Genomic DNA, 57,671 nt, shown 5'->3' on the forward strand with positions numbered 1-57,671 from the left:
TGAACGCCAGCAACTGCGCCTGCGTCGCCATCGCGCCCTGCTGCTGGTACACGTCGTTCCAGTCGCCCGGCACCGACGGCAAAGCCGGTTGACCGGTGACCGTGTCGGCCGCCTCGGCGGCGCGGGTCTGGCCGGTGCCGTTCTCGTCGTTGTCGGCGGCCAGCAACAGTCGCGCGTCTGGGTAGCGTTCGCGCAGCGCCTGCGCCACGGCGGCCAGGTTGTTGGCGCTGAGCGCCACGCAGACCGTCTCGCCGGTCAGTTGGTGCACGGTCAGCCCGGTGGCATAGCCTTCGGTCAGCCAGATAACGGTATTATCCCGGCCCGCCAGCCAGTGACAGGCCGCCTTGACCTGGCCCCCGGCCAGGGTGCGTTTGTCCCCGGCGGCATTAATCAGTTGCACGTTGACGATATCTCCCGCGCAGTTGACCAGCGGCACCAGCAGGTCGCCCGGCTGATAGGTGATACCGCCGACGCGCAGCGGCGCGCCCTGTAGGGTCAGCGTCTCGCCGTCCGGCCAGCCCTTGGCCGTCAGGTAGGCATTACCGGCCTGCGCCTGGGCAGCCGCGACCAGGGTCTGAGCCTGGCGGGCGGCCTGCTGTTGCGCCTGGGCCTTGTCCTGCTGCGCCGGTACTGGGGCTAATAACGGGCGGTCGGAGGCCTCGCCCAGCAGGTCGGCCACCCGCGCCGCCGCCGCTTTCGCCGACAGCGACAAGGCTTTTTCCACCAGGTTCAGGCCGTCACCGGCCCCGCACTGGTTGCAAATCCAGGTGCCGCGACCGTCCCGGTTATCAAAGCGGAAACGGTCTTTGCCGCCGCACACCGGGCACGGCTGCGGCTTGCCGTTCACCGCCAGGGGAATGCCGAGCGCCGGCAGCAATACCGGCCAGTGACCGGTGGCGGCACGGGCGGTATGCGAAACAAGGTGTTGTGGTGTCATCGCCGTTCTCCCTTCAATGCACGGTGGCATGGCTGGCGGCGGCCATCTGCCCACAGCACAGCTCATCCATCATCTGTTGCCCGAGTCGCGTCAGGCGCGGCGGCGCCACCAGGATATCCGGCTGCACCATATCGCTAAGCAGCGTACAGGCCATGTCCAGGCCGTCTTCCTGCCCGTGCTGGCGCACAAAGTGGCCTTCCAGGTTCAGCGCAATCGCCATCTGCAACTCGTCCAGCGTGTAACCCAGGCGCACCCCGTAAAACGCACAGGTATCCAGGTAGGCTTGCGCCACGGCGCGACGGAAAACGGCGGTACGGACATCAATCGGTAAACAGGAATGTGAAGCGGTCATGCGGCGGAAGCCTCCATGCAGGTGTTGATATGGGATTCGCAGGTGTTGACCACCTGGCCGAGGTGGTCAGTCAGTACCGCCACCACGGAGGCGAGCGCGTTCTGCTGGAACGCATCCGGCTTCTGGCCGGTGCAGTTCATCTGGTCGAGCAGGTCAAGGAACAGCACGCCGACCGAATGCGCGTGTTGCAGGCGCAGGAAATCGGCGTGGGGAATGGGATAATGCACATCGTGATGGAAACGCGCGGCCAGGGTATTCATACCACCCCCTGAACCGGCAAACGGCCTGCGAAGGTCAGGATATAGTCGCGTACCAATTGGCGGCGGGCGTTACGCTCGCAGTCGGCCACGGTACGCAGCATGCACGGCGCGGCGGTCAGGGCGGTACGGCGCACGGCCGCAAACAGAAAGCAGAATTGTGGGTGCAACGGGGTGAGGGTCGTCGCCATGGTGGCAGCCTCCAAGGTTAGCTGATTATTGCTACCACCGAAGTTCCTACACTTATGGGTGGTAGCCCAGACGGGGGTAGGAATACCGGCAACCTTGGAAACCGGCCAGCCCGAAGGCTGCCCCGCCTGAGCCACCATTGTTTGATAGCCACAGTAGCATAGAAACCACTGCGCAAAAAATGAGTGCACTAAGGCTACGACATAAAAAAACACGCGAGGCGCGTGTTTGATTGTCGCCAAGATTAAGCTCGGGTTCCTACGCCCGGCTGCCGATTTTGCGACAGCGGATGGACTATAGCGCAGGGCTTGCCGTCGGGGCAAGCCGCAAAACGCCGTCGGACGTTCAATCGATCGCATTGTGATCAGCAGTCGGTCTGGTCGCACTGCTCGGCCGGGTGCGTGGTGCTGCTGAGCGGCACCGGGGCACGGGCGCGGAAACGGCTCAACCCGCCGCGGTTGCCGCGCAGGCGGATCACCCCGTGCTGGGCGCTGCGGTGCTCCGGCAGGTCAATATCCGGCTGTTTACGCTGCATCAGGATGGCCTCCGCCACAAACAGCGCATCTTGCGCATCAAGGGTAAAGCTGTGCTGGCCGAAGGTAAGCTGCATCATGCCGGCACCTCCGTGTAACGGTTGGCGATGCGCTCGTCCATCCACTGCTCGACTTCGGAGGCCAGCCAGGCCACGTTCTTGCCGCCGAGGGAAATCTGGGCCGGGAACTGTTTGCGGCTAATCATCTCGTAGACGCTGGAGCGGGACAAGCCGGTGGTGTAAAGCACTTCCGGCAGGCGGATAAAACGTTCGCGGCGCGTGTCGCTAACCGGCGCGGTCGGGGTGGTATGGGACGCGGTGGAAACGGCGAGCATATCGGGCTACCTCATGGTATCCGGCAGGGTGGTGCCGGGGCTGTGTGGACTCAAGTAGCGCCGTATTATGTGAATATTGGCGGGACAGGCAACACCCTCTTGTTGTGTGGCCGATAGCGTTATTGCTCATAAAAACAACAAAATATGACAGGTTACATCAAGCCACGGCTCATCACCCTTTATCGTGTTTTATTCATCGGATAAATAGATTAAAAAGCAATGAATTAACAGGTAAAAACACTTAAAAAAGGCTAGCCAGGGAGAGGGGCATTTTTGGGCAAGGTGAACAGTGGTGAACAGTAGTGAACAGTTCAGGAAAAACTGTTCACCCTTTTATTTATTGATTCTATTACCTTTTTTATTAGGGTGAACAGTAGTGAACAGTTTTATATAAAACTAACATCTCGCTGATGGTGTTTTAGTCTCTCTTCAGGCCTGTTGTCCTGCAGCCAGTCCAACGGGCGCTCATGGCGCTGTTGTATGGGCATCGGCAGAATGGGGCCACCTTGACCTGACACAGACCGGAGACATGCCCATGAGCACCGCCCTTTCCCCGCAGATGACCGCCGTCGTGAACGCCCTGCACGAAGCGCGTCACACCCACAGCAAGAACGCCGCCGCGTTGACCGATATCGAGCACGCCCTGACCCGCTACAAACAGCAAAAGGCGGAAACGGAAAGCGAGAGCCGCCAGGCCGAAGGCCAGTGGCGCACCCTGTTCCGTCAACTGCGCGGCGAAATGACCCCGGCACTCCAGGCCCAGCACCATGAGCGGATTTCCAAGCGGGAGCTGGCCAGGGAGTTTGACGGCCTAATTGAAGAAATAACGCTTGATAAAATGGGGTTGCACCTGGATTGCGTTAATAGCGGCCTGGCACTGGAGAAAGCCCACCAGACGGCATTGCAGGCGTTTACCGATGAAGCGCTGGCGACGGCCATCCAGGCGATTGACGCGGCGATCGTCCAGGCCTGGGTAACGGTACGGCGGGCCTATGACACCTATCAGGAGGCACCGCAGGCGGTGCTTGAACAGCGTTTGATGCAGGCGCTCCAGGCGCGTATCACACAATGCGCCAAGACCTTGGATGATACCGCCCTGCTGGACGGCGCGCCGGTGTTAAAAGATATCGGGCTGGCACGACCGGCAACACCGGGCGTCCTTGACCGCTTGCGCAGCGGGCCACTGGCACGCCGACGTTACGCGCAAGAGCTGCAAGCGAAACGCGCCCAACTGGCCGGTAAACAGGAGGATTAATCGTATGATGCGCTGCCCTGCCTGTACCCATGCGTCGCACACCCGCACCAGCCGTTATTTATCAGAACGGACGAAAGAGGTGTATTACCAGTGCCAGAACATGACCTGCTCTTGCACGTTTAAAACGATAGAAAGCGTGGACAAGATTTTATGCCAGCCGTTGAGCGCGGACGAGCTCAAGGCGCAACGTCACGCGACACAGACGCCCCAGGAGAAACGCACGTTAAACCGCTACAACCGCTATCACCGTAATCAGACACGCCACTGACCCCTGTACGCCCGGCGGCAATGCCTATATTGCTATTGCTGCGGGGCTTCAGCTTTTCCCCCGCCCCAAAAACACCTTTTCCCTGGCTAGCCTGTCGCAAACTGCACGTGCATGCATCAGGTGCATGATTTTGCATGCGGCAACATGCACGCCATCCCCCCCTGTTAGGCCAGTACTGGCGCGCCCTGCAACCGTTCATGCACCTGCATGAAAAGCGGCCCATAAAGCGGGCAGGCGAGGCGGGGATAGCATTGCGCGCGGGGGCATTTACGTATCAATTCTCGCAGCCTGGGGGGCGTCGCTGTGCGATGCTGGTAAGCAGTAATGCAGTGGTGAAAGGCGTTCGTCGGCGTGATGGATTTCTGAGATGGTCAGTTATATAGCGCTGCAAGAAATTGCCGCCCGGAAGCGGCAAATCGAATTATAATATTTAGAAGACCTGAAATTAACCACCTTTTAAGACTATTTAAGCCAGTGTTCTTTGACACTTAAAAAATTTACGGTACGCCACTGCTCTTTCCATACTTCCCAATATCTGATGTCATTTGAAGATGGCTGTCTATCTTCAGAGCATTGATCAATTGATACTATCGATGGTAGAACAATCGACTCACCTATAACCAATGCCTCACCTGCTTTAAGTGATGGCAGAGTATCAATAATAGCTCCCAGCGTATCCGGAAGTAGTCTCTTAACATAATTTTGATCTACAGGATTAGTCAGTCTCATGGCAATAAAATTATTGCATTGAGAGAATATAGTCTCAGATATTTCGGATGGCCGCTGACTAGCTAAAAGCAAGGTAACTCCATATTTACGCCCTTCCTTAGCAATACGTTCGATTGATTTCTTAGAAGATCGATATCTTACAAGTTCGCTATTTGGTACGTATTTATGTGCCTCTTCATAAACCAAAAGAATAGGGAAATCAGTATTCTCACCCTTGGATTCTTTCAGTTTTTTATATACATAACCATATTCAAAAATAAGTCTTGATATTAAAGAAACTGTAATACTTAAAACCTCAAAAGGTATACCACTGAGATCTATTACCGTTACATTTTTATTTCCACCTGAATTTCCTTTTGCTCCTAACAAATTTTTGATAACATCTTCAAACTGTTGGCTTCTGGATTTTTCAGAAAAAAGGAAAGACAGTCTATCTTGATTAATTTTTTCTGAAAATCGTGAAATAAATTTATCTAACGTTCCATCCGCGTAAAACCCTTTCGTTACATTCGAGTTTTTAGAATTATAGAAGTTAAATTTTTTCTCGAAGTACTTTTCAATACGTTCTCTATCATCAAGTTTACAGCCGCAATTTGGGGTTGTAGAACTATCGCCCTTTTCATCTGCCGCACCAGACTCTCCCACAATCATATATCTGTCACTTGCTTTTGAGTTTTTAGTTTCATCTCTGAGGTTTTTTAAAGCATTTTCAACTTCGTCTATATCAAAGAAAACAGGACTGTCATAAAAAACTTTCGACAATGACTGATTGTGCTTCCTCTTGTTTGCAGTCACCAACATTCTAAACACTGAAGACTGATTGTAATTATCCCTTTCTCCAGTATCTAATAAAATCTCCTCTAATTCCTCACTGTTTAGTAACCAATAAGGCAAGCATAGATTACTAACATCCAAAAAATTAGCATCAGGAAATGCTGAGCGATACTCAGAATGGATATCGAAAATAATAATATGAGAATTGTTTAAACTAAAATCCCCACTCTTTCCATTTATTGCTGTTTGTATTACTTTTGAAACCGTATGAGACTTGCCAGAGCCTGTTGATCCAATTATAGCAATATGCTTATTGAAAAATTTATTACCATCTAAGGGGATTCTTATATTTTTGTCATATGAAAGCGAGCAAAATTCAAAATGCTTGTTGTTTTCAACTGAATCCTTATAAATATTACTAATATCCTCATATGTTGCAGGAGCAGCCTCTTTGGGCGGTAATGCTATTGAATCACCACCACGCTCAAACTTCCCATTTTTGATCACCCCCAAGGGGTTAGCTTGTATAAGGTATTTTCTTTCTCCATTATCCTTTGCTTCGATTGAGAAATTTTCAATAATCCCAATCAGCATCATTGTCCCATCATCAGATGGCACCTTTATATATGATCCTACTTTTAGATTCTTCCCATCTTTAAAATCATTAAGATCAGTGACAAGAATCTTAATATTATTAGGATAAACAGATATTACTTCAGCATTAACATCATTTGAATAAGTATCAGTCATTTCAATATCCTTTTACACATGTCTAATGATTTAACTTGTATCTTAATAACCTTGTCTTGCTGACTTTCATAAGAATATATAGGTTCATTGATATAGAATTGATAAATTTCTTTTCTTTTTATTGATCTTGACAAAATCTCATCAATATCTTTAATGTCATTTATAAATCTTATTTTATAAAATGAAATATCATTAATATCTCTCATTATAGAATCACAATTAAAACTATCGCCATAAAAATCATATCCATCCATCGGAGGATAACCTGCTTTCCTTAATGCTAGCTTCAACTCTAATAAATTTTTTTGAGGTAGACCATGAATGTAAAAATATGGGCAAAACCTATCTTCCTTTCTTTTCCTTATACTGGTACTAGCCCACCTTTTGAAAATTAAACCAACTAACTCCACTAATTCATTTGGTTTATATCCACTATCTTCAAAAAGAAAGAAACGATCATAGTTATTTGTGTTAAATACTGAAGGAAAGTATTTTTCTCTCAGCCCACTGCAATACTGATTATCCTTTTTAAATATTGAGAACCAGATATCGAATAAAATATTCTTATTATCAATTTGTCTTTTAAAATCAATAGGGGTTATTTTTCTGTTCTCTTCACCTTTTATAGTAGAATATTTCTTTATAATTGAAATTGCGTTGTTGTAATAATAATATTCTGCTTCAAACTCGGAACAGGAAAAAATATTTGAGATAATATCAAAAATACGTTTTATCTGCTCATCATATGATGGTGCATTAATATCTATAGTCAATAAATCAATAAACGTTGATAAGTGCTGATCGTTAAGGCCTAACTCAGTATGAGTTTCAACAGTTTTCTTTATCTTTTCCTTGTCTTTTTTTTCAAACTCATTGTATGTTAAGAATTTTTCTTTAAGATAATCAACGGTTAATGGAAGTGTTAGTTTGTGATGACCAACAGAATAATACCCATACAATGTATATTTATAACATTCTTTTTTATTAAAAAATCTATCTGCAAAGTCTTTTAACATCAAGCGTATTGGTTTTGCTATGATAGATGAATTATATTCAGAACTCTCATAATATTTACATTGTATTGCCGTATTATCGTTGGCATTTTTCAGGTCAATGTCTTCGACACCCTCAATATAAATGACATCATCATCGGCACGTTGTAATAGTTCAAGAATAGTTTTATCAAATTGATAAAAATAACCTTTAATTGCATGTATTGCACTGCGCGGATTGTCCATAATCATCCCTTAATTAAAATACTGTTTGAATACCACTGCATCATATCCCGACGCTTATCAATATATTGCGCATGATTATAAGTACCTCTGATATTATTTTTGTCTACATGAGCAAGCTGCATTTCAATCCAAGCTGAATCGTATCCTTTTTCATGGAGGATTGTAGATAGGGAATGTCGAAAACCATGCCCAGTAACTTTCCCACCATAACCAATACGTTTGATGACCTGATTTATACTGGCTTCGCTCATAGGTTTGTTCGGATCATTCCGCCCCGGAAAAACATAACGATAGTTGCCAGTCATGATCTTAAGTTCATAGAGTAAATCTAACGCTTGAGTCGATAACGGCACAAGATGCGACCTACGCATTTTCATCCTCTCAGCAGGAATTTCCCAAAGAGCGTTATCTAGATCAAACTCTTGCCACAACGCTGTACGGAGCTCTATCGTTCTCACTCCAGTAATCATCAGCAGCTTAGTCGCAATCTGGACAAGTCTACTTCCAGTATAGCCCTCTAACGCTCGAAGAAAATCAGGTATCTCATCAGCGTTAAGGAACGGAAAGTGATTCGACTGGTGCACCTCAAGAGCACTAGATAGATCTGCCGCAGGATTGAATTCTGCTCGCCCTGTTGCTGTAGCATAGCGGAAAACTTCAGAGCAGCGCTGCCGAACTTTACGCATTTTTTCTAAGGCACCGCGAGCCTCAATCTTACGAAGAACATTCAGCAGCTCAAGAGGCTTTATCTCAGCGATAGGCCGATGCCCAACATAAGGGAAAATATCTTTTCTGAAAGCCTCCATGATGTCAAAAGCATACCCTGGTGACCATCTAGCTGACTTCAGTTGGTGCCATTCAGTCGCGATAATTTCAAACGTATTTTCTCCACCAACTTGTTGAGCTAATTTTTGCTCTTTACGAATCTCGCTTGGATTCTGTCCGTCAGCAACTAGTTTACGAGCCTCATCACGTTTTGCACGAGCTTCAGCTAGCGTAACGGTAGGGTAAACACCAAATGAAATCATCTTTGGTTTACCAGCAAAACGGTAACGAAAACGCCAGTTCTTGCTACCGTTAGGCTCAATTAAAAGAGATAGGCCCATGCCGTCGCCAAGCGTATAGGATTTAGTGTCTGACTTAGCACGACGTATTTGCATATCATTAAGGCGCATGTGTATAGAATTTCCAGATCGAACAGAGTTATACACGATCCTACACACATTAATATCTGGATTCTAGTGGACTAATTCGGATGAATACGGACAATAAAAACATCATTTATATGTTTTTAAAGGTTTTTTTAGACTTATTCGGATGCTCTAGGATGTTTAGATGGTGCCGATAATAGGAGTCGAACCTACGACCTTCGCATTACGAATGCGCTGCTCTACCAACTGAGCTATATCGGCTTTGAGGCGGGAATGCTGAGTGCATGCCGGTGTGCGGTGAACAACTTATGCAAAAGCCCCCGCAGAGTCAAGAGGCAGCGTGCTGACCGCTGAAAATCTCATCAACCGTACACGTTTTGTGGCCTGATTCGCAGATAAAACACGCAAAAATAAAGCGCAGCCTTGCTGCGCTTTTCAGTATTTCTGGGGCCAACATAGCCAGATTTAGCGGCGCACCAGATCGTCGCCGTAACCAATCCATTTATAGGTGGTTAGCGCATCCAACCCCATGGGGCCGCGCGCATGCAGTTTCTGAGTGCTCACCGCCACTTCCGCCCCCAGGCCGAACTGGCCGCCATCGGTGAAACGGGTGCTGGCGTTAACGTACACGGCGGAAGAATCCACTGCGCGCACAAAATGCTCGGCATTGCGCATGGAGCGCGTCAGGATGGCATCGGAGTGGTTGGTGCCATGGGTGCGAATATGATCGATGGCCTGATCGATATCCGCCACCAGCGCCACATTCAAATCCAGCGAAAGCCATTCGTCCTCGTAATCCGCGGCGGCCACCGGCACCACCTTCGCCGGGCCCTGCTCCAGCAGCGCCAACGCCTCTTCGCTGGCATGCAGCGTCACGCCCAATTCCGCCATCCGCGCGCTCAGCGCAGGCAGGAAGCGGCCGGCAATGGCGCGGTTAACCAACAAGGTCTCGACAGAGTTACAGGCGCTTGGGCGCTGGATTTTGGCGTTTTCGATCACCGCCAGCGCTTTTTCATCATCCACGCTATCGTCCACATAGATATGGCAAACGCCGATGCCGCCGGTAATGACCGGGATGGTCGACTGTTCGCGGCACAGCTTGTGCAGGCCGGCGCCACCACGTGGGATCAGCATGTCGATATAGCGATCCATACGCAGCAGCTCAGCCACCAACGCACGGTCCGGGCTTTCAATCGCCTGCACCGCCGCCGCCGGCAGGCCGCACTGTTCCAGCGCCAGTTGGATCACTTTCACCGTCGCCTGGTTGGTATGGAAAGTTTCTTTGCCCCCACGCAGGATCACCGCGTTGCCGGTTTTCAGGCACAGGCTGGCCACATCGATAGTCACGTTGGGGCGCGCTTCATAAATCACGCCAATCACGCCCAGCGGCACGCGGCGGCGTTCCAGCTTCAGGCCGTTATCCAGCAGGCTGCCGTCCAATACGTGCCCAACCGGATCGCTTAGGCGGCACACCTGGCGCACATCGTTGGCAATGGCCGCCAGGCGCTCAGGCGTCAGCAACAGACGGTCCAGCAACGCGTCGCTCATCCCCGCCGCACGCGCCTGCGCCATATCCTGCTCGTTAGCCTGCAAAATCGTATCGCTATGGGCTTCCAGCATGTCCGCCATCACCGCCAACACCCGGTTTTTCTCTGCCGTGCTCAGCACCGCCAACTGCCAGGAGGCCTGCTTCGCGGCCTTCCCCATCTGCTCAAGCATGCATACTCCTTAACTTACAATCATATCGTCGCGGTGGACGGCCACCGGGCCGTATTCATAACCGAGGATCTCGTTGATCTCCTGCGAGTGATGGCCGGCAATCATGCGCATAGCATCACTGTTATAACGGCTAACGCCGTGCGCCAGATCGCGCCCGGCCAAACTACGGATACGGATCACTTCGCCACGGGAGAAGTCCCCATGCACCTCGCGGATGCCTTTCGGCAGCAACGAACTGCCGCGCGCCACAATAGCGTCAACCGCACCGTCGTCCACGGTGATCTCACCGGCCGGCGGCGCGCCGAAGATCCAGCGCTTGCGGTTTTCCAGCGGGGTTTCCTGTGCGTGGAAACGGGTGCCGACCGGGGTGCCGGCGATCACATCGGCGATCACCCCCGGCTTGCCGCCGGCCGCGATAATCACATCGATGCCGGCACGGCAGGCAACGTCCGCCGCCTGCAGCTTAGTGCCCATGCCGCCGGTGCCCAGGCCGGAAACGCTGTCGCCGGCGATCGCGCGCAGGGCGTCATCAACGCCGTGCACTTCACGGATCAGCTCTGCTTGCGGATCTTGGCGCGGATCGGCCGTGAACAGGCCCTGCTGGTCGGTCAGCAGCAGCAGTTTATCCGCCCCGGCGAGGATCGCCGCCAGCGCGGAAAGGTTATCGTTATCGCCAACCTTAATTTCAGCGGTTGCCACCGCGTCGTTCTCGTTGATCACCGGCACGATACGGTTATCCAACAGCGCGCTCATGGTATCGCGCGCATAAAGGAAACGTTCGCGATCTTCCAGATCGGCACGTGTCAGCAGCATCTGGCCGATGTGGATACCATAAATTGAAAACAGCTGTTCCCACAGTTGGATCAGCCGGCTCTGCCCCACCGCCGCCAGCAGTTGCTTGGAAGCGATGGTGGCGGGCAACTCGGGGTAGCCCAAATGCTCACGCCCGGCGGCAATCGCGCCGGAAGTCACGATAACAATGCGGTGGCCCGCGGCGTGTTGCTGCGCACACTGGCGCACAAGTTCAACGATGTGAGCGCGGTTCAAGCGCAACGATCCACCGGTCAACACGCTAGTGCCCAACTTCACAACCAATGTCTGGCTGCCATTCATAATATTTCTGCCGTTAGATTTAAACAAAGAAAGGAATGCAAAAGACGTTGTAACAGGAGAGACGCGTTATGCCAACAGGCACAACGCGAAATCCGCCCAATTGTGCAGCCAAATTGATCTAGGCGGAAAGTTTTATCGGTCGTTCGTCAAAATCATCGGCGGGTTCCAGCGCCAGTTCCATGGTCGCCAATAGCTCGGCCAGCCGTTGGTGAAAACCGCGCAGCGTGGTTTCCAGCTTCTCTTTCACTTCGGCGTCTTTGATTTTTTCCGCTTTCCAGTCGCCTTCTTTATTGTACAGGCCAAACTGATAAGCGTAGGTAAAACGTTCCTTCTCCGCCTGCAGCTCAATCCACCAGCCCCAGAACTCCCGTTTTTCCGGCGCGGGCTTTGCGCTCACGCAAACGGCTAAACAGTCAAAGAAAAAACGGTCATTCTTGCATTGCCCTTCCCGCAGGTATGGCCCCAGGCTGGCAAAACGTTGCATCAGTCTGCTTTTGGGGTGGCCACTCGGTAACGTCATACATCAACCTCCTCAATGTCGAGTATTCTTTTTAACAAAGTGTTAAAAATTAGCAACCAGTTAACGCATTTTCTCTTTCAACCAGCGGCTGGTCTGCTGCAGCGCCTGATGAAAACTGCGATACACCGGCTTGCTCGGGATGTTCAGCAGCTTGCCGTCCGAAGACGAGTTGGCGATAAGCTGCGCATCTTCTTTCGGGCTTAGCGGATCGTTTTCCCAGTAGCCGGCCAACATCGGCGTTGGGCAACGGTGCCCCAGCAGGCCCTGCGTCTTCAGCGAATAGCGATTCAGTTCCACCATCAGCACGTCGTCAGAAGCATTGGTCATGCCCATCCGGCTGGCCAATACATCCATATACATTTCCGGCACGTGCTGCTGGAACTGCGCATCGCACAGCAGCGTATGCACCACCGGGCCAAGGCACGCCACGGCCCGCAGGCGCTGCGGCTCCAGATAGGCCAGGCGCACCGCCACGTTAGCGCCGAAGCGGAAGCCAAGCGCCGCTACACGGGTATGATCGATCCACGGCACTTCCGGCAACTGCCTCAGCACCTGCTGATGCAGGAAGCTGGAATCCTGCGTTAACTTCCATTTGCAGGAAGAGCCGATGGAAGGCATATCGATGGTCAGCATGGCGATGCCAAGCGGCGCCAGGTAGTCACGGAACAGGCGGTGATAGTCGGTTTGCAAAGTGTCCAGGCTGCCGCACATCAATAGCGTTGGGTATGGCGCCTTATCGTCGCCCGGCATATGCAGGAAACCGGAAATCGGGCTGCCGCCTTCCACTTTGAATTCCAACTCTTTGAGCTGGTAAGGCAACAGCAGCGCGGCCTCTTCATAGGCACGGTTGGAGAGCGCTTCAGCCTGTTCAGCCAGTTCATCCCCCTTCAGGTGCGGATAACCGGCAATGCTGTAGAAATTGGCGGCGTTCAGCCAGTATTGGCCGGCCAGCAACGGATCCTGCTGCTCCTGGGCCTGCTGCTGCCACTGCATCCCCTGGTGCACCCACTCGTAGATCCAGTTACCGTTGCGGTAACCCACCACGGTATCCAGCAGATTGGTATAGCTGTGTTCCGCCCGCGAAGCGGCAATCCGCGCCAGCACTTCGGTGATCTCGACCGGGCTAACGCCGCGCCAGGTCCACAGCAGGCGGTTGAGCATACGGTACCAGTTGCCGGTACTGTCGCCCTCCAGCGCCGAGTGCATATCCACATTTTCGGCATGGTGCGAGCGCAGCACCAGCGTCGATGTTTCAGGGTGTTTAAATGAAGGTTTGAATAAAATCTCTGACAGGTTGGCTTGCACCATGATGACAACAGCCTCCGTTCATCTGGCTACAGACAGAAAATGGCCTGATTATCTGTGAGCAGTGTACCTAACTCTGGGGATAGAAACCAAAATAACTGTTCAACAAAGCGGATTTGCCGTGCGGGTATCGAATGAAGCATGGCCAGAATTAAGCCGCCCCTTTCCGTGGGGAAAGGGGCGGCATAGGCAGAGGTTACCCCGGCCACGTAGTTCTGGCGCCGTCAGGCGCCATGGCCGCAGGAGATGGGAGAGATTAACGCCCGCCGATCGGCGGAATAAACGCCACGCCCATATCCCATGGCTGTTCAATCCAGGTATTCTGTGGGATATCAACCACATAATCATCAACCAGCGGCCGGCCGGCCGGTTTGGCGAAGATGGTCACAAAGTGCGCCTTCGGGTACATCGCGCGGATGGCCTGTGCCGTGCCGCCGGTATCCACCAGATCGTCAACCACGATAAAGCCCTCACCGTCCCCTTCGGCACGTTTGAGCACTTTCATTTCACGCTGGTTATCATGGTCGTAGCTGGAGATACAAACGGTATCCACATGGCGAATACCCAGTTCACGCGCCAGCAGAGCGGCCGGCACCAGGCCACCGCGGCTGACGGCGATAATCCCCGTCCATTTGTCGGCAGGCAGCAGGCGGTGCGCCAGTTTGCGGGCTTGCATTTGCAGCATGTCCCAGGTAACAACGTATTTTTCACTCATAGAAGGGTGTCCCAGCCTGCAATGGTGCGGCTTACTCAGTGATCAAGGGAAAAAAGGTTGCGCGAGATTATAGAGAGTGAACGCGCCGAATACCAGATGAACCGTGGCCATCCACGCGTTTTCATCCGCTGCGCCATGCGCCGCCGGGCGGCTGAAACACGGTGAATCAAGCGCTTAAACCGCACAATACGGCGCGCGCGCCGGGTGAAAGAAAGTGATATTCTCTGCGTATTGTGCCCAAGCGCACCGTCATCCATGGCCTTTAACCACACAGCACGTTCTTCCATCGCCGGACTGCTGTTACAGGAGACTTATCGTGTCTGAATTGTCGCGTCTTGCACCACAGCCGCTGTGGGATATTTTTGCCAAAATCTGCTCGATCCCACACCCGTCTTATCATGAAGAAGCCCTGGCGGCGCACATCCTGGCCTGGGCCAAAGATAAAAACCTGCACGCAGAGCGCGATCGGGTCGGCAATATTCTGTTGCGTAAGCCCGCGACGCCGGGATTGGAAAACCGCAAGCCGGTGGCCCTGCAGGCGCACCTGGATATGGTGCCGCAAAAAAACAACGACACCGTGCACGATTTCACTAAAGATCCGATCCAGCCCTACATCGATGGCGAATGGGTTAAGGCTCGCGGCACCACCCTGGGCGCCGACAACGGCATCGGCATGGCGTCTGCGCTGGCGGTGCTGGCCGACGACAGCGTGGAGCACGGCCCGCTGGAAGTGCTGCTGACCATGACCGAAGAGGCGGGAATGGACGGCGCCTTTGGCCTGCAGGCCGGCTGGCTACAGGCTGAAATCCTGATCAACACCGATTCGGAAGAAGAAGGCGAAATCTACATGGGTTGCGCCGGCGGCATCGACGCCATCACCACCTTGCCATTGCAGCGTGAAGCGCTGCCAGCGGGCAACCAGCTCCTGAAGCTGACCCTCAAGGGCCTGAAGGGCGGGCACTCCGGCGCCGAAATCCATCTGGGCCTGGGCAATGCCACCAAGCTGCTGGCACGTTTTCTGTTCGCCCATGCGCCAACGTTGGATCTGCGCGTGCTGGAGCTGAACGGCGGCAACTTGCGCAACGCCATCCCACGTGAAGCCTTTGCCGTGATCGCCGTTCCTGCCGATAAGGCGGCGGCGCTGCAAACCCAGTGCGACGAGTATCTGGCGTTGCTGCGCAGCGAACTGGCGGCCAAAGAAAAAAACATCACCCTGCTGCTTGAGGCGACCACCAGCGAGCTGCAACCGTTGCAAGCGGAGTGCCAGCAGCGCTTCCTGGCATTGCTCAACAGCACGCCGAACGGCGTTATTCGCATGAGCGACGTGGTGAAAGGCGTGGTGGAAACCTCGCTTAACCTGGGTGTGGTCACCACCAGTGCAGATCAGGCGCAGATCAGTTGCCTGATCCGTTCCCTGATCGACAGCGGCAAAGACTACGTGGTGGAAACGCTCACGGCGTTAGGCCAACTGGCGGGCGCGCAGGTAGTGGCAAAAGGCAGCTACCCTGGCTGGCAGCCGGATGCCGATTCCGCGGTGATGCATCTGGTGCGCGAACTGTATCAGGATCTGTTCAACAAGACCCCGAACATCATGGTGATCCACGCCGGGCTGGAATGCGGCCTGTTCAAAAAGCCGTACCCGGAGTTAGACATGGTATCGATCGGGCCAACCATCACCGGGCCACACTCCCCGGATGAGCAGGTGCATATCAAAAGCGTCGGCGATTACTGGACGCTGCTGACCGCCCTGCTGAAAGCCATTCCTGAACGCGCCTGATTGTAGCGCCGGCGTGATGCCCTGGGGGGCTCAATTGCCCCAGGGCAGCGGCAGTTGCCGCTCAATCTGCGGATCGCGCAGGGTGACGTGCAGCCCCACCAGGCGCACGCCCCGCCCTTCGCGCCGTTCAAGCCACACCTGCTTTGCCACATTGAGCAAATCATCCTGGTTCAACACCGGCCAGACATGCTCCTGGGTGGTCTGTTGAAAATCCTGGAACTTCAACTTAACCCCCTGGCGGGCAATCTGCAGATCCGGCTTTAACCTGCTCAGGCGCATTTCCAGTTCCGGATAGAGCTTTTCAACGATCAACGCTTCGCACGCCTGCCAGTCATGAATATCCTCCGCCAGCGTGCGCTCCACCCCCACCGATTTGCGCAGCCGGTCGGGTGAGACGCTGCGCTCATCAATCCCCTGGCAGCGTTCCCACAGCACCCGGCCAAACTTGCCAAAGCGTTTTAACAGCGTGGCCAAATCATACTGCTGCACGTCCGCACAGGTTTTCAGCCCCATCTCTTCCAGCCGTTTGGCGGTCACTTTGCCCACCCCGGGAATTTTGCCCAGCGGCAGCTGCTGCAAAAACGCCGGCACCTGTGCCGGGGTGATGACATATTGTCCGTTGGGTTTGTTCAGATCGGAGGCGATTTTGGCAAGGAACTTGATCGGTGCCACGCCGGCAGAGGCCGTGAGCTGCAGTTCATCGAAAATCGCCTGGCGGATCTCTTGGGCGATCAAGGTTGCCGAGCCGTTGCACTGTGTGCTTGCGCTCACGTCCAGATAGGCCTCATCCAAGGACAGCGGCTCAATCAACGGCGTGTAGCGGGCAAAAATGGTGCGGATATGCTGCGAAGCTTCTTTGTATGCAGCCATGCGGCCGGGTATCAGCTTCAGGTGCGGGCACAGCTTCAGCGCCATGGCGGACGACATCGCGCTGTGCACGCCGTAACGGCGCGCCGGGTAGTTGGCGGTACTGATCACTCCGCGCCGTTCGGCACTGCCGCCGATCGCCAGCGGGATATCGCGCAGGGTGGGATCGTCGCGCATCTCGACGGCGGCAAAAAAGCAATCCATATCGACATGAATGATTTTACGCATCTCCCCTCCCAGTTACTGTATGAGTATACAGTAAAAGGTAAGAAGCTCAAATCAGGCCGGCCCACCGCCAAGATGGCGCTATTGCCTTAATGGCGCATTATTCTTCAGCTGTTAAAAAAACGTCATTTTTCGCGTTTATGATGCGGCAAGGAATCCAACGCCATCGGCTCATCACGCAACCACAAGGCACCAGTAATGAGAATGCTCCACCGCTACCTGTTTGTTTCCCTCTGTTTTCTGCTCCCTGCCGCCGCGCTGGCGGCGACCCCGGCCCCGGCGATTATCGCCCACCGCGGCGGCACCGCCGATGCGCCGGAAAACACCCTGGTCGCCATCCGCCAGGCGCTGCAACACGGCGCAGATGCGGTGTGGATCACCCTGCAGCAGGCAAAGGATGGGGCCATCGTGCTCTACCGGCCGTCCGATCTGCGGGCGTTAACCGATAAACAGGGCCTGGTTTCCGCCTACAGCGCAGAAGAGCTGGCGCAGGCAGACGCGGGCTGGGCGTTCGGCAAAGACGGCAATCACCCGTTCCGTGGTAAACACATCGGTATCCCAACGCTGGAACAGGCGCTAACCACCTTCCCGCAAACCACCTTTTATCTGGATATCAAATCGCCGGATAGCGATCCGGCAAAGTTCGCCGCCGCCCTGCTGGCCACGCTGGAAAAAAACCATAGCCTGGAACGCACCCGTGTCTACTCGACCGATGCCAAATACCTGCAGGCGCTGCCGCCGCAGATTAAACGTTTTGCATCACGCGATGAAACCCGCGATCTGCTGGCCAACATCACCATGGCGCACCAGTGCGATGTGACAGCAAGCCCTAATGGCCCACGCTGGTATGGGCTGGAGATGAAGCGCCAGGTGGAAGTGGTAGAAAAATACACCCTGGGGGAAGCCCGTTCCAAAGCGCTGCTGGTGTGGGATAAAGAAGCGGTGGACTGCTTCCGGGCCAAAGGGCCGGCGCACATCATTCTGTTTGGCATCAATTCGCCGCAGGATTACCAGCAGGCGCTGGCGTTGGGCGTAGATGGCGTGATGGTGGATTCGCCGTTGCAGGCGGAAAAGTTTCGTAAGGCGCGCTAAACAGCACGGTGTTATCGGCCGGCGCCTAGAGAATGCGGTGTTTTTCCCGCAGCCGCTGGCGCCGCGCTTCACGCGCCAGGCGTTTTTTGCGGCTGTCGCAAGGCTCGGGGCAATCGCAGACTTTTTCCATCCCCAGCGCCGTAATGCCGCCGCAGCTGCCCTGCAGGCTTTTGCGTTTAAGCACGTAGCCCAACGACATACCGCCAATGACCAGCAGGAATAATGCAAAGGTTACCGCAAACAGTGTCAGCATAAGCGCCTCGCAAACGCGTTACCCGATTTAAGACTAGCCGCCAAAGTCATCCAACAGGATGTTGTCTTCCTCAACGCCAAGCGCCTTGAGCATGTTGATTACCGCGGCGTTCATCATCGGCGGCCCGCACATATAGAACTCACAATCTTCCGGCGCCGGGTGGTGGCGCAGGTAGTTTTCCAGCAGCACGTGATGAATAAAGCCGGTATAGCCGTTCCAGTGGTCTTCCGGCTGCGGATCCGACAGCGCCACGTGCCAGGTGAAGTTCTCATGCTCCACCTGCAGCTGGTTGAAATCCTCTTCATAGAACATCTCGCGCCGCGAACGTGCGCCGTACCAGAAGGTGATTTTACGTTTGCTGTGCAGGCGCTTGAGCTGATCGAATATGTGCGAGCGCATCGGCGCCATCCCGGCGCCCCCGCCGATGAACACCATCGCGGCATCGGTCTCCTTGGCGAAGAACTCGCCAAACGGCCCGGAGATGGTCACCCGATCGCCCGGTTTCAACGCCCAGATGTAGGAGGACATCACCCCCGGCGGCACCGTTGGGTTGCCCGGCGGCGGCGTGGCGATGCGCACATTCAGCATGATGATGCCCTTCTCATCCGGGTAATTCGCCATCGAATAGGCGCGCACCGTGGTGGTATCCACCACCGAGCGATAGCGGAACAGGTTGAACTTGTCCCAGTCGCCGCGGTATTCCTGCGGCACGTCGAAATCCGCATAGCTGACCTGGTGCGGCGGCGCTTCAATCTGAATATAGCCGCCGGCGCGGAACGGCACGTCTTCGTCGTCGGGGATCTTCAGCTTCAGCTCTTTGATGAACGTCGCCTTGTTATCGTTGGAGATCACCTCGCAGATCCATTTTCTGATGCCGAAAATCTCTGCCGGCAGCTCGATTTTCATATCCTGCTTCACGCTCACCTGGCAGGCCAGGCGGCAGCCTGCCTTCGCTTCGCGCCTGGTGATATGGGAAAGCTCGGTGGGCAGGATATCGCCGCCGCCCGCCGTCACCACCACCCGGCACTGGCCGCAAGAGCCGCCCCCGCCACAGGCCGACGAAATAAAAATCCCCTGACTGGAAAGCATATTCAACAATTTGTCGCCGGCGGGCGCCGTGAAGCTTTTCTCCTGATCGCCGTTCACTTCCACGGCAACGTCGCCGGTATTCACCAGCCTGGATTTAGCGAATAAAATCAGCAGCACCAACACCATCAAGATGCTGGTGAACATGGCCACGCCTAATATAATTTCCATATCTGCTTCCCGTTGTATCACGCAACGCCTGCAACCCGGCAGCACATGCCGTTAAGGGATTACTCTTTTTCGATCTGCGCCGGTTTGAGGGTGCGCAGCCCCCAGATCAACATGCCGATGATAAAGAACGCGCTCGGCGCCAGCAGAAATAGCCCGTTTGGTTGATACCAGCCGCCGTTCTGTACCGCCTCCAATACCGGAAAACCAAACAGTTTGCCCGAGCCGATCAGCTCACGCAGGAACCCGACCAGGATCAACACCACGCCGTAGCCCAGGCCGTTGCCGATGCCGTCCATAAAGCTTTCAATTGGCGGGGATTTCATCGCGTAGGCCTCGGCACGCCCCATCACGATGCAGTTGGTGATAATCAGGCCGACGAACACCGACAGCTGCTTGGAGATTTCAAACGCATAGGCGCGCAGCACCTGATCCACCACAATCACCAGCGAAGCGATAATCGCCATCTGTACGATGATGCGCACGCTGTTCGGAATGTGATGGCGAATCAGCGAGATAAAAAAGCTGGAGAACGCGGTCACCAGTGAAACGGCGATGGTCATCACGACCGCCGTTTCCAGCTTGGTGGTCACCGCCAGCGCGGAGCAAACGCCGAGGATCTGCAAGGCGATCGGGTTATTGTCAAACAGCGGCCCCAGCAGAACCCGCTTAATCTCTTTGGAATCAGCCATTTTTCAGCGCCCCTTCACGAACTTTTTTCAGAAACGGGCCGAAACCCAGTTCGCCCAGCCAAAAATCAAACGTGTGCTGCACCCCGTTGGCGGTCAGGGTGGCGCCGGAAAGGCCATCGACCGCATGCACGTCCCCCGGGGCCGCCCGGCCATTGACCACTCGGATCGCCGGGTTGCCGTTATCATCAAACAACCGTTTGCCGATCCACTGCGCCCGCCAGCCGGCGTTTTCTATCTCGCCGCCCAGCCCCGGGGTTTCGGCGTGATCGTAATAAGACAGGCCCTGTACCGTGTTGCCGTCGCTATCCAGCGCCACAAACGCATACATCATCGACCACAGCCCGGAGCCATATACCGGCAGCACAATCTTATCGACGCGGCCTTGCTCATCGCGCGCCAGATAAATCTCCACCTGGTTGCTGCGCCGCCGAATACCGGCTTTGTCTTCGTTGGCCGCCAGCGCGATGCTTTGGCTGCTATCACGCAACGCAGCCGCCAGATCAAACGCCTCCTCACTGTCGGCAACAAACTCGCCGCTGGCCAGATCCAGCAGGCGCGGCTCGATGCGCGCGCTAAACACCGCCTGCACCCGTTCGCCGTCCATTTTCGGCGCCAGCAGGCCGACAACGTTGAGGATATTGCGCTGCTTATCCAGCAGCCGCTGCGCCTGCTGCTGGGATTTCAGGCCGACGGCGGCGCCGGCCACCACCACCGAACACACCAGGCTTAGCAAAAACACCACCAGCAGCGTTTTCCCCACGCTGTCATTGTTCCTTGCCTCACTCGCCACGGGCTCGCCTCCGTTTGATGTTGGCCTGCACCACCAGATAATCGAACAGTGGCGCAAACAGGTTGGCGAACAGGATCGCCAGCATCATCCCTTCCGGATAAGCCGGGTTGACCACGCGGATCAACACGCACATCACGCCCACCAGCACGCCGTACCACACTTTGCCTTTTTCGGTGAAGGCGGCGGAAACCGGATCGGTCGCCATAAAGATCATGCCGAAGGCAAAGCCGCCCAGCACCAGATGCCAGTACCAGGGCATGGCGAACATCGGGTTGCTGTCAGAGCCCACCGCATTAAACAGGCAGGCGGTCGCCACCGTGCCCACCATCACCCCGGCCACGATGCGCCAGGATGCAATGCGGGTAAACAGGATCAGCGCCCCGCCGAGCAGGATCATCAGCGTGGAAACCTCACCGATGGAACCGGGTATATTGCCCAGAAAGGCATCCATCCAGCTCACCGGTTGCCCGGTAAGGACGTTGGTCATGCCCGCCGCCCCACCCGCGCTCCACTGCGCCAGCGGCGTGGCGCCGGAAAAGCCGTCTGCCGCCGTCCACACCAGTTCACCGGAGATCTGCGCCGGGTAGGCAAAAAACAAGAAGGCGCGCCCCGCCAGCGCCGGGTTGAGGAAGTTGCGCCCGGTGCCGCCAAAAATTTCTTTGGCGATCACCACGCCGAATGAAATACCAAGCGCCGCCTGCCATAGCGGCAGCGTGGGCGGCACGATCAAGGCAAACAAAATAGACGTAACAAAAAAGCCTTCGTTGATCTCATGGCGGCGAACCGTGGCAAACAGCACCTCCCAAAAACCGCCGACCAGAAACACCACGGCGTAGATCGGCACGAAATAGGTGGCGCCCAGCAGCATATTGCTGGCCCAGCCGGCGTCGGCGACCATTGAAGCCCCCAACCACTGGGCCAGGCGATAGTGCCAGTCGGCCGCCAGCATCTGCTGCAGTTGTTCACCCTGGTAAAGATGGTGCAGCGCCAGCACCGCCTGCTGACCAACGTTGTACATGCCCCAAAACATCGCCGGGAACACCGCCAGCCACACCAGGATCATCATGCGTTTGAGATCGATAGCATCACGCACATGCGAAGCGCCGTGGGTGACCAAGCCCGGCGTATAAAACACCGTCGCGGTGGCTTCATACAGCGGGTACCATTTCTCCAGCCTGCCGCCCGGCGTGAAGTGCGGCTCAATTTTTTCCAAAAAATGCTTCAGGCCCATCGCTTATCCTTCCAGCTCAATCGTATTCAGCACATCGCGCAGCAACGGCCCATATTCATACTTGCCTGGGCAAACAAACGTACACAACGCCAAATCTTCTTCATCCAGTTCCAGGCAGCCCAACTGTTGGGCGCTGTCGGTATCCCCGGCCAGCAAATCGCGCAGCAACAGCGTCGGCAGAATATCCAGCGGCATCACCCGCTCGTAGTTGCCAATCGGCACCATCGCACGTTCACCGCCGTGGGTTGAGGTGGAAAACGCAAAGCGTTTGCGCCGGAGGAAATGGCCCAGCGTGGTGCGGGTAATAGAAAACTTGCCCGGCGAAGGCAGCACCCAACCAAATAGCTCTTTCTCACGGCCTTCAAGCAACACCGAAACCTGCAGATGAAAGCGCCCAAGATAGGCGTTGGGGCCGGTGGCCTGCACGCCACTGAGCACCGAACCGGAAATCACGCGGTTTTCACCGGCCTTTAGGCAGCCGGCGGTCAGCTCATCCAGGCTGGCGCCAAGGCGCGTGCGCAGCAAGGCTGGCTGGGCGACCTGCGGGCCGGCCAGCGCGATAATACGCGTGGTATCAAGCTTGCCGGTGGTAAACAGGGTGCCGATGGCGATGACATCCTGATAGCCGATGTGCCAGACGTTTTTTTTCAGGCTGACCGGTTCCAGAAAGTGGATATGGGTACCGACCAACCCGGCTGGGTGCGGGCCGGAAAAAGCGTGGTAGTGAATCTGCGGGTGATCGCCCGCCGCCAACGGAGCGCCGGCGGCGTGGCAAACGTGCACCTTGCCAGCGGTCAGGCGCGCCAGCACCGCAAGCCCGGCATGGAACTGCGGCAGTTGCCCGGCGATAACCTTCTGCGGATCGGCCGCCAGCGGCTGGGTATCCATTGCGGTAACAAAAATAGCGCGAGGAACCGTGCCCGGGCGTGGGGTTTTACTAAAAGGCCGGGTACGCAGCGCCGTCCACAACCCGCTGGCCAGCAGATCGCTTTCTACCTGTTCACGCAACAACTGCGGCAGTGCTTCCGGCCGGTAGTAAGCAAACTCCAGTTGTTCATCGCCGCCGTTTTCCAACGCGATCACCACCGACTGCAGCACCCGGCGCTCGCCACGGTTGATAGCGGCCACCCGGCCGCTGGCCGGGGCGGTGTGAAAAACGCCGGGGTTCTTTTTATCTTCGAACAGCGCCTGCCCTTTCTTAACGCTCTCGCCCTCCTGCACCAACATTGAAGGGCGCATGCCGACATATTCTTCACCAAGCAGGGCAACGTGCCTGATGGCCGGCCCGTCATTTATCGTTTGGGCCGGGGCCCCGGCTATCGGGAGATCCAATCCTTTCTTGATTTTAATCATATGATTTGTAATGAGTTATCCCCCTCATACTGCTGGCGGCAGGTGTGTTCGCTTCCTCGCGCATCCCCACGGCAGGGCAGAGCCGGCCGGCGGTTAATCTTTGGACATAGTTTAACATCATTTGCAACATCATCCCGGTGCGGGGCAGTGACCAAGGTCAAGCAAATGGAATTAAAATGGGTTTATTTTCATCGCATGTGCCAGAAACGGCGCATAAAACGATTTTTATTTAAATTTGTTTGTTTTTTATACACGCTGCATATTGCGAAAAAAAAACACACTGGTAATCTGGCGGGGTTATTAACGTTATAAAATAAAAATCAGTGGCACGCCGGCGGTCATTGCACCATCGGCAATATATTAAGCAGGAATAATTAATGAGTAAGATCGCGCTGTTGTTTGCGATGCTATTTTGTATGCCGACGATCACCGCCTGCAGCGCCAGCGAGCTGGTCCCTGAGTCACCGGCAGTTAAACAGCAATTATTAGGCTCCCCCGTCTATATCCAGATCTTCAAAGAAGAACGCGTGCTGGAATTGTATGCCAAAATGGGCAACGAATTCCGGCTGGTCAAAAGCTTCCCTATCTGCAAATTCTCCGGCGGATTAGGCCCCAAGCGCATGGCCGGCGATTTTAAAAGCCCGGAAGGGTTTTATAGCGTTGATGTGCGCCACCTGAAGCCGGACAGCAAATATTATCGGGCAATTAATATCGGCTTCCCGAATGATTACGATCGGGCGCAAGGTTATTCCGGTGCCTATCTGATGATCCACGGCGAATGCAAATCCATCGGCTGCTACGCGATGACCAACGACTATATGGATGAAATCTATCGCTATGTAGAAACCGCATTCGCTTTCGGCCAGGCCCGGGTCAACATCAGCATTTACCCGTTCCGCATGACCGACCAAAACCTGCAGCGCCACCGCACCTCCACCTACATCGGCTTTTGGCGCCAGTTAAAACCGGGCTACGATTACTTCGTGAAAAATCACCAACCGCCTACGGTGGCCGTGGCTAACGGCCAGTACGTGCTGGCGCAGCCGGTGATAGGCAGCAATAAGCCAACGCAGTTCGCATCAACCGCCGGTGGCGATCCGTTCGCCCAGGGCAAGCCGCTCACCGTAATAAAATAGCGCAAACTCACCTGGCGCAATCTTGTGCCAGGTTTCATTGCCGGTTAACGGTTGGGTGGCGATCACCGTCACCACGTCATCCGGCGTGGTTTGCCGCTGAAAATCAATTTCCACGTCCTGATCAAGCAAGGTCGCTTTGCCAAACGGCGCGCGCCGGGTAATCCAGTGCAGGTTGGTGGAGCAATAGGCCATCACGTAACGCCCATCCGACAGCAGCATATTGAATACCCCTTTCTGCCGCAGTTGATCCGCCAGCAGCGCAATATAGCGAAACACCGCCGGCCAGTTGCTTGGCGTGCGTGGATACTTCAGCGAAAGCTGATGCAGCAGCCAGCAAAAGGCGTATTCGCTGTCGGTTTGCCCAACCGGGCGAAAGTTGCCGGTTTCCAACCGGCGATACCCTTTCAACTGGCCGTTGTGGGCATAGGTCCAGTTGCGGCCCCACAGTTCGCGGGTAAACGGGTGGGTATTTTCCAGCGCCACTTCACCGCGGTTGGCCTGGCGGATATGGGAAACCACGGCGCGGGATTTTATCGGGTAGTCCTGCACCAGGCGGGCTATCGGCGAATTACAACTGGGCTGGGGATCTTTAAACGTGCGGCAACCGTTGCCTTCATAGAAGGTAATTCCCCAACCATCTTTATGTGGCCCGGTACGGCCACCGCGCTGAACCAGCCCGGTAAAACTAAAGCAGATATCGGTCGGCACGTTTGCGCTCATCCCGAGCAGTTCACACATCGCCAATTACTCCTCAACATCATTGGCATTACCGCTTGCCGGGAAGCAGAACCTGCTCCCCTCACCGCTTCACGCCGGTATTCATTGATACGCTCAGGTACCTACCCTAACTCATTCGCCTTGCAGAACGAAAACGTCAAAAGCGTTTTTGAACGGCGCTTACGCCGGCCCCGAATGGGCCGAGGCATCAAGCCAACGCATCAGCAACTTGCAGTATGACGGGTATAGCGCAAGCGCGCTATACCCACAACACCATCAAGCCTTAACCATTTCTTTTTCAATCAATTGGATCAAGATATGGATCGCTTTTATGTGGATCTCCTGAATGCGATCGGCATAGCCAAAGTGCGGCACGCGAATTTCCACATCGGCGGTACCGGCCATTTTACCGCCGTCTTTGCCCGTTAAGGTGATCACTTTCATCCCTTTGGCGCGCGCCGCCGAAATCGCCTTGATGATGTTGCCGGAGTTGCCGGAAGTGGAGATCCCCAGCAATACGTCCCCTTCGCGCCCCACTGCCTCCACGTAGCGTGAAAACACGAACTCATAGCCAAAATCGTTGCTCACGCAGGACAGATGGCTGACATCGGAAATGGCGATCGCCGGGTAGCCTGGGCGGTTTTCGCGGTAACGGCCGGTCAGTTCTTCGGCAAAGTGCATGGCATCGCAGTGGGAACCCCCGTTGCCGCAAGAGATCACCTTACCGCCGGCCTTAAAGGAATCGGCCAGCAACACCGCCGCGCTTTGGATAGCCTCAATATTGGCGTCGTCGCTGATAAAATTTTTCAGGGTTTCAGCCGCTTCATTCAGTTCACTACGAATCAAATCTTGGTACATATGAGGAGCCCTCTTTTAATCCTGTGGCATTGTCAATCTTTCGTCCGCAGTGTAACGGATTGGGCAAATAGCGAGAAGCATTGTCAACAAAAGCCGCATTCGGTTGAGGCGCACGTGATTTTTTAGCTGCAGGTGCTGCCAGTTTGTGAGCTACGTTGTAATTAAAGTGTAAATGCATTGATAAAAACATGTGCATAAACTAAAACCATCATAGACAACAGGTCAGACCTCTTAGGACTTTGGAGCGACATTATGACGGTTCTTAGCATTCTTGCCCTACTGGCGCTTATCGGCGTGCTGTTCTACCACCGGGTTTCGCTGGCGTTTGGCAGCCTCGCCCTGCTGGGCTATACCGCGATCATGGGCGTGGCCGGCCTGTGGTCGTTCTGGCTATTGTTGCCGCTGGCGGTGCTGTTGCTGCCGCTGAATATTACCGCGCTACGCCGCCCGCTGCTGGCGGCGCCGGCGCTGCGCGCCTTCAGCAAGCTTATGCCGCCGATGTCCCGCACCGAGAAAGAAGCGATCGACGCCGGCACCACCTGGTGGGAAGGGGATCTGTTCCGTGGCCGGCCGGACTGGAACAAACTGCATAACTATCCTAAACCGCAATTAACGCCGGAAGAACACGCCTTCCTCGAAGGCCCGGTAGAAGAAGCCTGTCGTATGGCGAATGATTTCCAAATCACCCATCAGTTGGCCGATCTGCCGCCCGAGCTTTGGGCCTTCCTGAAAGAGCACCGTTTCTTCGCCATGATCATTAAAAAAGAGTACGGCGGGCTGGCGTTTTCGCCCTATGCCCAGGCGCTGGTGCTGCAAAAGCTGGCCGGGGTTTCCGGCATACTGGCGATCACCGTCGGCGTTCCCAATTCCCTCGGCCCCGGCGAATTGCTGCAACACTACGGCACCGACGAACAAAAAAACCGTTATCTGCCCGCTCTGGCGCGCGGCGATGAGATCCCCTGCTTTGCGCTGACCAGCCCGGAAGCCGGCTCCGACGCCGGCGCCATTCCCGATACCGGCGTGGTGTGCATGGGCGAATGGCAAGGCCAACAGGTACTTGGCATGCGCCTGACGTGGAACAAACGCTATATCACGCTGGCGCCGGTGGCCACCGTGCTGGGGCTGGCGTTCAAACTGTACGATCCGGATCGCCTGCTGGGCGATAACCCCGCGCCCGGTATTACCTGCGCGCTGATCCCAACCCACACGCCGGGCGTTGAGATTGGCAACCGCCATTTCCCCTTGAACATTCCGTTCCAGAATGGCCCAACCCGCGGCAGCGATGTGTTCGTGCCGATCGATTATATTATCGGCGGCCCGCAGATGGCCGGTCAGGGTTGGCGCATGCTGGTGGAATGCCTGTCGGTTGGCCGCGGCATCACCCTGCCCGCCAACTCCACCGGCAGCCTGAAATCCGCCGCGCTGGCGATCGGCGCTTATGCCCGTATCCGCCGCCAGTTCAAGATGCCAATCGGCAAGATGGAGGGCATTGAAGAACCGTTGGCGCGCATCGCCGGGAACGCCTATGTAATGGACGCTGCCGCCACGCTTATCACCAGCGGGTTGATGCAGGGTGAAAAGCCGGCGGTGCTGTCTGCCATCGTCAAATACCACTGCACCCACCGCGGGCAACGGGCGATTATTGACGCCATGGACATCGCTGGCGGTAAAGGCATTATGCTGGGCGAATCCAACTTCCTGGCGCGCGCCTACCAGGGCGCGCCAATCGCCATCACCGTGGAAGGCGCCAATATCCTGACCCGCAGCATGATGATCTTCGGCCAGGGCGCCATTCGCTGCCATCCTTACGTACTGGAAGAGATGGCCGCCGCGCAACACGACGATCTGCCCGCCTTCGATCGGGCGTTGTTCGGCCATCTTGGCCACGTGGGCGGCAGCACGGCGCGCAGCATTTGGCTCGGCCTGACCAACGGCCGCACCAGCGGCACGCCGACCAAAGATGCCACCCGCCGTTATTACCAGCAGCTCAACCGCCTGAGCGCCAACCTGGCGCTGCTGGCCGATGTCGCCATGGGCGTGCTGGGGGGCAGCCTGAAGCGCCGGGAACGCATTTCGGCGCGCCTGGGGGATGTGCTCAGCCAAATGTACCTGGCTTCCGCCACGCTGAAACGCTACGACGATGAGGGGCGCCAGCAGGCCGATCTGCCGCTGGTGCACTGGGGCGTGCAGGACTGCCTGTATCAGGCTGAACAGGCGCTCGACGATCTGCTGCGCAACTTCCCGAACAGCGGGATTGCAGGCGCGCTACGCTGGGTGATATTCCCGTTCGGCCGCGTACAACGCGCCCCGACCGATCGTCTGGATCACCAACTGGCGAAAATCCTGCAAGAACCTTCCGCCACCCGCAGCCGCCTGGGGCGCGGCCAATACCTGGCGGCCAGCCCCCATAACCCGGTAGGCCTGCTGGAAGCCGCGTTGGCGAACATCATCGCCGCAGAGCCGATCCACGCGCGTTTGTGCAAACTGGCGGGCAAGAACCTGTCGTTCACCCGGCTGGATCGCCTGGCGCAACAGGCGCTGGAGGAAGGCAAGATCAGCAGTGACGAGGCGAAACTGCTGATCGCGGCCGAAGAGAGCCGTTTGCAGGCGATCAATGTCGATGATTTTGCACCGGAAACGCTGGCGGCTCATCAGCCCGAACGGCCGCAACGGCAGGGAAAGCACCGGCCGCAGACTGAAGCGGCGTAAGCAACACCTGGCCTGATATTTTGGGCGCCAGCCATGGCGCCCACCTTCCCCATATCGAGGTCTTTCATAACGGCCGCTATTTAGCAGGCTACCGCTAACGCCGCGGGCGCATCAGGGTGACGATAAGCAGGCCACCGACGATCGCCGCAACGCCGGCGAGCAGGCTCAGCGTTAAAGGCTCGTTCATAAAAAGCACCGAAATCAACAACCCTACCAGCGGTACGCCCAACATCGAGGAAGCCATAACGGTACTGGTGAGCCACTGGCTGGCCGCATTGACGGCGCAGAAACAGAACGCCGTGGCCAGCGGCCCCACGAACAGGGCAACTTCCCAAAAACGCAGAGAATTATCACCGGTGTAAGGGCCCTCTTTACACCAGGCCAAGATCAGCAACGGTACCGCCGCAATCAGCATTTGCCAGGGCGCCAAATGATAGGCACTTGAAGCGCCGCGATAATAACGCAGGTGCAGAATACAAATGGCCCAACAGAATGACCCCATCAGCAGCAGCAGATTGGCCCGCAACACCGCGCTGTTCGCCCAATCGAGCGTCAGTGGGTTAAACAGAATGGCGACGCCGGCAATGCCGATCAGCGTCCCGATCCACTCCGGGCGGGTCACCCGGTGGCGGAAGAACAAAATTGCTCCCGGCATCACCCACAATGGGGTGGTATAGGCAAGAATGGCAGAGCGTCCGGCGGGAATTTCCATCATGGCGATGGCGCCCAGCGCGGTGAAGGCCAGCATCTGAAGCAGGCCAACGCTGAGTAATAACGGAATGTCGCGGCGCTGAGGGCGCTTTAGCGTACCGGTGGCAATCTGGATAACGAACAGGCAAAGCCCACCCAGAACAAAACGCAATGCGGAAAACCACAAAGGGGTGATGTGGTGCAGCCCCATCTTCATGACCGGCCAATTCGCGCCCCAAATCAGAATCGCCAAAAACAGCATGGCTACCCCGCAAACCCGCGGTGATGCTATGGCGGTTTTCCAGCGATGAACAGCATGCGTTTTGTTCCAGCCTATGTTTTTACTTTCTGACGGGGAGTAATGCATTGTCATTTTAACTCTCTCGTTGAAGTTTGCTTTTCTAGGTTCCCCAATAACGTCAATTACCGGCCGGCGACATTAATACGCCTGGCGATTAACCGGGAAGCCGCGCATCTGTAGTTAGAAATCTATCGGGTATAGGTATTTTATTATTTTCATGACAGAATGTTTTTCCGTTATTACGCCGAACGCTGTTTATTTCAGTGTGAATTTTCCATCCAGCCCTTCATTCACAGGAAAGGTTTTCTTTTATGCGTAAACTGGATAAAACCGATATCAATATCCTTAATAAACTGCAGGAAAATGCCAAAATCACCCATGCTGAATTAGCGAAAGCGGTTAATCTCTCCACCACGCCCTGTTTTAACCGGGTCAAAGCGCTGGAAGAACTTGGACTGTTCCGCCAACAGGTGACGCTGCTTTCGCCGGAGCGCCTGGGGCTGCGCGTCAACGTGTTTATCCACGTGAGCCTCGATCGTCAGATAGAGGAAGTATTGCAGCGCTTTGAACAGGCGATCGCCGAACGCCCGGAAGTGATGGAGTGCTACCTGATGAGCGGTGACGCAGACTACCTGCTCCGGGTACTTGTAAATAATATCAATGAGATAGAACGCTTTATCATCAAACACCTCACCCGTATTCCCGGCGTGGCCAACATTCGCTCCAGCTTTGCCCTCAAGCAGGTGCGCTACAAAACGGCTCTGCCGTTGCCCGCGGAGGGCATGTGGTTGCAGCAAGATTAATTTTGTTTCGTTTTTATGTTATTTCTAGCCATTTAAAACAAAAAATAGAAAGATTATTGAAATTTTAAATAAAAAAACATGATTAATTAGCAATTTAAATTCGTTTTGTTTCGTGTAGTATTTGGGGTACAGGATAACCGTGTTCTCCATAGAATACCCCAATCGGCCATTATCATTGTCTACCGGAGCCTTATTATGAATCTGGAAAAATTCCCACGCTATCAATTAACGTTTGGCCCCTCCCCTATTACGCCAATGAAAAGGCTCAGCGAATATTTGGGCGGCGATGTAGAAATCTATGCCAAACGCGAAGATTGTAATAGCGGCCTGGCATTCGGTGGCAATAAAACCCGTAAAATGGAATATCTGATCCCAGAAGCATTAGCTCAGGGTTGCGATACTTTAGTTTCCATTGGCGGTATTCAATCGAATCAAACTCGCCAGGTAGCCGCCGTTGCTGCACATTTAGGAATGAAATGTATTCTGGTGCAGGAAAACTGGGTTAATTATTCTGACGCAGTTTATGATCGGGTCGGTAATATTGAATTGTCACGTATTATGGGGGCCGATGTGCGCCTGGATAGCGCCGGTTTTGATATCGGTATTCGCGAAAGCTGGAAAAGCGCCATGGAAGAAGCTGCACAAAACGGCGGCAAACCGTTCCCGATCCCGGCCGGCTGTTCCGAGCACCCTTATGGCGGCCTGGGTTTCGTCGGTTTTGCGGAAGAAGTGCGCCAGCAGGAAGAGGAACTGGGTTTTAAATTTGACTATATCGTCGTGTGTTCGGTCACCGGCAGTACCCAGGCCGGAATGGTGGTTGGCTTTGCCGCGGATGGCCGTGCCCGCAATGTGATTGGCATCGACGCGTCGGCAAAACCGGAAAAAACCAAGGCGCAGATTTTACGCATCGCCCAAAACACCGCTAACCTGGTTGAACTGGGCCGCGAGATCACGGAAGAAGACGTGGTGCTTGATACCCGCTTTGGCGGGCCGGAATACGGCTTGCCGAGCGAAGGCACGCTGGAAGCCATCCGCCTGTGTGCGCGCCTGGAAGGCGTGATGACCGATCCGGTCTATGAAGGCAAATCCATGCAGGGCATGATCGGCATGATCCGCAACGGCGAATTCCCGAAAGGTTCAAAAGTCCTTTATGCCCACCTGGGCGGTGCGCCAGCGCTAAGCGCCTACAGCTACCTGTTCCGCAATGGCTAATACCCCATCGCAGGCCCGGGAAACCGGGCCTCAGTCTCTCCCCTTCCCCTGCCTTAAAAGGTTAACTGCGTGGTGGAAAGCACCTCACGCAGGCCAATAAAAGAACGGATCTGGCGAACGCCAGGCAGAAACAGCAGTTGTTCCGCATGCAAACGATTGAAACTCTGATTGTCCTTGGTGCGAATCATTAAAATATAATCAAACTCGCCGGTAACGACATGGCACTCCATGCAGCCACTGATCTGCTGCACCGCTGCTTCAAAGTCCTCAAACGAGCTTGGCGTTGAGCGATCCAACACCACGCCAATCAACACCACCAGCCCGGCATTCATCGCCTGCGGGTTCAGCAACGCAACATAACCTTTAATTAGGCCTGCCTGCTTCAACCGCTCCACACGCCGTAAACAGGCCGGCGGGCTCAGGCTGACTTTCTCGGCCAGCGCCACATTGGATATGGAAGAATCCGCCTGCAGCAGGCGCAAGATCGCCATGTCAAAACGATCAAGCTCATGCGATTTTTTTTCCTCGGCGTCCGGGGGCACGATTGGGGGTTTAGCTTTCATGGTTTCCTCGCAGCGGCATCACAATGTTCAGTATGGCAATCATTTTGCCTGATAACCATTTTTCGTAATTAATGTCAGCTTTTTTCCTAAAAGGCGATACAAAACGGATAGAAACCGGGCCAAAACGAACCCCTGTTGTGCTGATGCGAAAAGACTAACCACTGCTATTGACTCGCGTTGGCAAAAGGCTATCCTTCCCCAACGGCAATCATGCCTGCCGCTGTGGGCCCCCACCCAAACAAAACGCTGTTTTTCCTTAAGCCAAAAACGCATAAAGATTCACTTTAAGTGCAAATAAAATCAAATATTCCCCATTAATTTCTCTTATCTGCCGCCGCGCTATCATTAAATATGACTGAGAAGTTAAAAACAGCGCCATAATGCAAAATCAGAACATAAAGCAGCATAAAACCCCATGATGAAATCACCTGCTAGCACATAAAATCAATATAATAATCATTATCAGTTATAGAAACCATTTTCCGGTATACCCTCCAACCGTCACAACACCCTCTTTTTACTAAAAAAAACCTTTTATTTCATAACTATAAGTAAAAATTATCCCTGAATGACCGCAGCCATAATGCCATTTGACCTGCTCTGGGTTTGTCGCTAATTTGGGAGTTCGCTGGAAGGATCCCCGACGGAACAGCGTCTCGTCATATTTATGCAGTAAGCAATTAAAAAGAAGACTCCCTCATCAGGCAAGCCATCACCACTTGTGAGATCGTTTTGAGAGGCCGGAAAAGAGAGCGGCATAACCACTGACGCGTTAGGCATAGCCGGGCTCAGTGAGGGATCGCTCGCGGTAAAGGTGCCCGCGTTCTGGCGGTGAAGGGGAGTACCCCAGCAGGGCCTGGGGAAATACGCTCAATGCTCTTTTATGAGTAGAGCAATGTCAGCGAAAATATAATATTTTTATACATCAACAATTTGCATGAAATGCACCGAACTGATCCCATTTCGTGCAAAGGAGAACCCCGATGACAAATCCAAACCCTTATCCCTACGGTCTGTATGATCCGGCCCAGGCCAGCGATAGCTGTGGCGTAGGGTTCATCACCCGTAAGGATGGCACGCAAACCCACGAGGTGCTCAGTATGGCGCACAGCGCGCTGTGTACCGTGCCGCACCGTGGCGGTATGTCAGCAGAAGGCGTGGGCGATGGCGCGGGGGTCAACGTGGATCTTTCTCTGGCCTTTTTCCGCAAACTCACCGGCCTGCCGCTGGAAGCCGGGCGCTTTGGCGTGGGCAACTTCTTTGTGCCCAAAGATCCAGAGCTACGCGCCAACGCCGAACGGCTGGTGGAAGACGTGCTCGCCACCTATGGGCTTGGCGTGATAGTAAAACGGGATATTCCGCTCGACACCAGCGTGCTGCGCCCTGCGGCGATCGCTTTCCAGTTGCCTATCGTGCAATGGATATTTAACGCGCCACAGGACATTGCCGATCAGAATGCGTTTGAAAAGCACATTTACCGCGCGCTGCTAGATATTGAAGCCCGTGCCTTTACCGAAAGCGAATTTGGCGGCCTCTATCCGCTTTCGCTTTCCTCGCGTACCCAGGTGTTCAAAGCGCGGCTGAACTCCAACGAAGTGATCCCCTATTTTTGCGATCTTACCGATCCGGATCACGCGGTGCACAGCCTGTTCTTCCATACCCGCTTTTCCACCAACACCGATCCGCACACCACCATGGCGCAGCCGTTCCGCCTGATGGCGCATAACGGCGAGCTGAATACCGATCGTAAAAACCGCATCGCCGAAGCCGCGCTGGCACTGGCACGCGGCAAAAACATCGTGCGGCCCAAGGGGCAGTCCGACAGTTCGCGGCTGGACCAAACCATTCACAGCCGCCTGATGGAAGACGATCTGGATCTGATCACCGCCGTGGTGTCGATGATGCCGCCGGCGTGGGAGAACGACGATTCGCTGTCGCCGCAGGTGCGCGCCATGCTGGAATACTTCTCGCTGTATGAAGAAAAGAACGACGGCCCGGCAGCGCTGATTTTCGGCAACGGCGAAGTGATTGGCGCGCGGCTTGATCGCCTGGGCCTGCGCCCGCTGCGCTCCGTGGAAACCGCGGATTATATTGGCGCCATGTCGGAAGCGGGCCAGATCGCCTTCCCACCGGAAAGCGTGCTGCGCCGCGGTCGCATCGAAGCCGGCGGCATGCTGTATTACGATCACCGGGAAAAACGCAGCTTCACCACGGTGGAAGCGCTGGAAAAACTGGCAGCCGAAAAAGACTACCCGGCGCTGCTGTTGCGCGCGCGCATCACCCTGCAGGATCTGCCGCAAATCCCGGCGGAAAAACAGGGGTCGCCGCTGCGCTACAACGGCGATCTGGAACGCTACCAGCGCTTTGTCGCCTACTATTACAACCAGGAAAGCTTCAAGTTCATGATGGACCCGATGCTGGCCACCGGCGCGGAAAAAATTTCGGCCATGGGTTACGGCAACGCCATCAACGTGCTGTCCGACCACGAAGGCGGCGTCGCGCACTATTTCTCACAGCGCTTTGCGCAGGTGACCAACCCGCCGCTGGACTCCATCCGCGAGGCCGACGGTATGACGCTGCGCGTGGCGCTGGGCGCCAAACCCCATCTGGGCCGCAGTAAAGGCCGGCAGATTATCGTGCCCAGCCCGATCCTCACCCACCTGGATATGCTGCGCCTGCGCGAACAGCAAGTGGCGCCCTACGCCCGCTTTGAAATGCTGTATACGCCGGTGATCGGCAACGATCTCATCAGCCGCGCCGCCAACGCCAACGCGCTGGAAGCCGCGATTGATGCGCTGGCACAGCAGGTGGTGGACTTCGCCCGTGAACAAGGCGGTATCGCGGTGATCACAGATCGCCACATCTCCTCCACCCGCGCCGCCATGCCGATGCTGCTGGTGGTTTCCGCCATCAACCAACGGCTGGTGCAAGAGGGCCTGCGCCTGGATCTTTCGCTGGTCGTGGAAAGCGGCCAGAGCATTTCTTCGCACCACATCGCCGCGGCGCTGGGCTTTGGCGCCTCGGCTATCTACCCATTAGGCGTGCAGATGCGCGCCGAAGAAAAATACGGCGAAGGCGAGGAAGGCAACAAAGCGTTTAAACGCTATGCCAAAGCGGCGGAAAAAGCGCTGATGAAAACCATGGGCAAAGTGGGCCTGTGCACCGTCGAAAGCTACACCTGCGGTGAGTTTTTCGAGCCGAACTTCCTTGATACCAACGATCCGGTGTTGAAGAAATACTTCCCCAACATCAAAACGCCGGTGGGCGGCGCCGACTTCGCCGCCATCGCCCAAATGACGGTAGACTGGCACCAAAGCGCGCTGAAGGTCAAAGGCGAAGCCGATGTGCCGCTGCTAGGGCTGTTTAAAGAACGCGCCGAGGGCGCCGGCCACTCTTACGGCACCATCGCCGTGCGCAGCTTTATCGATATGACGGAGCGGCCGATCCGCTTCGTCGACAAACCGCGTGAAGAAGATCGCTTCATGCGCCTGCTGACGCTGTCCAAGCTGGATGATGCCTTTGCGCTCAAGCCGGCCGCGTTTGCCCACACCAGCTTTGATCGCCTGTCAAACGCCACCATCGATCACTTCCAGGTGACCCCGGACTACCGCGAGTTCTCGGCCCTGATGGCCCAGGAACGCAAACGCCGCCCGGCCGCGCTACGCGACATTCTGGCATTCCCGGCGGATTTAACCCACATCGACAGCGTGATGGAGTTCGGCCGCAAACTGGGCCGCTATGCGCTGATCAATAACGGGTTTGCGATTCGCGGGCTGGAGTGTGAAAACGCAGGCGACGGGCGCTTCACACTGCGCCTGGTGGACGCCGTCGACGGCCTGAAGTCCACGGCTGAACGGCTGAAGGCACTTGCTCTGGCGCTGGTTAACCGCTTTGCCGACGAGATTGAAGAACGCGAAATCGTGGACGATACGCTGCGCCTTCGCGCGCGGGGCGATGCCGCCGATTATCTGGCGCGCATCTTTACCGCACCGGCGCCGTTGGCGTTAAGCGCCGTGCAGCCGGCCAGCGAAATTACCCGTACCTTCGCCTCCGGCGCCATGAGCCACGGCGCGCTGGTGGCCCCGGCGCACGAAGCGGTGGCGCACGGCACCAACATGGTTGGCGGCATGAGCAACTGCGGCGAAGGTGGCGAGCACTATTCACGCCATGGCACCCTGCGTGCTTCACGCATCAAACAACTGGCTTCCGGCCGCTTTGGCGTATGGGCCGGCTACCTGGCCGATCCGATGCTGGAAGAGCTGGAAATCAAAATCGGCCAGGGCGCCAAGCCCGGCGAAGGCGGCCAGTTGCCGGCGCCGAAAGTGACGGTGGAAATCGCCGCCGCCCGCGGCGGTACGCCGGGGGTTGAACTGGTTTCACCGCCGCCGCACCACGATACCTACTCGATCGAAGATTTGGCGCAGTTGATCCATGACTGCAAAGCGGCGCGGGTGCGGGTGATCGTCAAACTGGTGTCGTCGGAAGGCATCGGCACCATCGCCGTTGGCGTGGCGAAAGCCGGCGCCGATGTGATCAACGTGGCCGGCAACACCGGCGGCACCGGCGCGGCTTCAGTCACCAGCCTGAAATACACCGGGCGCGTGGCGGAAATCGGCATCGCCGAAGTGCACCAGGCGCTGTGCGCCAATGGCCTGCGCGATAAAGTCACCCTGCGCTGCTCCGGCGCGCAGCAAACCGGCAGCGATGTGGTGAAATCCGCACTGCTGGGCGGCGACAGCTTCGAATTCGGCACCACCGCGCTGATGATGCTCAAGTGCGTCATGGCGAAAAACTGCAACGTGAAGTGCCCGGCGGGGTTAACCACCAACGCCGAAGCCTTCAACGGTGATCCTCGCCAACTGGCGCAATACTTTATGAACGTGGCGCACGAAGTGCGTGAAATTCTGGCCTGGCTCGGCCTGCGTTCGCTGCGCGAAGCGCGCGGCCGCGCCGATCTGCTGCACCTGATGGACCACCCGCGCGAAGTGGGCCAGTTGGATCTGCGCGCCATGCTGACCGTGGTGCCGGAGGTGAAAATCGCTCACCCGGTCTATCTGGAAAAAGACTTCCACCTGGACGAATCCTGGGTGGCGCCACTGCACAGCGCGCTGGTGGAGCAAGGGCTAACCGATCTGGAACTGGGCCAGGGCATCACCCTCAACAACCGCTACAAGAGCGTGGGCGGCCAGTTGGCGATCGACATCGAACGGCTGCTCAACCACCAGTTGGATCATACGCAGTTGGCCAACATGCCGGCCGTGTTGTTCGACGATCGCGGTCGCCACTACCTGCACCCAGGCACCGTGCGTATCGCCACATCCGGCTCCGCCGGCCAATCCTACGGCGTGTTCTGCAACGACGGCATGCGACTGCAGCACAGCGGCACCTGTAACGACGGCGTCGGCAAGGGCCAGTGCGGCGGCGAAATCATCGTCACCTCACCGGGCGGCGGCTCACAGGAACCCGGCGGCAATGTGCTGATTGGTAACTTCGCCCTGTTTGGCGCCACCGGCGGCCGGCTGTTTGTGCAGGGCCAGGCCGGCGACCGTTTCGCCGTGCGCAACTCTGGCGCCACGGCGGTGGTAGAGGGCGTGGGGGATTTCTGCTGTGAATATATGACCAACGGCGCCGTACTCAACCTCGGCACCTTTGGCAAGGGCTTCGGCAACGGTATGAGCGGCGGTTTCGCCTACCAGTACGATCCCTACGGCGCACTGGCCGCGCACGCAGCCGGCGACTCGGTGCTGTACGGCGCCATCGCCGCCGACGATGCCATGGCGCAGGTGCATGAGCAAGCGGTGCTGGCGATGCTGCAGTGGCATCTGGAAGCCACCGGCTCCGAGCGTGCCGCCTGGCTGCTGGATAACTGGCAGGCCGAACGGGCGCACTTTGTTTACGTGATGCCGCGCGCGCTGCTGCTGTATCAGGACGCCGGCGAAATTCTCAAGGCCAAACCGCGCAAAGATCTGTTGGAAGAGCTGTCCGTCGCGCTGGCGACCCATCAGGTCGCCAAGTTCAAACGCGCATGGCGGGATAACAAAGCCATCGCTGGCGGCGCAGTGCCGGGCTATGGCGATACCGACACGGCGGAAATGCTGGTGTTGCTCAACAACTACACCGTGCTAAGCACCGCCCAGCAGTTGGCGCTTTCTCGTTTACCCAAAGGCACCAGCGTGGAAGACCCAGCCGCCCAGAAAGCGGTGCGTAACCTGCTGATGACGGAGGATTTCGCGCTGATGAGCAAACTGCAGCGCCACGGCCGGGCCGCCATCGAGCACTACAGCGATGATGAGCTGGCGGCGCTGATCGCCGCCAAACGCGTGGCGGACTATAAGGCGGCGCTGAAGCAACGCAATATCCGTTCGATGGACAGCCTGGCGACCTACGGCTGGATTATCCATCAGGATGCGCGCAACACGCAGACGCTGGGCAGCCTGCCGGACTTCGAAGAGCTGTTTGCCCGCGCCGCGCTGCCTGAACTGGCGGCGACGGTGGGCAAGCTGGCCTGATCGCGTGGCGATGAACAATGAACATTGAATTTACAGAAAACGCAAAGACGGAATCGAGAATCAATATCCATGAAAATACCCTTCATTCCTGAAGACGCACCGTTTAACGGTGAACAGAAATCCTGGCTGGCGGGGTTTCTCGCCGGGCTACACTCGCGGTTGTTAGTTATCGAAGGCACCCAGCCGGCCGCAGGCAGCGCCGGCACGGCTAATGCGGCGCAGCTTCATATCCTGTTCGGTTCTCAAACCGGCAATGCCGAAGCGCTGGCGCAGAACGCCGCCGCCGCGGCACGGGCCAAGGGGATGGTGCCGGTGGTTCAGGCGTTGGGGGAAGTCGATCTTGACGTCTTCGCAACCATGCGTCACGTGCTGATCATCACCTCGACCTACGGCGAAGGTGAAATGCCGGACAACGCCCAGCTGTTTTGGGATGCGATCTCCGCCAGCACGGCACCGCGCCTGGAGCAGATGCACTTCGCCGTGCTGGCGATTGGCGATACCAGCTATGACGGTTTTTGCCAGGCGGGCAAATTCATTGATATGCGCCTGGAGCAACTGGGCGCCAAGCGGCTGACAGATCGCGTCGACTGCGACGTGGAGTACGAACAGCCGGCCAGCGACTGGATCGGCAGCGCGATACCGCAGTTTTCCGCCAGTGCGGGCGGCAGCGGTACGGCGCTCGCCAGCGCCCCAGAGGCCCCGGCGATCCCCGGCAGCAACAAACATAACCCTTATGCGGCGGCCCTGGTCACCAACCAGCGCCTGTCCGGCGAGCTCTCCGGTAAAGACATTCGTCACCTTGAATTTGATCTGGCCGGCAGCGGGCTTCGCTATGAAGTCGGCGATGCGTTAGGGGTGATCCCGGTGAACGATCCGGCGCTGGTCAATCTGCTGCTCACCCGCCTGAACGTAGCGTATGACACGCCGGTTCCCGGCCATGACAGCAGCCTGGGCGATCTGCTGACCTACCAGTTTGAAATCAGCGAACCGTCACGCAAACTGATTGAATGGGTCGGCCAATATACGGCCAACGAAGAGCTGCGCCATATTCTGCAGCATGATGATAAAGACACGCTGGCGGTCTGGCTGTGGGGCAAAGACACGCTCGATCTGCTGCAGTTGGATCCCAGCCGTGCGATCGGCGTGCAGGAGTTTGTGGCGCAGCTGCGCCCGTTGCAGCACCGCGCTTACTCCATTTCCTCCAGCCAGAAAGCCCACCCCGATCAGGTGCACCTGACGGTGGCCGCAGTGCGCTACCACAGCGCCGGCCGGGCACGCGGCGGCGTATGCTCGACCTATCTGGCCGATCGCGTCCGGCGCGGCGAAAAACCGTCCATCTTCATTTCGCCGAATAAAGCCTTCCGTGTGCCCGCCGATAGCGATGCGCCGTTAATCATGGTCGGCCCCGGCACCGGTATTGCGCCGTTCCGCGCCTTCTTGCAGGAACGCCAGGCCAGCGGCGCCAAAGGCAAAAACTGGCTGTTATTTGGCGATCAGCACCATCAGCACGATTTCATCTACCAGGATGAACTGGCGCACTGGCAGAAAAATGGCCTGCTGACCCAGCTCGATCTGGCTTTTTCACGCGATCAGGCCGAAAAGATCTACGTGCAGACCCGGATGCGCGAACAGGGCGCGAAGCTTTACGCCTGGCTGCAGGAAGGCGGCCACTTCTATGTCTGCGGCGATGCAACCCGCATGGCGAAGGATGTCGATAAGGCGCTGCACCAGGCGATCGCCCAGCACGGCGGCCTGTCAGAAGAAAAAGCCGCGGACTACGTCAACCAGCTCAAAAAGGAAAAGCGCTACCTGCGCGACGTATATTGAGTGGTGACCACACCCATGGCAGCTCCGGCTGCCATTTTTTACGCCGTCTGCAACTTGAAGTATGAAGGGTATAGAACAGTATAATGGCGGATAACATTAACCATTACCTACCGTTCGCCAATCACAAACGAGGTCGATCCCCCATGAAACTTTTCATTTATGAACACTGCCCGTTCTGCGTCCGGGCCCGGATGATCTTTGGGCTGAAAGATATTGCCTATGAGCAGGCAGTGATTATGGAAGGCGATGCAGAAACCCCTATCCGCATGGTCGGGCGCAAGGTGGTGCCGATTCTGGCCAAGGATGACGGCAGCTTTATGCCGGAAAGCATGGACATCGTGCATTACGTTGATGCGCTTAAGGCGCCGTTAATCGCCGACCAGCCGGTCGATCCTGCGATCGAAGCCTGGGGCAAAGCCGCATCGGGCGCGATCTTCAAGCTGGCAGTGCCCCGCTTCACCCGCGGCGATTTTCAAGAACTGGCCACCCCACAGGCACGCCAGGCCTATCTGGAGCGGGAACAAAAAGCCTTTGGCGATCTGGACGCGCTGACGGCGGAAACCCCAGCGCTGGTCGCGCAAGTGCAGCAAAAACTCGCCGAACTGGAGCCGCTGCTGGCAGGGAAAACCGAGGTCAGCACAACGGACTTTATCCTGTTCCCGCTGCTGCGCTCGTTGAGCATCGTCAAAGACATCAGCTTCGGCCCGAACGCCAGCGCCTATATCACGCGCCTGAGCGCGCAAAGCAAGGTAGATTTGCTTAGCGGGCAGGCAATGTAACCCCCTGATGGCGGCCAGCGCACCGGCCGCCGTTATTCCTCGCCGTATGCCGCCTCTTCCAACAGCCAACGGCAGAACAGGCGAATAGCACGCTCCTCCTTGCGCTGCGCATGCACCATCATCCAGGTGGCGCGATCCACCTCCACAAAGCCCAATGGGGCAACCAACGTCCCCTGCTGGATATCTTTCTTGACCAACATTTGCGGCGTCATGATGATGCCAAGCCCGCTGCGCGCGGCCTGAATAGCCAGCATCAGGTTTTCAAAATGCCGGCCGGCCCAAAAGTCCCCCTGGGCGCCGGTTTTCCTGGCCCATTCGGCCCAGGCGTGAACCTTGGTGTCAGCGTGCAATAGGGGCAGCGTGGAAAAGTCCGTCGCGTAGGTAAAGGCCTGCGTGAAATCCGGCGCACATACCGGGCCGATGTAATCCACGCTCAGCAGCGTGGTTTCGATATCCGGATCCACCGGCCGTTCGTGGCTTAGCAACAGCACATCGCTATAGCCGCTTTTCAGTTGTTCAATATCGGTACAGGTTTGAAACGTCAGAGGAATGTCCGCATGCCGCTCCGAGAAGCGACCAATGCGCGACAGCAACCATTGGGCCAGAAAGCTTGGCGCGCAGGCGATGGTTAGCGGGCTTGCCCCCTGGTTTTTAATCTCATGGCAGGCACGTTCAAGCTCGCCAAAAGCCTGCAAACAGCTTTTTTTCAGCCGTTCGCCGGCCGGGGTGAGAAATACCCGCCCATGGCTGCGGGTAAACAACGGCGTGGCGAGCTGCGCCTCCAACTGCCGGATTTGGTGGCTGATGGCGCTATGGGTCACGTTCAGCGATTCAGCCGCCAGGCTGAAGTTTTCAAAGCGCGCCGCCTGTTGAAAATAGTGCAATGCCCGCAACGACGGTAGATCGGCCATACCCCACCCTGTTAGAAAATCTCACATTCAGTGTGTGATTATATCATTACAACCGCAAGCCGAAACGTTTTAGTCTGATTATCAGCAACGGGCCAACGGAGTGACCCAATGCCGTTTTCACACGGGTTCCCGCTCCTCATTTAACCGAAGCACAGCAACATAGACGTGGTAATTATGAGTTCCTCACAGATACAACCCCAGTTAGTTATGTTCACCGGTGGCAGGGATAGCACCCTGGCAGCCTGTTATCTGATGTTACAAGGTATCCCGGTGCATTTATGGTCGGGCAACAGCGGCTGTTCACTGCACCGCGGGATTTTGGCGCACCGGGTGGATGAACTGAAGGCCCGGTTCGGCGATCTGGTCTTGGGGCATACCGTTGCGGACATCAGCGGCGCCTTCCGTTCGATCGCCATCGAAAACCTGGAGCAGGATATCCTCAACTACCGCAAAAACCTGGTGCTACTCGGCGAGAAGCTGGCGATCCACGCACACTTGGTGGATTTCTGCCGCCACCATGGCATTACCACCATCAACGACGGCATCACCCATTACCAGAGAGAGTTCCCAGAGCAGCGGTTGGTCGCTAAAGAGTACCTGGTCGCGCTGATGGCGGAATTTGGCATTCACTACCATTCGCCGATTTACGAATTCGCCCACTCGGCGGAAGACGTGAAATACCGGCTTTTGCAGCTCGGCATTTCGACTAAATCGCTGGAAGGCATCAGTATTTTCGCCGATAGCTTCACGACCCCCAGCGACGAGGTGATCCTGGCTTATTTACAGGAAAAAACCCCGCGGGCGATAGACATCATCAACTTCCTCTCCGGCAATACGCTCGTCGATATGGCGGCCAGCCCTCAGTTGACGGCCGTATAAGCAGGAGCATCCCGTGAAAGTTATTGTGAAATGCGCAGCGATTATTTTGCACCAACGTGCACTGCTTCTGACTCGCAAGCGCGGCACCCAGATTTTTATCTCACCGGGGGGCAAGCTGCACCCAGGGGAAGATCACCTCAGCTGCCTGCGCCGCGAGCTGCGGGAAGAGCTGGCCGTCGGGGTGCGTGACGTCCGCCCTTTCGGCCTGTTTCACGGCCACGCCGAATTTGAAGACGTGATGATTGAAAATCACGTTTATCACGTTGAGATCGTCGGGCAACCACGCGCTAGCGCAGAGATCGAAGAGATCGCCTGGGTCAACTATCGGCAGCCGGCGAACGAGATCGCGGTGGGTTCGATCTTCCGCGACAACATTCTGCCCCTGCTCTATCAACAAGGGATTATCGATTGATGGATGCCTCCTCGTTATCGCCGCTGCTACAGCAGGCCCACGGCGATCGGTTTTATAAACGGGCCGGCCAGTACCGCGATGAGCTGCGTACTGCGCTAACGCGCCTGTATAAACTGGACGAGTACGATGTCTTCTTTGTCCCATCCGTCCGGATCGGGATGGTGATCCTGTCGCACTTGTTCTGTAAGCAGAACGTTACGCTGTGCCTGGCCCGCCACGAACACTATCAGCCGATCAACCTGCTGTTCCCCGATGCCACGCTGAATGCCGCCTGGCCTGGGGAAATGCACATCATCACCCACGTCAACCCGTATACCGGCGCGGTGAATACCATCAATCCTGGCCCCGGCAACGCGGTGGTGGACGCTTCGCACAGCTTTGCCACCGGCCTGCACCAAAGCCTGGTGACGCAAAGCAACGTTTTTATTGCGCCATTGCATAAGCACGCTTCGCTGACCGTTGGGCTGGCGATCGTCGCGATGCGAACGGCGCAGTTCAGTACCCTGCTGCGCAGTGAACTGCGGCTGTTTGAAGAGGCTACCGCGTCGCTCTGCCCACTGCAGGAAGCCCTGAAAAACGTGCATAGCAGCCAATGGCAACCCTACAACGTGGCGCAGGTGGGTGCCATCCGGCTAACGGCGCCGGGCGGCGCGGAGTGTGCCTCGGTCAGCGATCCCGGCCTGCCGTTCAGTTGTCTGGCGCTGCCGGCGCTTGATGCGGCGCAGCGCCAGCGGGCAAAAGCCCTCGGCGGCAGTTGGTTCCCGGAAACGCAAACGCTGCGGCTTTCCGGTTGGGCGCGCGGCCAGGCCGGCGAGCACCACGACGCCACCGATGAAATCATTTCAACACTAACAACACTCTGGAGTACACCATGAAACAAAACCCCGGCAACCTGATTGGGATAATAGGGGGAATTATTCTCAGCACCGATTCCGTGTTTATCCGCCTGATGTCCATCCCAAATTCCTGGCTGATTGTCGTGCTGCGCGGGTTGTGTATGTGGGGAATGTTCTTCGCCGTCTGGCTGTTGTGGCAGCGCAGCCGCAGCACCATCGGCACCCCTTGGCTAACGCGTGATAACTGGCTGTCGGCGCTGTTCTTCTGCGTGGCCTCGGCCTGCTTCGTCAATGCGCTCAACCGCGGCAATATCGCCACGGTGCTGGTCATCATCTCCTCCACGCCTTTTATTTCCGCGCTGATCTCACGCCTGTTCTTCGGCGTGCGTATCGATCGCAGCCTGATGGCGGCAGCGCTGGCGGGGATTATCGGGGTGGTGATTGTGATGTTCGGCAAATCCGGCGATCAGAGCGCGGTGGCCAACGCCTTCGCGCTGGCGACGGCGGTATCAATGGCGCTGGCGTTCATCTTTTCCTCAAAGGTCAACAGCGGTACGGTCGGCTTGCCGTCTCTGGGCGGCGTGCTGGCATCGCTGCTGATCATGGCGTTCAACGGCAAACAGATGTTCGACACCTCGCTGCTGCTCAGCAATACGCAATGGCTCTGGGTGGTAGTGGAAGGCGCGCTGATTATGCCGCTGGCGATGGGACTGATTGCCTTGTCCACGCGCTTTGTTTCACCGGCGAACGCCGGGCTGTTTCTGCTGCTTGAAACCGCATTGGCGCCGCTGTGGATTTACCTGTTCCTGGGGGAAGCGCCGGCACCGCACGCTCTCGTCGGCGGGGTGATTATCGTGGCCGCAGTGATATCGCAAAGCCTGTATAGCCGCCGCCAGCAGAACGCGGCGCGTTATGCCGATGCCGGTTAAGCGGGGTTAATCACAGCACGCCGTTTTTTACTGGTGTACCGATAACCCCTGGCCAAGGGCGGCGTGTCCTTTTTATACGCAAGTAATAAGCAAGGAGCATGCCGCCTAAGGCGCAGAGGTTGTTGTTAGCTGTCTACTTGGCAACATAGCGTTATCGATTAAATTGAAATTCAGTTCCTCATCCTAGCTATAAATCGTAATGACATCAGCGTTACGCATATTGTATAATTAACACCCAGCGGAACACCCGGAGAATCACAATATGCCCGTGACGAATCACGTTTCCGGCAAGCGCGAAACACTGAATTTACGCATCAAACCCGCCGAACGCGATCTTATCGATCGAGCCGCGAAAGCCAAAGGCAAAAACCGAACCGATTTTGTTCTGGAAGCGGCTCGCGCCGCCGCAGAAGAAGCATTAATCGAACAACGCATTATTATGGCGGATCCTGAAGCCTATCAGGAATTTCTTACCCGTCTGGATCAGGCTCCTGCGCCAAACGCCGCGCTGCGAAAAACCATGCAAACGCCTGCGCCTTGGGATCAGAAAAAATGATCTCCCCCCCGGAGCCGCTTCATGCTGAACATGTACTCGGCCCGTTTTGTTGCGGCGTGGATTCTATGGATAACTGGCTGAAACAACGGGCGATGAAAAATCAGTTAACCGGTGCATCAAGAACATTTGTCTGCTGCGACAGTGCAAAAGTGCTGGCGTATTACTCACTGGCATCCAGTGCGGTAGTGGCAAACGCGGCGCCTGGCCGCTTTCGCCGTAATATGCCTGATCCAATCCCGGTGGTCATACTGGGGCGCCTGGCGGTAGATAAATCATTGCACAGTCAGGGCGTCGGACGGGCACTGGTGCGAGATGCCGGCCTACGGGTGATTCAAGTGGCGGAAACTATCGGTATCCGGGGGATGCTGGTTCATGCGTTATCTGATGAAGCGCGGGATTTTTACCAACGGGTGGGGTTTGAGCCCTCGCCGATGGATCCGATGATGCTGATGATAACGCTGAGGGATTTGCTTGCCAGTGCTTAATATATATCCCCTTCATACTGCAAGTTGCAGGTGTGTTGGCTTTATTACTCGGCCCATCCCTGGTCCTCGCCCCGATGGGGCCGCTGCCCGCAGCCTTCAAATCTGCTCCCGACGAATTTGTCGCTGCGTTGCCGCCTACCGGCTCGCGGGATAAAAGCCCTGGTAGAGCTGTTCCGCCGCCTGGGCGATTCGCGGCCCCATGCCCAAAATCAGCGCCTGATCGATGGTCACAATATGGTTATTGCGCCACGCGGCCGTCTGGGCAACGCCGGGAATATTGCCCAGCAGTTTTTTCCCGCCTCCCCCGGCCAGGCTTTGCGTGGTAACCACGATCACATCCGGGTTGGCGGCAATAATCGCCTCACCGCTGTAAGTCCGATACTGGCTATGGGTGGCGACATTGCGCCCGCCGGCCAGGCGCAAAACGCCATCGGCCACCGTCCCGCTGCCGGCAATCTGCGGCGAACCGCCGCCCACCGATAACATGAACAACACCTTCACCGGCGCAGGCTGTGTTGCCGCTTTGCGCGAGACGGCAGCCAAGCGCTGGCTGATATCGTTAACCAGCGCCTGGCCTTTTTCCGTGGCCCCCAGCGCCATCGACAGCGTTCTTATGTTGCCGAGTAACTGTTCTGCCGTGGCGGGCGCGCGCGGTAAGGTAATAATATCCACGTGCTGCTGGCGCAGCTGTTCCAGCACGCTGCGCGGTTCGGCATCTTGCCAGGTAATCAGTTTATCGGGCCGCAACGCCAGCAGCCCTTCAGCGCTCAGTTGCAGCCAGTAGCCAACGTGCGGCAGCGCCTGCGTTTGCGGCGGATAAGACGTTGTTTTATCCACCCCCACGACCCGATCCCCGGCGCCGAGCGCATAAACAATTTCCACCAGCGAGCCGCCGACCACCACCAGCCGTTCCTGTGCCTGCGCCGTGGCGCACAGCCAACCGGCCAACAAAGCAATAACCAGACGTTTCATCCTCAACCCCTAAAATTTCATGCCAACGCCCAGGGCCGCATTAAAGCCCGCCGCCGGAATAGACTCATGCGCCGTCTGATAACGCTTATCCGTCAGGTTGTTCAACGCCAACGTGGTTTGGTATTGATTGTCGTCGCCAAATTGCGTGCTGACGGCGAAATTCAACGTCGCCCAGCCGGGGTAACGCACCGTTGCAGAGCCGGTGCTGTCTTTCGCCTGGCTAGCCGCGCGAATAAACAGATTGGACTCGACATCAAACGCGTTCAGCGCCAGCGTATGCTTAACCCCGGCGCGCCCGGTCAACATTGGTTCGCCGGAATCATAGGTTTTCATCGTCGGCATCTCGAACTGGCGGCGCATCAGGTTACCGCTGACGTAAGGTACAAACGACCAACCGTTATATTCCGCGGTCACTTCCATTCCGTAGGTTTTGGCTTTATTCACATTGGCGTAATACTGATATGCCGTATTGCTGGTGCTGCTGTTGCCGTTACAGATGGCCTGCCCGGTGCAGGCCAGGCTGGCGATGTAATCTTTGGCCTCGGCGTAGTAAACCGCGCTATCAATCAGCCACGCATGCCCTTTATAGCGGGCGCCAATCTCATAGTTATTGGAGTGTTCGGCTTTTAAGTTCGGGTTGCCGTACGTTGTACCGCCGCCCGCCGAGGTTTCAATATACAGATTGGACAGCGTCGGGAAGACATATCCCTGCGCAAAGGACATCCGCAGTTGCAGATTGTCAAAGCCGGAATAGCGCAAACTCGTGGCCGTGATAAAGGCGTTGTCGCGCACGGAATTATCGCTGAACGCGGTATAGCTTGCGCCGCTGAGGGAATCGGTAATCTGCTTATCGCCGCCGATTGATTTTGATTCCACCCAGAACTGGCGAGCGCCGACGATCCAGGACCAGTTATCGGCGAACGCCCACTCATTCTGGCCGAACAGCGCCCAGTTGGTTTGTTGCCAACGGTTATTGGCATGGGTCTCGGTGGTCTTATTAGCCGCAGACGGGAAGCCAGTGGTGGTAGAAGTCGCCACATTGCCCCAGGAGTTTTGTTTCACCCGATCCTGCTGATACTGCGCGCCCAGGATCAACGCATCGCGTTCAAATAAGGCCCAATCGCTCTGCAAGGTAAGGCCCTGGGTGTTTTGCGTGTCATGGATCTGGGTTTGGTTAGCGACGTTTACCGTGCCAATCATTGGGCTATCCGACGCTGTACTGACGGCAATCTCATTTTCAAATTTGCGCTCCAGCACCTGATGATAGGCATTCAGATGAACCTTTTTGAGAAAGTCGCCGCCGGCGTCATAGTCATAAAACAGGGCGATCTTCTCACGTTCAAGCTTCGGCAATTTAACGCTGAAGCTTTGATAGCTGGGATCGTTGAAATAGGTTTGGGTATCCAGACGGTAGCGATCCACCGACAAGCCAAACTGGTGCCGCCCTAACGTATACCCCAGCCAGGCGCTCTGGCTTTGATTGCCATAGTTGGTATTCGGTAAACGGCCGTCTGGCGTTTTACGATCGCCGTGATCGGCATAACTGCCGCTTAGGCGGTAGCTGAAGTTTTCCACCGTGCCATACACCGAGCCGGAACTGTTCCAGCCATTGGTGGCGCTGTCATAAACCGTTTTAATACTGCCGCCAAAAGGTTTGTCTCCTCCTTTGCGGGTAATAAAATTAATTATCCCGCCGATCGCCTGCGAGCCATATAAAACAGAGTTTGGCCCTTTTACCACCTCAATTTGCTCAATTGCCGATTCATCAATCAATAACCCTGGGCCGGAACCCATGCCCGAGCGCTGATATGTCACCTCTTGCCCATCAATTAATACCAATACCCGTGATGGATCTTCACCGCGAATACGGATCTGCTTTCGGCCGGCCAATGAATTATCGGAAACCTCAACGCCAGGAATATCACGCAGCACGTCGGCAAGCGATTCGCTGGTAGACTTTTCCAATTCGTCGGCGCCAATAACCTGAACAGAAGCCGGGCTTTCCCATACTGATTTCTCAGAACGGCTGGTGCTCACCACTATCGTATCGCTGCTTTGCGCCGCATCCTCAGCGGTAGTCACCGGTTGAGCAAAAGAATAACCCCCTGAAATAAGGAACAAACCACAAAATGAGATCGCATTTTTGCATGGCATGGCAATCAACCCCGAAGGCAAGTGAGAATCATTATCAATTGTTTTGTGGTTTTACAGAAAACGGCGGTTGCGATCGAGAAATATTATCGGAAATGAAATGCACGTTGATTAAAATCAAAACGCCAAGAATTATTCTTAGTGACATTCAAAGAAAAAATATACTTACTATGAATGCCAAACTAATATTAATAAAACTTATGTATGAGTATTATTGTTAAATTCCCATAAAAATAGACAAGCCAGGTTAATTAATCGCATCCCAGTGTTACTCTTTTTTCCCTATAAGGTTTTATTTTCGTGATCGCGACACTTTTTATTTGATAAACGAGTTTTATTATCATTTAATTCCGTGAAATTGACCGACTGCAAAGGCGTTATATGGGCTCCCCGCTGATTGATTTCACCCCTCACTATGCGCAAGCCGGTGCACAGCCATTTACAGACCGCCGCGCCACCATGCCCTGGCGCCCCACGGCACCCATACCGCCAGAACAGGTGCAGGCGCAATGGCAATCACTGGTCAGCCAGGCAGCTCCGGCGCGTAAAAGGCTGCTCTATTTGCATGTGCCGTTCTGCGCCACCCATTGCAAGTTCTGTGCGTTTTATCAAAACCGCTATAAACCAGAAAGTTGCGAGCAGTATACGCAATATCTGCTGCGGGAAATCGACATGGAATCCGGCAGCCCGCTCCACCAATCCGCACCCATTCATGCGGTTTATTTTGGCGGCGGCACCCCTTCCGCTCTGGCGGCGAAAGACTTGTTCCGCATTATTCAAACCTTAAGGGCCCGGCTGCCGCTGGCGCCGGACTGCGAAATTACCATTGAAGGGCGCGTACTGGATTTTGATGATGAGCGCATCGACGCTTGCCTGGACGCCGGCGCTAATCGTTTTTCTATCGGCATCCAGACCTTCAATAGCCGCATTCGCAAACAGATGGGGCGAACATCCGACGGGCCGCAGGCCAGGCGTTTTATTGAAGGGCTGAGCAAGCGCGATCGCGCTGCGATCGTCTGCGATCTGCTGTTCGGCCTGCCCGGCCAAGACGCGGAAAACTGGGCGGAAGATTTAACCATCGCCCAGGATATCGGCCTGGACGGTGTAGATCTCTACGCATTGAACCTGTTGCCCGGCACGCCGTTGGCGAAAGCGGTCGAAAACAAACGGGTCACGATCCCCACCCCGCTCGAACGGCGCGATCTTTACCTGCAAGGCTGCCAGATGCTCGACGACGCCGGTTGGCGCCATATCAGCAATAGCCATTGGGCATGCACCACTCGCGAACGCAACCTGTACAACCTGTTGATCAAACGCGGTGCGGATTGCCTGGCGATGGGCGCTGGCGGCGGCGGTTCGGTTAACGGCCGAACCTACATGGTCGAGCGCCAGTTAAGCAAGTACTACCAGGCGATTGAGCAACAACAGAAGCCGTTGATGATGATGATGCACAGCACGGCAGATAATCAGTGGCGCCATGCCCTGCAGGCAGGGGTTGAAATCGGCCGCATTCCGTTGCCTGAAATTACGCCGCATGCGCAGCGGCTGGCGCCATTATTAAGCCAGTGGCACCAGGCCGGCCTGACCAAAGACGCCGGCACCTGCATACGCCTGACCGACGAAGGCCGCTTTTGGGCCAGCAATCTGCTGCAATCGCTGCAACAGCTGATCCTCCAGCTCAATCCCGAATCCCCTACTTCATTACCACAAAGGAGCACCCTACTATGACACCTTCGGATTCATCCTTATCCCTGGCCGAGTTTATGCGCACAGAGCCCGATGGCACGCTGGAAGACATTGCCGAAAAATATCAAACCTCGCTGCTGGCCGTGGTTAAACAGGTTCCGGTTCACCGGGTGGTCAGCGGGGAGCAATTTGACGCCGTATGGGACGCCATCACCGGCTGGGGGAAAGTGACAACGCTGGTGCATAACCACGATGTGATTTTAGAGTTTTCCGGCGATCTGCCTTCCGGCTTCCACCGCCACGGCTACTTTAATCTGCGGGGTAAAAATGGCATGAGCGGCCATATCAAGGCGGAAAACTGCGCGCATATTGCCCTGATTGAGCGCAAGTTCATGGGGATGGAGACCGCTTCGGTGATCTTTTTCAATAGCGAAGAAAAAGCCATGTTCAAGATTTTCCTGGGCCGCGACAGCCACCGGCAACTGCTGGCGGATCAGGTAGCGGCATTCCGGCAGTTGGCGGCAACGCTGCAGGGCTAAAAACTGCGCGCGCAAGCACGCCCCTGGTGAGCCAGGGGCGGCTCAACCCTGGCAATGCAAATACAGCTGGTTAAAGTTATTGAACCCGAGCTTTGCCACCAGGTTTCTGCGGTGGCCGTAAACGGTTTTTATATCGCAGCCGCACAGTTCCGCTATCTGGCGCACGTTTTTCCCCATCATTAACCCTCTGAAGACATCCTTCTCTTTTAGCGTCAACACCGGCCTAAACAGATCCTGGGTTTGCCCCATGCGTATTCTCCCGGCATCTTCCACCATAGCCTTAAGCAGGCTGGCACGCACAGCGCCAAGAGAAAGCGACATATCAATGCAAATATATTTTTCCTGCCAACGTTCAAGCTCGGCGGAAGAAAAACACAAGATAATAAAATGGCCATCGGGCCGTTCATACAACAGTAATTCCAGTTCCCACCGCGCCACTCTGGCATCAACAATAAACAGACATGCCGCATATTCGCTGTACTTACGTTTCAATAACGGATGATCAACGCCTTCATCCAACAATAGCGTAGACAGTCCGTTGAATAGCATATTGTCATCAGAAACCAGATAAAAAATCACCGTTACCCCTTTCCAGATGAGAATAATAAAATAAAAGATGTATTTATAATACCACTTCAATGATACTGAAAAACTGTCGCGTTCACATTGTTGAGGAAGTATTTACATCAGGCGCGGAGAAAAGGGGCAGAGAAAAGGAACAAAGAATAGGATAACGCAGGCATTGTGAGGAAAAGATTCACAGGGGATAGTATCGGCTACCCCCTGCTGGCGCATTAGAAAGTCAGGCCGGCACCGGCGTAAACCCCGTCGAACAAGGTATGGCCAGGGCGGCCATCTTTACCGTCAACGCCCGCATAGCGGTAACCCACTTTCACCGTCAGCGGGGTGAATGGCGCCCAACTGACCCCACCGTTGGCTTCGGCGTAGTTTTTAACGCTGTTGCCCAACCCTTGCGGCGCAGAATAACCTTCGCCGTAAATGGCGATGCTGTCGGTTACGTTGTAGGTAACGCCGCCGCCGATCGGGAATACCATGCCGTTATCGCCCTTTTTCGGGCCGATGTAGAGCGCTTTGGCGCCCGCGTTCAGCATCAGCGGCCCCAGCGCCAGGTTATAACCGGCGCCAACGCCGCCAACCTGCGCACCGTCTTTGACGTTTTTAACCCAGTTGCTTTGCAGATACAGGCCGGAGCTGCTTTTCCCCAGTTCCATATCGAGGTTGGTGTAATCTTTGCCGACTTCACTGGTAAAACCCAACGCAAAAGCGGAACCGGATGCGGCAATCAACGCAAGTGGGGCAAATTTTGCAATTTTCATAACGTATGGCCTCAAAATAAAACATAAATAATTAAACATGCGTAATACATGTAAAAGATGATCTTTGCGGAGCGTGCGGCCGTATCCAATAATGCCTGACATCCTGTCTTCAGGGCCAAAGATCCGTAACCCCATACCTATATTGTGTAATAGACGGAGACATAAAAAATCACTATGTGACGACCACACCTCATAACTTGGAGGCATATTAACAACAAAACAAACCAGCGCCAAACCGATAATGGGTACTGTTTATCCGTTATTTATGTTAACCAACGCTAATATATCTTCTATTTTTTATCGGGGGGAAAGCGCTCAAAAGAGAAAAAAGAGGGAATGTGACGTTGCCGTGTAATGGAAATCCACTTCAGATAGCAGGAATATTCACCTTCCTGCTACCTGCGGTATTTTAGCCAGCGATAAAAGATACGCCCATCAAGATAATCTTCTTTAACCCGGCTTTATTCCGGGCTTGCGCTATCAGCCGGCTCTGGGTGCATACAGCTGTATATCACCGGCAGCACCAGCAGCGTCAGCACCGTGGCAAAGCCAAGGCCGAACATAATCACCACCGCCATGCTCTGGAAGAAGACGTCCAGCAGCAGAGGCGCCAGCCCCAGCACGGTGGTAAAGGCCGTCAACAGGATCGGCCGCAGGCGCGAGGTAGCCGCGTCGATAATCGCCGCCGTCTGGCGTTTTTCCCGTTTTTGCTGGTTGATCTCTTCCACCAGCACGATGCCGTTACGGATGAGCATCCCGCTCAGGCTTAGCAACCCGATCAACGCCATGAAGCCAAAGGGGATGCCGGTCAACAGGAAGCCCAGAGTCACCCCGATCATCGCCAGCGGCACGGTCAGCCAGATGGCCACGGCATTTTTCAGCGAGCTAAACATCAACACGGTAATGATAAACATCACCAGGAAGCCCAGCGGCAACGTGGTGAACAGCCCCGATTGCGCTTCGCTGGAGCTTTCCGCGTCGCCGCCCCATTCGATGCTGTAGCCGAAAGGCAACGCCAGCGCCGCCACTTTTGGCTTGATGCGCGCCAGCAGATCGCCGGACGTTTCGCCGCTCAGCGGGCTGGGATCGGTTTGTACCGTCAGCACCCGGATGCGATCGCGCCGCATGATCAGCGGCTCTTCCCACTCGGTGGTAAAGGCGCTCACCACGTTGTTTAACGGGATAAACTGCTGCTGCGACTGGCTCCAGACCATGATATTAGCCATATGGTCGGCATCAAGCCGTTCGTTGGCCGGCGGGCGCATCACGATCGGCAGTAAACGCGAGCCGTCACGGTAGATCCCCACCACGCCGCCTTCGAAATTCATCCGTAACGCGCTGTCCACCTCGCGCTTATCCACCCCCAGCTCACGCCCCAGGTAAGTGGAAAACTGCGGGCGGATGACCTTGCTGCGCTCCTGCCAATCGTTGCGGCTGCCATCAGCCCCACCGTCGGCCATGATGATGTCATCGATTTGGCTGGCGATGTGCCGCAGCACGTCCGGATCCGAGCCTCTGATCCGCGCCTCGATGGCGCTGTCGTTGGAAGGCCCGAACATGATGCGTTTAATGCGCTCGTTCACGTCCGGATGGTTGGCGTGGATGTAATTCTGGATCTGCTGCGCAATGCCGCCGATGCGGCGCTGATCGTCCACCCGGACCATGATTTGCGCATAGTTGGTGTACTGGCGCTGTGAATTGTAGGTCAGCATAAAACGCATGCTCCCCTGGCCGATGGTGGTCACGGTGGTTTCCACTCCGGGTTGCTGGCTGACGTTCTGCTCGATGTTTTTCGTCACCGCCGCGGTGTAGTTGATATCCGTGCCATAGGGCAGCCACAGATCGACAAAGAAAATCGGCGTATTGGCAGACGGGAAGAAGTTCTGCCGCACGTGACCAAAACCATAAATTGAAGCGCCCAGCAGCCCGGCCAACACTACCAGCGTCACCGCCCGTTGGCGCAGCAGCCCGCTCAATATCCCGCGGTAAATGCGGAACACCCGGCCGCTGTACGGCGATGCCGGCTCGCCGCCGGTCTGCGTTTTCAGGCTAAGATCCACCTTGCCGAACGCCCACTTGATAAATACCGGCGTCAGCGTCAGCGCCGTCAACCAGCTCAGCATCAGGGAAATCAACAGCACCTGGAACAGCGATTTACAATATTCCCCGGTGGAATCCTGCGATAAACCAATCGGCGCAAACGCCAGCACCGCAATCACCGTCGCCGCCAGCAGAGGCAAGGCCGAGCGCCTGATGATATGCCGCACGGCGTCGAGCGGCCGTTTGCCACGCTGTTGCTCAACCAGGGCGCCCTCCACCACCACGATGGCGTTATCCACCAGCATGCTCAGTGCGATAACCAGCGCCCCCAGCGAAATGCGCTGCAGTTCGATCCCCAGCAGATACATGATTAACAGCGTACCGAGCACGTTGATGGCAAGCGAGGCGGCAATAATCACCCCGCTGCGCATCCCCATGAAAATCAGCAGAGTGCCGATGACAATCACCAGCGCCATCAGGAAGTTAAGAATAAAACCGTTCACCGAGTGCTTAACTTCGGCCGCCTGATCGTAAAACACCTTCAGTTGAATGCCCGCCGGCTTCTCCGCCTCCATACGTTTGAGCTGGGCTTCGATGGCATTGCCCACCGTGATGACATTCACGTTAGGCACAAACGAAATACCCATGGTCAGTGCATTGTGGCCATTGGCATGGTAGATATTGGTCGGTTTGTCATTCAGGCTGCGCGACAACGTGCCGATATCACGCAGGTAGACGCTGTGCGTGCTGCCGGGCGGGCTGATCAGCAGGTTGCCCAGTTCCTCGATGCTTTGGAATTCGCCGGTAGGGTGCAGCCGGATAGATTCACTGCCAACCGTAATGCTGCCCGCATCGGAAACGATATTCTGGCGGCTCAGGATATCTGCCAGCCGCTGCAGGGTGATGCCGTATACGCTCATTTTGGCGCGCGAGATCTCAAGGTGGATTTCCTCCGGGATCACGCCGCCGATCGCCACCTTGCCGACGCCAGGCAACAAGACCAGATCGCGCCGCAGCTGTTCTGCATAGTTACGCAGTTCCTGGTTGTCATAGTTGTCGCCGTAAATCGCAAAGAAAAAGCCGTACACATCGCCGAAATCATCATTCACAAAGGGGGCGGCGACCCCAGGCGGGAATTGCAAGGCAGCATCGCCAACGCGGCGGCGCAGTTCGTCCCAAATCTGCGGCAGCTCGGCGGCACCGTACTGCGAACGGATATTGACGGTGATCTGCGACAGGCCAACGCTGGAAATCGAACTGACGTTATCCAGGTAAGGCAGGCGCTGGAGCGCGTTCTCCAGCGGCAGCGTCACTTCCTCTTCCACCTGCTGCGTGGAGGCGCCGGGGTATTGCGTGATCACCACCGCCGTTTTCACCGTGAAAGCCGGATCTTCAAGGCGGCCAATATTAAAAAAAGCGATGATGCCACCCACGCCCAGCAGCAAAATCATCAGCCAGGCGCGGGTTCGATTATTGATGATGCCGTCGATCATGCCCATCATCACAGACCCCTTTCCCGCGTCCAGATGCGCACCGGCTGCTGCGCGCGCAATTCCCCGACGCCGGCGGAGACAATCCGATCGCCAGGCTGTAAGCCGGCGGTGATTTCAATGCCCTGTGAGGTTATCTGGCCGACCTTGACCACGCGATCCTCCACCTGCAAAGCGCCGTTCTCTTCTTTAATCACCCAGACGTGCGCCTGGTTCAGTTGGCTTTTATCCGGGTTGAACACAGCTTCAACCGGCACCACTATGGCGCTGGCCTGCGCAGCGGTCGGTAAATTGCCCAGATTAATGGAAACGGTGCCGCTCATGCCGCCGACCACCGGCAAATCCGCCGGGCGCGGCATGGTCAAGGTGATCTGGTAGGTCAAGGTGCCGGAATCGGTATTGGTGGCATGCTCTTTATAGCTGGCGATAAACTCGCGATCCGGCAGATTATTGATGCGCACCCGCGGGCGATAATTGACGTTGCGCACGTCCAGGCTGGTAAACAGGCTTTCCGGCACATTGAACACCACGTCCAGCGATTGCAGGCTGCTCAAGGTGGCGATCGCCTGCCCGGCGGCAACCACCTGGTGGTTGCGCACGTTGAGTCTGGCGATCACGCCGTCAAACGGCGCGCGCAGCGTCAGATATTGCAGCTCTTCCTGGGCGATCTT

Annotated in this window: 51 protein-coding genes and 1 tRNA gene (2 of these 52 running past the window's edge); 19 read left to right on the plus strand and 33 right to left on the minus strand. The window is 55.9% G+C overall.

Annotated elements, in window-relative coordinates:
• The 6 genes in view from ABFX35_RS12235 to ABFX35_RS12260 are tightly spaced (at most 13 nt apart) and all read right to left on the minus strand, a layout consistent with a single transcriptional unit that may run on beyond the window.
• On the minus strand, positions 1 to 937 hold the 5' end (the start) of the coding sequence (locus ABFX35_RS12235) for a primase-helicase zinc-binding domain-containing protein (RefSeq protein WP_346081320.1). The gene continues 1,406 nt to the left of window position 1, outside the view; the window shows 937 of its 2,343 coding nt (coding positions 1-937); the start codon lies at positions 935 to 937; its stop codon lies beyond the left edge, outside the window.
• Between the two features lie 13 nt (positions 938 to 950).
• Positions 951 to 1,289: a DUF5375 family protein gene (locus ABFX35_RS12240; RefSeq protein WP_346081322.1), complete on the minus strand. Its 339-nt coding sequence runs from the start codon at positions 1,287 to 1,289 to the stop codon at positions 951 to 953.
• A complete protein-coding gene (locus ABFX35_RS12245) occupies positions 1,286 to 1,549 on the minus strand; it encodes a hypothetical protein (RefSeq protein ID WP_346081324.1) in 264 nt (87 codons plus the stop codon). Before ABFX35_RS12245 ends, ABFX35_RS12240 begins: the two co-directional genes overlap by 4 nt.
• On the minus strand, positions 1,546 to 2,094 hold the full coding sequence (locus ABFX35_RS12250; RefSeq protein ID WP_346081326.1) for a host cell division inhibitor Icd-like protein: 549 nt from the start codon (positions 2,092 to 2,094) through the stop codon (positions 1,546 to 1,548). Before ABFX35_RS12250 ends, ABFX35_RS12245 begins: the two co-directional genes overlap by 4 nt.
• A gap of 5 nt (positions 2,095 to 2,099) precedes the next feature.
• Positions 2,100 to 2,348, minus strand: coding sequence for a hypothetical protein (locus ABFX35_RS12255; RefSeq protein WP_346081328.1), 249 nt, complete (start codon positions 2,346 to 2,348; stop codon positions 2,100 to 2,102).
• Positions 2,345 to 2,602 (minus strand): helix-turn-helix transcriptional regulator, encoded by a 258-nt coding sequence (locus tag ABFX35_RS12260; protein WP_346081330.1) that lies wholly within the window; start codon positions 2,600 to 2,602, stop codon positions 2,345 to 2,347. The genes ABFX35_RS12255 and ABFX35_RS12260 overlap by 4 nt, the downstream gene beginning before the upstream one ends.
• 535 nt (positions 2,603 to 3,137) lie before the next feature.
• On the opposite strand from ABFX35_RS12260, the gene ABFX35_RS12265 reads away from it, so the two are divergent.
• Both ABFX35_RS12265 and ABFX35_RS12270 read left to right on the plus strand, forming a co-directional pair.
• On the plus strand, positions 3,138 to 3,857 hold the full coding sequence (locus ABFX35_RS12265; RefSeq protein ID WP_346081332.1) for an NAD-dependent aldehyde dehydrogenase: 720 nt from the start codon (positions 3,138 to 3,140) through the stop codon (positions 3,855 to 3,857).
• A gap of 4 nt (positions 3,858 to 3,861) precedes the next feature.
• Positions 3,862 to 4,125: an ogr/Delta-like zinc finger family protein gene (locus ABFX35_RS12270; RefSeq protein ID WP_346081334.1), complete on the plus strand. Its 264-nt coding sequence runs from the start codon at positions 3,862 to 3,864 to the stop codon at positions 4,123 to 4,125.
• Between the two features lie 462 nt (positions 4,126 to 4,587).
• Here the strand turns inward: ABFX35_RS12270 and herA are convergent, their stop codons facing one another.
• The 9 genes from herA to gpt form a co-directional block, all read right to left on the minus strand.
• The gene (herA, locus tag ABFX35_RS12275) at positions 4,588 to 6,378 is read right to left on the minus strand and encodes an anti-phage-associated helicase HerA (protein ID WP_346081336.1); all 1,791 of its coding nucleotides are present in this window, start codon (positions 6,376 to 6,378) and stop codon (positions 4,588 to 4,590) included.
• A complete protein-coding gene (locus ABFX35_RS12280; protein WP_346081338.1) occupies positions 6,375 to 7,616 on the minus strand; it encodes a DUF4297 family anti-phage-associated protein in 1,242 nt (413 codons plus the stop codon). The genes herA and ABFX35_RS12280 overlap by 4 nt, the downstream gene beginning before the upstream one ends.
• A gap of 2 nt (positions 7,617 to 7,618) precedes the next feature.
• Positions 7,619 to 8,791 carry a tyrosine-type recombinase/integrase gene (locus ABFX35_RS12285; protein ID WP_346081340.1) on the minus strand — a complete coding sequence of 391 codons (1,173 nt, stop codon included), beginning with the start codon at positions 8,789 to 8,791 and terminating at the stop codon, positions 7,619 to 7,621.
• A 161-nt stretch (positions 8,792 to 8,952) separates the two neighbouring features.
• Positions 8,953 to 9,028, minus strand: a tRNA-Thr gene (locus tag ABFX35_RS12290).
• A gap of 204 nt (positions 9,029 to 9,232) precedes the next feature.
• Positions 9,233 to 10,486: a glutamate-5-semialdehyde dehydrogenase gene (gene proA / locus ABFX35_RS12295; RefSeq protein WP_279022753.1), complete on the minus strand. Its 1,254-nt coding sequence runs from the start codon at positions 10,484 to 10,486 to the stop codon at positions 9,233 to 9,235.
• A gap of 9 nt (positions 10,487 to 10,495) precedes the next feature.
• Positions 10,496 to 11,599 carry a glutamate 5-kinase gene (proB, locus tag ABFX35_RS12300; RefSeq protein WP_121555233.1) on the minus strand — a complete coding sequence of 368 codons (1,104 nt, stop codon included), beginning with the start codon at positions 11,597 to 11,599 and terminating at the stop codon, positions 10,496 to 10,498.
• A gap of 118 nt (positions 11,600 to 11,717) precedes the next feature.
• Positions 11,718 to 12,119: a sigma factor-binding protein Crl gene (crl, locus tag ABFX35_RS12305; protein ID WP_095847254.1), complete on the minus strand. Its 402-nt coding sequence runs from the start codon at positions 12,117 to 12,119 to the stop codon at positions 11,718 to 11,720.
• A gap of 60 nt (positions 12,120 to 12,179) precedes the next feature.
• Positions 12,180 to 13,427, minus strand: coding sequence for an esterase FrsA (frsA, locus tag ABFX35_RS12310; protein ID WP_346081343.1), 1,248 nt, complete (start codon positions 13,425 to 13,427; stop codon positions 12,180 to 12,182).
• Between the two features lie 253 nt (positions 13,428 to 13,680).
• Complete coding sequence (gpt, locus tag ABFX35_RS12315; RefSeq protein WP_095847252.1) at positions 13,681 to 14,139, minus strand: xanthine phosphoribosyltransferase; 459 nt, start codon at positions 14,137 to 14,139, stop codon at positions 13,681 to 13,683.
• A gap of 316 nt (positions 14,140 to 14,455) precedes the next feature.
• On the opposite strand from gpt, the gene pepD reads away from it, so the two are divergent.
• Positions 14,456 to 15,916 carry a beta-Ala-His dipeptidase gene (gene pepD, locus ABFX35_RS12320; RefSeq protein WP_346081346.1) on the plus strand — a complete coding sequence of 487 codons (1,461 nt, stop codon included), beginning with the start codon at positions 14,456 to 14,458 and terminating at the stop codon, positions 15,914 to 15,916.
• A 30-nt stretch (positions 15,917 to 15,946) separates the two neighbouring features.
• Here the strand turns inward: pepD and dinB are convergent, their stop codons facing one another.
• Complete coding sequence (dinB, locus tag ABFX35_RS12325; RefSeq protein ID WP_279022750.1) at positions 15,947 to 17,011, minus strand: DNA polymerase IV; 1,065 nt, start codon at positions 17,009 to 17,011, stop codon at positions 15,947 to 15,949.
• Between the two features lie 195 nt (positions 17,012 to 17,206).
• Here dinB and ABFX35_RS12330 point away from each other — a divergent pair, with 195 nt between their 5' ends.
• Positions 17,207 to 18,100: a glycerophosphodiester phosphodiesterase family protein gene (locus tag ABFX35_RS12330; protein WP_428832190.1), complete on the plus strand. Its 894-nt coding sequence runs from the start codon at positions 17,207 to 17,209 to the stop codon at positions 18,098 to 18,100.
• A gap of 25 nt (positions 18,101 to 18,125) precedes the next feature.
• Here ABFX35_RS12330 and nqrM read toward each other — a convergent pair whose 3' ends face one another.
• Genes nqrM through ABFX35_RS12360 form a run of 6 tightly spaced genes read right to left on the minus strand, consistent with a single transcriptional unit; the run spans position 18,126 to position 23,673 of the window.
• Entirely contained in the window at positions 18,126 to 18,353 is a 228-nt protein-coding gene (gene nqrM / locus ABFX35_RS12335; RefSeq protein WP_095847247.1) for a (Na+)-NQR maturation NqrM, read from the minus strand.
• Positions 18,354 to 18,386: 33 nt separating this feature from the next.
• Entirely contained in the window at positions 18,387 to 19,610 is a 1,224-nt protein-coding gene (gene nqrF / locus ABFX35_RS12340; RefSeq protein ID WP_346081349.1) for an NADH:ubiquinone reductase (Na(+)-transporting) subunit F, read from the minus strand.
• A gap of 59 nt (positions 19,611 to 19,669) precedes the next feature.
• A complete protein-coding gene (locus ABFX35_RS12345; protein ID WP_279022748.1) occupies positions 19,670 to 20,299 on the minus strand; it encodes an NADH:ubiquinone reductase (Na(+)-transporting) subunit D in 630 nt (209 codons plus the stop codon).
• On the minus strand, positions 20,292 to 21,089 hold the full coding sequence (locus ABFX35_RS12350; RefSeq protein ID WP_346081351.1) for a Na(+)-translocating NADH-quinone reductase subunit C: 798 nt from the start codon (positions 21,087 to 21,089) through the stop codon (positions 20,292 to 20,294). The genes ABFX35_RS12345 and ABFX35_RS12350 overlap by 8 nt, the downstream gene beginning before the upstream one ends.
• Positions 21,079 to 22,320, minus strand: a complete 1,242-nt coding sequence (locus ABFX35_RS12355; RefSeq protein WP_346081353.1) for an NADH:ubiquinone reductase (Na(+)-transporting) subunit B — start codon at positions 22,318 to 22,320, stop codon at positions 21,079 to 21,081. The genes ABFX35_RS12350 and ABFX35_RS12355 overlap by 11 nt, the downstream gene beginning before the upstream one ends.
• A 3-nt stretch (positions 22,321 to 22,323) precedes the next feature.
• Complete coding sequence (locus ABFX35_RS12360) at positions 22,324 to 23,673, minus strand: Na(+)-translocating NADH-quinone reductase subunit A (RefSeq protein ID WP_279022745.1); 1,350 nt, start codon at positions 23,671 to 23,673, stop codon at positions 22,324 to 22,326.
• Positions 23,674 to 24,050: 377 nt separating this feature from the next.
• Between ABFX35_RS12360 and dpaA the strand changes: the two genes are divergently transcribed.
• Positions 24,051 to 24,809 (plus strand): peptidoglycan meso-diaminopimelic acid protein amidase, encoded by a 759-nt coding sequence (gene dpaA, locus ABFX35_RS12365; protein ID WP_346081356.1) that lies wholly within the window; start codon positions 24,051 to 24,053, stop codon positions 24,807 to 24,809.
• On the opposite strand, the gene ABFX35_RS12370 is transcribed toward dpaA, so the two are convergent.
• Complete coding sequence (locus ABFX35_RS12370; RefSeq protein WP_095847240.1) at positions 24,753 to 25,547, minus strand: class II glutamine amidotransferase; 795 nt, start codon at positions 25,545 to 25,547, stop codon at positions 24,753 to 24,755. The genes dpaA and ABFX35_RS12370 overlap by 57 nt on opposite strands.
• Positions 25,548 to 25,802: 255 nt before the next feature.
• Complete coding sequence (gene lpcA / locus ABFX35_RS12375) at positions 25,803 to 26,384, minus strand: D-sedoheptulose 7-phosphate isomerase (RefSeq protein ID WP_095847239.1); 582 nt, start codon at positions 26,382 to 26,384, stop codon at positions 25,803 to 25,805.
• A 252-nt stretch (positions 26,385 to 26,636) separates the two neighbouring features.
• Between lpcA and fadE the strand changes: the two genes are divergently transcribed.
• Positions 26,637 to 29,093, plus strand: coding sequence for an acyl-CoA dehydrogenase FadE (fadE, locus tag ABFX35_RS12380; RefSeq protein ID WP_346081359.1), 2,457 nt, complete (start codon positions 26,637 to 26,639; stop codon positions 29,091 to 29,093).
• 94 nt (positions 29,094 to 29,187) lie between these two features.
• On the opposite strand, the gene ABFX35_RS12385 is transcribed toward fadE, so the two are convergent.
• Positions 29,188 to 30,045: a DMT family transporter gene (locus ABFX35_RS12385; protein WP_346081361.1), complete on the minus strand. Its 858-nt coding sequence runs from the start codon at positions 30,043 to 30,045 to the stop codon at positions 29,188 to 29,190.
• A 350-nt stretch (positions 30,046 to 30,395) separates the two neighbouring features.
• Here ABFX35_RS12385 and ABFX35_RS12390 point away from each other — a divergent pair, with 350 nt between their 5' ends.
• Both ABFX35_RS12390 and ABFX35_RS12395 read left to right on the plus strand, forming a co-directional pair.
• Positions 30,396 to 30,887 (plus strand): Lrp/AsnC family transcriptional regulator, encoded by a 492-nt coding sequence (locus ABFX35_RS12390; RefSeq protein ID WP_346081363.1) that lies wholly within the window; start codon positions 30,396 to 30,398, stop codon positions 30,885 to 30,887.
• 195 nt (positions 30,888 to 31,082) lie between these two features.
• Positions 31,083 to 32,099: a 1-aminocyclopropane-1-carboxylate deaminase gene (locus tag ABFX35_RS12395; RefSeq protein ID WP_346081365.1), complete on the plus strand. Its 1,017-nt coding sequence runs from the start codon at positions 31,083 to 31,085 to the stop codon at positions 32,097 to 32,099.
• A gap of 53 nt (positions 32,100 to 32,152) precedes the next feature.
• On the opposite strand, the gene ABFX35_RS12400 is transcribed toward ABFX35_RS12395, so the two are convergent.
• The gene (locus ABFX35_RS12400) at positions 32,153 to 32,662 is read right to left on the minus strand and encodes an Lrp/AsnC family transcriptional regulator (protein ID WP_279022739.1); all 510 of its coding nucleotides are present in this window, start codon (positions 32,660 to 32,662) and stop codon (positions 32,153 to 32,155) included.
• Between the two features lie 983 nt (positions 32,663 to 33,645).
• Between ABFX35_RS12400 and ABFX35_RS12405 the strand changes: the two genes are divergently transcribed.
• The 3 genes from ABFX35_RS12405 (at position 33,646) to grxB (ending at position 41,777) form a co-directional block, all read left to right on the plus strand.
• Entirely contained in the window at positions 33,646 to 39,171 is a 5,526-nt protein-coding gene (locus ABFX35_RS12405; protein WP_346081368.1) for a glutamate synthase-related protein, read from the plus strand.
• Between the two features lie 69 nt (positions 39,172 to 39,240).
• The gene (locus ABFX35_RS12410) at positions 39,241 to 40,998 is read left to right on the plus strand and encodes a sulfite reductase subunit alpha (protein ID WP_346081370.1); all 1,758 of its coding nucleotides are present in this window, start codon (positions 39,241 to 39,243) and stop codon (positions 40,996 to 40,998) included.
• 143 nt (positions 40,999 to 41,141) lie between these two features.
• Positions 41,142 to 41,777: a glutaredoxin 2 gene (gene grxB / locus ABFX35_RS12415; RefSeq protein WP_279022736.1), complete on the plus strand. Its 636-nt coding sequence runs from the start codon at positions 41,142 to 41,144 to the stop codon at positions 41,775 to 41,777.
• A gap of 32 nt (positions 41,778 to 41,809) precedes the next feature.
• Here the strand turns inward: grxB and ABFX35_RS12420 are convergent, their stop codons facing one another.
• Entirely contained in the window at positions 41,810 to 42,688 is an 879-nt protein-coding gene (locus ABFX35_RS12420) for a LysR substrate-binding domain-containing protein (RefSeq protein ID WP_279022735.1), read from the minus strand.
• Between the two features lie 207 nt (positions 42,689 to 42,895).
• Between ABFX35_RS12420 and ABFX35_RS12425 the strand changes: the two genes are divergently transcribed.
• The 6 genes from ABFX35_RS12425 (at position 42,896) to ABFX35_RS12450 (ending at position 46,785) form a co-directional block, all read left to right on the plus strand.
• On the plus strand, positions 42,896 to 43,567 hold the full coding sequence (locus ABFX35_RS12425; protein WP_095847229.1) for a hypothetical protein: 672 nt from the start codon (positions 42,896 to 42,898) through the stop codon (positions 43,565 to 43,567).
• Positions 43,568 to 43,580: 13 nt separating this feature from the next.
• Complete coding sequence (locus tag ABFX35_RS12430) at positions 43,581 to 43,979, plus strand: NUDIX hydrolase (protein ID WP_095847228.1); 399 nt, start codon at positions 43,581 to 43,583, stop codon at positions 43,977 to 43,979.
• Positions 43,979 to 44,854, plus strand: a complete 876-nt coding sequence (locus tag ABFX35_RS12435) for a DUF6024 family protein (protein WP_346081706.1) — start codon at positions 43,979 to 43,981, stop codon at positions 44,852 to 44,854. The genes ABFX35_RS12430 and ABFX35_RS12435 overlap by 1 nt, the downstream gene beginning before the upstream one ends.
• A complete protein-coding gene (locus tag ABFX35_RS12440; protein WP_423783622.1) occupies positions 44,851 to 45,744 on the plus strand; it encodes a DMT family transporter in 894 nt (297 codons plus the stop codon). Before ABFX35_RS12435 ends, ABFX35_RS12440 begins: the two co-directional genes overlap by 4 nt.
• A 262-nt stretch (positions 45,745 to 46,006) precedes the next feature.
• Positions 46,007 to 46,300 carry a type II toxin-antitoxin system TacA family antitoxin gene (locus tag ABFX35_RS12445; RefSeq protein WP_095847226.1) on the plus strand — a complete coding sequence of 98 codons (294 nt, stop codon included), beginning with the start codon at positions 46,007 to 46,009 and terminating at the stop codon, positions 46,298 to 46,300.
• Entirely contained in the window at positions 46,297 to 46,785 is a 489-nt protein-coding gene (locus ABFX35_RS12450; RefSeq protein ID WP_346081374.1) for a GNAT family N-acetyltransferase, read from the plus strand. Before ABFX35_RS12445 ends, ABFX35_RS12450 begins: the two co-directional genes overlap by 4 nt.
• A 135-nt stretch (positions 46,786 to 46,920) precedes the next feature.
• Here the strand turns inward: ABFX35_RS12450 and ABFX35_RS12455 are convergent, their stop codons facing one another.
• Positions 46,921 to 47,757 (minus strand): heme/hemin ABC transporter substrate-binding protein, encoded by an 837-nt coding sequence (locus ABFX35_RS12455; RefSeq protein WP_346081376.1) that lies wholly within the window; start codon positions 47,755 to 47,757, stop codon positions 46,921 to 46,923.
• A gap of 9 nt (positions 47,758 to 47,766) precedes the next feature.
• The gene (locus tag ABFX35_RS12460; protein WP_428832191.1) at positions 47,767 to 49,911 is read right to left on the minus strand and encodes a TonB-dependent receptor plug domain-containing protein; all 2,145 of its coding nucleotides are present in this window, start codon (positions 49,909 to 49,911) and stop codon (positions 47,767 to 47,769) included.
• 378 nt (positions 49,912 to 50,289) lie between these two features.
• On the opposite strand from ABFX35_RS12460, the gene hutW reads away from it, so the two are divergent.
• Together hutW and hutX are read left to right on the plus strand one after the other, a co-directional pair.
• On the plus strand, positions 50,290 to 51,636 hold the full coding sequence (hutW, locus tag ABFX35_RS12465; protein WP_346081380.1) for a heme anaerobic degradation radical SAM methyltransferase ChuW/HutW: 1,347 nt from the start codon (positions 50,290 to 50,292) through the stop codon (positions 51,634 to 51,636).
• Positions 51,633 to 52,133: a heme utilization cystosolic carrier protein HutX gene (hutX, locus tag ABFX35_RS12470; RefSeq protein WP_346081382.1), complete on the plus strand. Its 501-nt coding sequence runs from the start codon at positions 51,633 to 51,635 to the stop codon at positions 52,131 to 52,133. The genes hutW and hutX overlap by 4 nt, the downstream gene beginning before the upstream one ends.
• Before the next feature lie 42 nt (positions 52,134 to 52,175).
• On the opposite strand, the gene ABFX35_RS12475 is transcribed toward hutX, so the two are convergent.
• The 4 genes from ABFX35_RS12475 to ABFX35_RS12490 all read right to left on the minus strand — a co-directional run.
• A complete protein-coding gene (locus ABFX35_RS12475) occupies positions 52,176 to 52,712 on the minus strand; it encodes a helix-turn-helix transcriptional regulator (protein WP_346081384.1) in 537 nt (178 codons plus the stop codon).
• A gap of 215 nt (positions 52,713 to 52,927) precedes the next feature.
• Positions 52,928 to 53,470 (minus strand): YfaZ family outer membrane protein, encoded by a 543-nt coding sequence (locus tag ABFX35_RS12480; protein WP_095847220.1) that lies wholly within the window; start codon positions 53,468 to 53,470, stop codon positions 52,928 to 52,930.
• A 461-nt stretch (positions 53,471 to 53,931) separates the two neighbouring features.
• A complete protein-coding gene (locus ABFX35_RS12485) occupies positions 53,932 to 57,009 on the minus strand; it encodes an efflux RND transporter permease subunit (protein WP_346081708.1) in 3,078 nt (1,025 codons plus the stop codon).
• Between the two features lie 2 nt (positions 57,010 to 57,011).
• On the minus strand, positions 57,012 to 57,671 hold the 3' portion of the coding sequence (locus ABFX35_RS12490) for an efflux RND transporter periplasmic adaptor subunit (RefSeq protein WP_346081386.1). It continues 426 nt past the right edge of the window; 660 of the gene's 1,086 nt are visible here — the last part of the coding sequence; the start codon falls outside the window, past its right edge; its stop codon occupies positions 57,012 to 57,014.

It is taken from the genome of Gibbsiella dentisursi, from assembly GCF_039539505.1.
In the GTDB taxonomy this organism is placed as follows: domain Bacteria; phylum Pseudomonadota; class Gammaproteobacteria; order Enterobacterales; family Enterobacteriaceae; genus Gibbsiella; species Gibbsiella quercinecans.

Excerpts from the sequence above, each read along its gene's own strand:
- ABFX35_RS12360 (WP_279022745.1), bottom strand. The coding sequence starts at position 23,673 with ATGATTAAAATCAAGAAAGGATTGGATCTCCCGATAGCCGGGGCCCCG.
- ABFX35_RS12440 (WP_423783622.1), top strand. The coding sequence starts at position 44,851 with ATGAAACAAAACCCCGGCAACCTGATTGGGATAATAGGGGGAATTATT.
- fadE (WP_346081359.1), top strand. The coding sequence starts at position 26,637 with ATGACGGTTCTTAGCATTCTTGCCCTACTGGCGCTTATCGGCGTGCTG.
- ABFX35_RS12265 (WP_346081332.1), top strand. The coding sequence starts at position 3,138 with ATGAGCACCGCCCTTTCCCCGCAGATGACCGCCGTCGTGAACGCCCTG.
- herA (WP_346081336.1), bottom strand. The coding sequence starts at position 6,378 with ATGACTGATACTTATTCAAATGATGTTAATGCTGAAGTAATATCTGTT.
- ABFX35_RS12435 (WP_346081706.1), top strand. The coding sequence starts at position 43,979 with ATGGATGCCTCCTCGTTATCGCCGCTGCTACAGCAGGCCCACGGCGAT.
- grxB (WP_279022736.1), top strand. The coding sequence starts at position 41,142 with ATGAAACTTTTCATTTATGAACACTGCCCGTTCTGCGTCCGGGCCCGG.
- gpt (WP_095847252.1), bottom strand. The coding sequence starts at position 14,139 with ATGAGTGAAAAATACGTTGTTACCTGGGACATGCTGCAAATGCAAGCC.
- ABFX35_RS12400 (WP_279022739.1), bottom strand. The coding sequence starts at position 32,662 with ATGAAAGCTAAACCCCCAATCGTGCCCCCGGACGCCGAGGAAAAAAAA.
- proB (WP_121555233.1), bottom strand. The coding sequence starts at position 11,599 with ATGAATGGCAGCCAGACATTGGTTGTGAAGTTGGGCACTAGCGTGTTG.
- dinB (WP_279022750.1), bottom strand. The coding sequence starts at position 17,011 with ATGCGTAAAATCATTCATGTCGATATGGATTGCTTTTTTGCCGCCGTC.
- ABFX35_RS12460 (WP_428832191.1), bottom strand. The coding sequence starts at position 49,911 with ATGCCATGCAAAAATGCGATCTCATTTTGTGGTTTGTTCCTTATTTCA.
- ABFX35_RS12240 (WP_346081322.1), bottom strand. The coding sequence starts at position 1,289 with ATGACCGCTTCACATTCCTGTTTACCGATTGATGTCCGTACCGCCGTT.
- ABFX35_RS12250 (WP_346081326.1), bottom strand. The coding sequence starts at position 2,094 with ATGCGATCGATTGAACGTCCGACGGCGTTTTGCGGCTTGCCCCGACGG.
- lpcA (WP_095847239.1), bottom strand. The coding sequence starts at position 26,384 with ATGTACCAAGATTTGATTCGTAGTGAACTGAATGAAGCGGCTGAAACC.
- ABFX35_RS12420 (WP_279022735.1), bottom strand. The coding sequence starts at position 42,688 with ATGGCCGATCTACCGTCGTTGCGGGCATTGCACTATTTTCAACAGGCG.
- hutX (WP_346081382.1), top strand. The coding sequence starts at position 51,633 with ATGACACCTTCGGATTCATCCTTATCCCTGGCCGAGTTTATGCGCACA.
- hutW (WP_346081380.1), top strand. The coding sequence starts at position 50,290 with ATGGGCTCCCCGCTGATTGATTTCACCCCTCACTATGCGCAAGCCGGT.
- ABFX35_RS12410 (WP_346081370.1), top strand. The coding sequence starts at position 39,241 with ATGAAAATACCCTTCATTCCTGAAGACGCACCGTTTAACGGTGAACAG.
- ABFX35_RS12485 (WP_346081708.1), bottom strand. The coding sequence starts at position 57,009 with ATGGGCATGATCGACGGCATCATCAATAATCGAACCCGCGCCTGGCTG.
- frsA (WP_346081343.1), bottom strand. The coding sequence starts at position 13,427 with ATGGTGCAAGCCAACCTGTCAGAGATTTTATTCAAACCTTCATTTAAA.
- ABFX35_RS12450 (WP_346081374.1), top strand. The coding sequence starts at position 46,297 with ATGATCTCCCCCCCGGAGCCGCTTCATGCTGAACATGTACTCGGCCCG.
- nqrM (WP_095847247.1), bottom strand. The coding sequence starts at position 18,353 with ATGCTGACACTGTTTGCGGTAACCTTTGCATTATTCCTGCTGGTCATT.
- crl (WP_095847254.1), bottom strand. The coding sequence starts at position 12,119 with ATGACGTTACCGAGTGGCCACCCCAAAAGCAGACTGATGCAACGTTTT.
- ABFX35_RS12395 (WP_346081365.1), top strand. The coding sequence starts at position 31,083 with ATGAATCTGGAAAAATTCCCACGCTATCAATTAACGTTTGGCCCCTCC.
- ABFX35_RS12330 (WP_428832190.1), top strand. The coding sequence starts at position 17,207 with ATGAGAATGCTCCACCGCTACCTGTTTGTTTCCCTCTGTTTTCTGCTC.
- dpaA (WP_346081356.1), top strand. The coding sequence starts at position 24,051 with ATGAGTAAGATCGCGCTGTTGTTTGCGATGCTATTTTGTATGCCGACG.
- ABFX35_RS12345 (WP_279022748.1), bottom strand. The coding sequence starts at position 20,299 with ATGGCTGATTCCAAAGAGATTAAGCGGGTTCTGCTGGGGCCGCTGTTT.
- proA (WP_279022753.1), bottom strand. The coding sequence starts at position 10,486 with ATGCTTGAGCAGATGGGGAAGGCCGCGAAGCAGGCCTCCTGGCAGTTG.
- ABFX35_RS12270 (WP_346081334.1), top strand. The coding sequence starts at position 3,862 with ATGATGCGCTGCCCTGCCTGTACCCATGCGTCGCACACCCGCACCAGC.
- ABFX35_RS12480 (WP_095847220.1), bottom strand. The coding sequence starts at position 53,470 with ATGAAAATTGCAAAATTTGCCCCACTTGCGTTGATTGCCGCATCCGGT.
- ABFX35_RS12385 (WP_346081361.1), bottom strand. The coding sequence starts at position 30,045 with ATGCTGTTTTTGGCGATTCTGATTTGGGGCGCGAATTGGCCGGTCATG.
- ABFX35_RS12370 (WP_095847240.1), bottom strand. The coding sequence starts at position 25,547 with ATGTGTGAACTGCTCGGGATGAGCGCAAACGTGCCGACCGATATCTGC.
- ABFX35_RS12445 (WP_095847226.1), top strand. The coding sequence starts at position 46,007 with ATGCCCGTGACGAATCACGTTTCCGGCAAGCGCGAAACACTGAATTTA.
- ABFX35_RS12260 (WP_346081330.1), bottom strand. The coding sequence starts at position 2,602 with ATGCTCGCCGTTTCCACCGCGTCCCATACCACCCCGACCGCGCCGGTT.
- ABFX35_RS12280 (WP_346081338.1), bottom strand. The coding sequence starts at position 7,616 with ATGGACAATCCGCGCAGTGCAATACATGCAATTAAAGGTTATTTTTAT.
- nqrF (WP_346081349.1), bottom strand. The coding sequence starts at position 19,610 with ATGGAAATTATATTAGGCGTGGCCATGTTCACCAGCATCTTGATGGTG.
- ABFX35_RS12285 (WP_346081340.1), bottom strand. The coding sequence starts at position 8,791 with ATGCGCCTTAATGATATGCAAATACGTCGTGCTAAGTCAGACACTAAA.
- ABFX35_RS12255 (WP_346081328.1), bottom strand. The coding sequence starts at position 2,348 with ATGATGCAGCTTACCTTCGGCCAGCACAGCTTTACCCTTGATGCGCAA.
- ABFX35_RS12425 (WP_095847229.1), top strand. The coding sequence starts at position 42,896 with ATGTTCACCGGTGGCAGGGATAGCACCCTGGCAGCCTGTTATCTGATG.
- ABFX35_RS12245 (WP_346081324.1), bottom strand. The coding sequence starts at position 1,549 with ATGAATACCCTGGCCGCGCGTTTCCATCACGATGTGCATTATCCCATT.
- ABFX35_RS12355 (WP_346081353.1), bottom strand. The coding sequence starts at position 22,320 with ATGGGCCTGAAGCATTTTTTGGAAAAAATTGAGCCGCACTTCACGCCG.
- ABFX35_RS12455 (WP_346081376.1), bottom strand. The coding sequence starts at position 47,757 with ATGAAACGTCTGGTTATTGCTTTGTTGGCCGGTTGGCTGTGCGCCACG.
- ABFX35_RS12405 (WP_346081368.1), top strand. The coding sequence starts at position 33,646 with ATGACAAATCCAAACCCTTATCCCTACGGTCTGTATGATCCGGCCCAG.
- ABFX35_RS12390 (WP_346081363.1), top strand. The coding sequence starts at position 30,396 with ATGCGTAAACTGGATAAAACCGATATCAATATCCTTAATAAACTGCAG.